The sequence below is a fragment of the Clostridium zeae genome, from assembly GCF_017312485.1.
Taxonomy (GTDB): Bacteria; Bacillota; Clostridia; order Clostridiales; family Clostridiaceae; genus Clostridium_AR; species Clostridium_AR zeae.
This window is the reverse complement of record NZ_BMBA01000010.1, coordinates 57,672-115,342: the sequence shown is the minus strand read 5'-3', so window position 1 is coordinate 115,342 and position 57,671 is coordinate 57,672. Positions and strand designations below refer to the sequence as shown.

The 57,671-nt window shown below is 29.8% G+C and carries 48 protein-coding genes, 2 tRNA genes and 2 pseudogenes (2 of these 52 cut by a window edge); 34 read left to right on the top strand and 18 right to left on the bottom strand.

Translation table 11 applies throughout. The features are described 5' to 3' along the window. Both J3477_RS24150 and J3477_RS24145 read left to right on the top strand, forming a co-directional pair. On the top strand, positions 1–85 hold the end of the coding sequence (locus J3477_RS24150) for an exonuclease SbcCD subunit D (RefSeq protein WP_206872793.1). It extends 1,127 nt beyond the left edge of the window; 85 of the gene's 1,212 nt are visible here — the last part of the coding sequence; the start codon falls outside the window, past its left edge; it ends in the stop codon at positions 83–85. 1 nt (position 86) lies between these two features. Next, entirely contained in the window at positions 87–3,227 is a 3,141-nt protein-coding gene (locus tag J3477_RS24145; RefSeq protein ID WP_206872792.1) for an AAA family ATPase, read from the top strand. A gap of 88 nt (positions 3,228–3,315) precedes the next feature. Here J3477_RS24145 and J3477_RS24140 read toward each other — a convergent pair whose 3' ends face one another. Next, complete coding sequence (locus J3477_RS24140) at positions 3,316–4,191, bottom strand: DegV family protein (RefSeq protein ID WP_206872791.1); 876 nt, start codon at positions 4,189–4,191, stop codon at positions 3,316–3,318. A gap of 752 nt (positions 4,192–4,943) precedes the next feature. Between J3477_RS24140 and J3477_RS24135 the strand changes: the two genes are divergently transcribed. Both J3477_RS24135 and J3477_RS24130 read left to right on the top strand, forming a co-directional pair. Beyond that, positions 4,944–6,203: an Nramp family divalent metal transporter gene (locus tag J3477_RS24135; protein ID WP_206872790.1), complete on the top strand. Its 1,260-nt coding sequence runs from the start codon at positions 4,944–4,946 to the stop codon at positions 6,201–6,203. Positions 6,204–6,992: 789 nt separating this feature from the next. Continuing rightward, positions 6,993–7,069, top strand: a tRNA-Arg gene (locus tag J3477_RS24130). 257 nt (positions 7,070–7,326) lie between these two features. Here the strand turns inward: J3477_RS24130 and J3477_RS24125 are convergent. The 4 genes and pseudogenes from J3477_RS24125 to J3477_RS26180 form a co-directional block, all read right to left on the bottom strand. Continuing rightward, positions 7,327–7,962: a putative bacteriocin export ABC transporter gene (locus J3477_RS24125; RefSeq protein ID WP_206872789.1), complete on the bottom strand. Its 636-nt coding sequence runs from the start codon at positions 7,960–7,962 to the stop codon at positions 7,327–7,329. Between the two features lie 5 nt (positions 7,963–7,967). Then, the gene (locus tag J3477_RS24120; protein WP_206872788.1) at positions 7,968–10,094 is read right to left on the bottom strand and encodes a DUF1430 domain-containing protein; all 2,127 of its coding nucleotides are present in this window, start codon (positions 10,092–10,094) and stop codon (positions 7,968–7,970) included. A 243-nt stretch (positions 10,095–10,337) separates the two neighbouring features. After that, the gene (locus J3477_RS24115) at positions 10,338–10,703 is read right to left on the bottom strand and encodes a hypothetical protein (protein ID WP_206872787.1); all 366 of its coding nucleotides are present in this window, start codon (positions 10,701–10,703) and stop codon (positions 10,338–10,340) included. 336 nt (positions 10,704–11,039) lie between these two features. Further along, positions 11,040–11,684 (bottom strand): annotated as a pseudogene (locus tag J3477_RS26180) (site-specific integrase). A 325-nt stretch (positions 11,685–12,009) separates the two neighbouring features. Between J3477_RS26180 and J3477_RS24100 the strand changes: the two are divergent. The 3 genes from J3477_RS24100 to J3477_RS24090 all read left to right on the top strand — a co-directional run bounded on the left by J3477_RS24100 (position 12,010) and on the right by J3477_RS24090 (position 15,172). After that, positions 12,010–13,110, top strand: a complete 1,101-nt coding sequence (locus tag J3477_RS24100) for an acyltransferase family protein (protein ID WP_206872784.1) — start codon at positions 12,010–12,012, stop codon at positions 13,108–13,110. A 213-nt stretch (positions 13,111–13,323) separates the two neighbouring features. Beyond that, the gene (locus J3477_RS24095) at positions 13,324–13,713 is read left to right on the top strand and encodes a MerR family transcriptional regulator (RefSeq protein ID WP_206872783.1); all 390 of its coding nucleotides are present in this window, start codon (positions 13,324–13,326) and stop codon (positions 13,711–13,713) included. A 277-nt stretch (positions 13,714–13,990) separates the two neighbouring features. Then, positions 13,991–15,172 (top strand): cation diffusion facilitator family transporter, encoded by a 1,182-nt coding sequence (locus J3477_RS24090; protein ID WP_206872782.1) that lies wholly within the window; start codon positions 13,991–13,993, stop codon positions 15,170–15,172. Positions 15,173–15,252: 80 nt separating this feature from the next. On the opposite strand, the gene J3477_RS24085 is transcribed toward J3477_RS24090, so the two are convergent. After that, positions 15,253–16,050 carry a glycoside hydrolase family 16 protein gene (locus J3477_RS24085; RefSeq protein ID WP_206872781.1) on the bottom strand — a complete coding sequence of 266 codons (798 nt, stop codon included), beginning with the start codon at positions 16,048–16,050 and terminating at the stop codon, positions 15,253–15,255. Positions 16,051–16,547: 497 nt separating this feature from the next. Here J3477_RS24085 and J3477_RS24080 point away from each other — a divergent pair, with 497 nt between their 5' ends. The 4 genes and pseudogenes from J3477_RS24080 (at position 16,548) to J3477_RS24065 (ending at position 22,142) form a co-directional block, all read left to right on the top strand. Beyond that, the gene (locus J3477_RS24080; protein WP_206872780.1) at positions 16,548–17,525 is read left to right on the top strand and encodes a polysaccharide deacetylase family protein; all 978 of its coding nucleotides are present in this window, start codon (positions 16,548–16,550) and stop codon (positions 17,523–17,525) included. 295 nt (positions 17,526–17,820) lie between these two features. Next, positions 17,821–17,949 (top strand): annotated as a pseudogene (locus J3477_RS24075) (glycosyltransferase); the annotation flags it as partial. A 68-nt stretch (positions 17,950–18,017) separates the two neighbouring features. Continuing rightward, positions 18,018–20,345 (top strand): glycosyltransferase family 39 protein, encoded by a 2,328-nt coding sequence (locus J3477_RS24070; protein WP_206872779.1) that lies wholly within the window; start codon positions 18,018–18,020, stop codon positions 20,343–20,345. A gap of 231 nt (positions 20,346–20,576) precedes the next feature. Continuing rightward, positions 20,577–22,142 (top strand): FAD-dependent oxidoreductase, encoded by a 1,566-nt coding sequence (locus J3477_RS24065; protein WP_206872778.1) that lies wholly within the window; start codon positions 20,577–20,579, stop codon positions 22,140–22,142. Positions 22,143–22,257: 115 nt separating this feature from the next. Here J3477_RS24065 and J3477_RS24060 read toward each other — a convergent pair whose 3' ends face one another. Then, complete coding sequence (locus J3477_RS24060) at positions 22,258–22,992, bottom strand: MBL fold metallo-hydrolase (RefSeq protein WP_206872777.1); 735 nt, start codon at positions 22,990–22,992, stop codon at positions 22,258–22,260. 358 nt (positions 22,993–23,350) lie between these two features. Here J3477_RS24060 and J3477_RS24055 point away from each other — a divergent pair, with 358 nt between their 5' ends. The 3 genes from J3477_RS24055 (at position 23,351) to crcB (ending at position 24,700) form a co-directional block, all read left to right on the top strand. After that, a complete protein-coding gene (locus J3477_RS24055; RefSeq protein WP_206872776.1) occupies positions 23,351–23,719 on the top strand; it encodes a VOC family protein in 369 nt (122 codons plus the stop codon). Positions 23,720–23,826: 107 nt separating this feature from the next. After that, positions 23,827–24,234, top strand: a complete 408-nt coding sequence (locus tag J3477_RS24050; RefSeq protein WP_206872775.1) for a bacteriohemerythrin — start codon at positions 23,827–23,829, stop codon at positions 24,232–24,234. Between the two features lie 91 nt (positions 24,235–24,325). After that, the gene (crcB, locus tag J3477_RS24045) at positions 24,326–24,700 is read left to right on the top strand and encodes a fluoride efflux transporter CrcB (RefSeq protein ID WP_206872774.1); all 375 of its coding nucleotides are present in this window, start codon (positions 24,326–24,328) and stop codon (positions 24,698–24,700) included. A gap of 82 nt (positions 24,701–24,782) precedes the next feature. Here crcB and J3477_RS24040 read toward each other — a convergent pair whose 3' ends face one another. Next, positions 24,783–25,016: a DUF1292 domain-containing protein gene (locus tag J3477_RS24040; RefSeq protein ID WP_206872773.1), complete on the bottom strand. Its 234-nt coding sequence runs from the start codon at positions 25,014–25,016 to the stop codon at positions 24,783–24,785. A gap of 378 nt (positions 25,017–25,394) precedes the next feature. Between J3477_RS24040 and J3477_RS24035 the strand changes: the two genes are divergently transcribed. Next, complete coding sequence (locus tag J3477_RS24035) at positions 25,395–25,679, top strand: hypothetical protein (protein WP_200273616.1); 285 nt, start codon at positions 25,395–25,397, stop codon at positions 25,677–25,679. A gap of 365 nt (positions 25,680–26,044) precedes the next feature. Then, positions 26,045–27,193 carry a Card1-like endonuclease domain-containing protein gene (locus J3477_RS24030; protein ID WP_206872772.1) on the top strand — a complete coding sequence of 383 codons (1,149 nt, stop codon included), beginning with the start codon at positions 26,045–26,047 and terminating at the stop codon, positions 27,191–27,193. Positions 27,194–27,287: 94 nt separating this feature from the next. Here the strand turns inward: J3477_RS24030 and J3477_RS24025 are convergent, their stop codons facing one another. Continuing rightward, positions 27,288–28,175: a phosphatidylserine decarboxylase gene (locus J3477_RS24025; RefSeq protein ID WP_206872771.1), complete on the bottom strand. Its 888-nt coding sequence runs from the start codon at positions 28,173–28,175 to the stop codon at positions 27,288–27,290. A gap of 247 nt (positions 28,176–28,422) precedes the next feature. Here J3477_RS24025 and J3477_RS24020 point away from each other — a divergent pair, with 247 nt between their 5' ends. From J3477_RS24020 to J3477_RS24010, 3 genes are all read left to right on the top strand, one after another. Beyond that, a complete protein-coding gene (locus J3477_RS24020) occupies positions 28,423–28,998 on the top strand; it encodes a TetR/AcrR family transcriptional regulator (RefSeq protein ID WP_206872770.1) in 576 nt (191 codons plus the stop codon). 306 nt (positions 28,999–29,304) lie between these two features. Continuing rightward, entirely contained in the window at positions 29,305–32,505 is a 3,201-nt protein-coding gene (locus J3477_RS24015; protein WP_206872769.1) for a YhgE/Pip domain-containing protein, read from the top strand. Positions 32,506–32,643: 138 nt separating this feature from the next. Then, positions 32,644–32,718, top strand: a tRNA-Arg gene (locus tag J3477_RS24010). Between the two features lie 206 nt (positions 32,719–32,924). Here J3477_RS24010 and J3477_RS24005 read toward each other — a convergent pair. Next, a complete protein-coding gene (locus J3477_RS24005) occupies positions 32,925–33,461 on the bottom strand; it encodes an ATP-binding protein (protein WP_206872768.1) in 537 nt (178 codons plus the stop codon). 105 nt (positions 33,462–33,566) lie between these two features. On the opposite strand from J3477_RS24005, the gene J3477_RS24000 reads away from it, so the two are divergent. The 3 genes from J3477_RS24000 to J3477_RS23990 all read left to right on the top strand — a co-directional run bounded on the left by J3477_RS24000 (position 33,567) and on the right by J3477_RS23990 (position 35,596). After that, the gene (locus tag J3477_RS24000) at positions 33,567–33,980 is read left to right on the top strand and encodes an ASCH domain-containing protein (protein WP_206872767.1); all 414 of its coding nucleotides are present in this window, start codon (positions 33,567–33,569) and stop codon (positions 33,978–33,980) included. After that, positions 33,955–35,004, top strand: a complete 1,050-nt coding sequence (locus J3477_RS23995) for a hypothetical protein (protein WP_206872766.1) — start codon at positions 33,955–33,957, stop codon at positions 35,002–35,004. The genes J3477_RS24000 and J3477_RS23995 overlap by 26 nt, the downstream gene beginning before the upstream one ends. Before the next feature lie 94 nt (positions 35,005–35,098). Further along, a complete protein-coding gene (locus J3477_RS23990; protein WP_206872765.1) occupies positions 35,099–35,596 on the top strand; it encodes a GNAT family N-acetyltransferase in 498 nt (165 codons plus the stop codon). A 59-nt stretch (positions 35,597–35,655) separates the two neighbouring features. Here the strand turns inward: J3477_RS23990 and J3477_RS23985 are convergent, their stop codons facing one another. Beyond that, positions 35,656–36,402: a site-specific integrase gene (locus tag J3477_RS23985; protein ID WP_228731357.1), complete on the bottom strand. Its 747-nt coding sequence runs from the start codon at positions 36,400–36,402 to the stop codon at positions 35,656–35,658. A gap of 144 nt (positions 36,403–36,546) precedes the next feature. Here J3477_RS23985 and J3477_RS23980 point away from each other — a divergent pair, with 144 nt between their 5' ends. The 8 genes from J3477_RS23980 (at position 36,547) to J3477_RS23945 (ending at position 46,449) form a co-directional block, all read left to right on the top strand. Next, entirely contained in the window at positions 36,547–37,845 is a 1,299-nt protein-coding gene (locus J3477_RS23980; protein WP_206872764.1) for a hypothetical protein, read from the top strand. 558 nt (positions 37,846–38,403) lie between these two features. Then, positions 38,404–38,550 (top strand): VanZ family protein, encoded by a 147-nt coding sequence (locus J3477_RS26440; protein ID WP_371876618.1) that lies wholly within the window; start codon positions 38,404–38,406, stop codon positions 38,548–38,550. A gap of 185 nt (positions 38,551–38,735) precedes the next feature. Then, positions 38,736–40,250 (top strand): sialate O-acetylesterase, encoded by a 1,515-nt coding sequence (locus tag J3477_RS23970; RefSeq protein ID WP_206872762.1) that lies wholly within the window; start codon positions 38,736–38,738, stop codon positions 40,248–40,250. A gap of 116 nt (positions 40,251–40,366) precedes the next feature. Next, positions 40,367–41,758, top strand: a complete 1,392-nt coding sequence (locus tag J3477_RS23965) for a glycoside hydrolase family 1 protein (RefSeq protein WP_206872761.1) — start codon at positions 40,367–40,369, stop codon at positions 41,756–41,758. Between the two features lie 241 nt (positions 41,759–41,999). After that, the gene (locus tag J3477_RS23960; RefSeq protein ID WP_206872760.1) at positions 42,000–42,878 is read left to right on the top strand and encodes an ROK family protein; all 879 of its coding nucleotides are present in this window, start codon (positions 42,000–42,002) and stop codon (positions 42,876–42,878) included. A 333-nt stretch (positions 42,879–43,211) separates the two neighbouring features. After that, positions 43,212–44,513 carry an ABC transporter substrate-binding protein gene (locus J3477_RS23955; protein ID WP_206872759.1) on the top strand — a complete coding sequence of 434 codons (1,302 nt, stop codon included), beginning with the start codon at positions 43,212–43,214 and terminating at the stop codon, positions 44,511–44,513. A gap of 163 nt (positions 44,514–44,676) precedes the next feature. Then, a complete protein-coding gene (locus tag J3477_RS23950; RefSeq protein WP_228731356.1) occupies positions 44,677–45,558 on the top strand; it encodes a carbohydrate ABC transporter permease in 882 nt (293 codons plus the stop codon). A gap of 3 nt (positions 45,559–45,561) precedes the next feature. Next, on the top strand, positions 45,562–46,449 hold the full coding sequence (locus J3477_RS23945) for a carbohydrate ABC transporter permease (protein ID WP_228731355.1): 888 nt from the start codon (positions 45,562–45,564) through the stop codon (positions 46,447–46,449). Between the two features lie 156 nt (positions 46,450–46,605). Here the strand turns inward: J3477_RS23945 and J3477_RS23940 are convergent, their stop codons facing one another. After that, positions 46,606–47,316 (bottom strand): GntR family transcriptional regulator, encoded by a 711-nt coding sequence (locus J3477_RS23940; RefSeq protein WP_206872758.1) that lies wholly within the window; start codon positions 47,314–47,316, stop codon positions 46,606–46,608. Between the two features lie 351 nt (positions 47,317–47,667). Between J3477_RS23940 and J3477_RS23935 the strand changes: the two genes are divergently transcribed. Beyond that, entirely contained in the window at positions 47,668–48,306 is a 639-nt protein-coding gene (locus J3477_RS23935) for a hypothetical protein (RefSeq protein ID WP_206872757.1), read from the top strand. Between the two features lie 176 nt (positions 48,307–48,482). Here J3477_RS23935 and J3477_RS23930 read toward each other — a convergent pair whose 3' ends face one another. Together J3477_RS23930 and J3477_RS23925 are read right to left on the bottom strand one after the other, a co-directional pair. Next, a complete protein-coding gene (locus J3477_RS23930; protein WP_206872756.1) occupies positions 48,483–50,210 on the bottom strand; it encodes an MFS transporter in 1,728 nt (575 codons plus the stop codon). Between the two features lie 77 nt (positions 50,211–50,287). Continuing rightward, positions 50,288–50,818 carry a TetR/AcrR family transcriptional regulator gene (locus tag J3477_RS23925; RefSeq protein ID WP_206872755.1) on the bottom strand — a complete coding sequence of 177 codons (531 nt, stop codon included), beginning with the start codon at positions 50,816–50,818 and terminating at the stop codon, positions 50,288–50,290. A gap of 377 nt (positions 50,819–51,195) precedes the next feature. Here J3477_RS23925 and J3477_RS23920 point away from each other — a divergent pair, with 377 nt between their 5' ends. Continuing rightward, positions 51,196–52,242, top strand: coding sequence for a phosphodiester glycosidase family protein (locus J3477_RS23920; RefSeq protein WP_206872754.1), 1,047 nt, complete (start codon positions 51,196–51,198; stop codon positions 52,240–52,242). Positions 52,243–52,386: 144 nt separating this feature from the next. Next, the gene (locus J3477_RS23915) at positions 52,387–53,637 is read left to right on the top strand and encodes an HlyC/CorC family transporter (RefSeq protein WP_206872753.1); all 1,251 of its coding nucleotides are present in this window, start codon (positions 52,387–52,389) and stop codon (positions 53,635–53,637) included. A 145-nt stretch (positions 53,638–53,782) separates the two neighbouring features. Here J3477_RS23915 and J3477_RS23910 read toward each other — a convergent pair whose 3' ends face one another. The 4 genes from J3477_RS23910 to J3477_RS23895 all read right to left on the bottom strand — a co-directional run bounded on the left by J3477_RS23910 (position 53,783) and on the right by J3477_RS23895 (position 57,173). Then, on the bottom strand, positions 53,783–54,457 hold the full coding sequence (locus J3477_RS23910; protein ID WP_206872752.1) for an ABC transporter permease: 675 nt from the start codon (positions 54,455–54,457) through the stop codon (positions 53,783–53,785). Further along, on the bottom strand, positions 54,450–55,370 hold the full coding sequence (locus J3477_RS23905; protein ID WP_206872751.1) for an ATP-binding cassette domain-containing protein: 921 nt from the start codon (positions 55,368–55,370) through the stop codon (positions 54,450–54,452). Before J3477_RS23905 ends, J3477_RS23910 begins: the two co-directional genes overlap by 8 nt. A gap of 178 nt (positions 55,371–55,548) precedes the next feature. Continuing rightward, positions 55,549–56,481 (bottom strand): sensor histidine kinase, encoded by a 933-nt coding sequence (locus J3477_RS23900; protein ID WP_206872750.1) that lies wholly within the window; start codon positions 56,479–56,481, stop codon positions 55,549–55,551. 2 nt (positions 56,482–56,483) lie between these two features. Continuing rightward, positions 56,484–57,173, bottom strand: coding sequence for a response regulator transcription factor (locus J3477_RS23895; RefSeq protein WP_206872818.1), 690 nt, complete (start codon positions 57,171–57,173; stop codon positions 56,484–56,486). Between the two features lie 284 nt (positions 57,174–57,457). Between J3477_RS23895 and J3477_RS23890 the strand changes: the two genes are divergently transcribed. Continuing rightward, positions 57,458–57,671 carry the 5' portion of a nucleoside deaminase gene (locus J3477_RS23890; protein WP_206872749.1) on the top strand. The gene runs 227 nt beyond the window's last position, so 214 of the gene's 441 nt are visible here — the first part of the coding sequence; it begins with the start codon at positions 57,458–57,460; the stop codon falls past the right edge of the window.

Sequence of the window (57,671 nt, the reverse complement as noted above, 5' to 3'; positions counted from 1 at the left end):
GGCTATAGCAGGCAAAGAAGTAGATGAAGACAAGTTTGATATAATAGCTGACATCATAAGGGATGTTGAAAGGGAGGTAAAGTAGCATGAGACCTATAAAATTGACGATATGTGCCTTTGGCCCTTATGCAGATGAGCAGACTATAGACTTTGAGGCATTGAAGGATAAAAATATATTTTTGATAACCGGTCCAACTGGAGCAGGAAAAACAACTATATTTGATGCTATAAGTTTTGCTCTATATGGTGAGGCTTCTGGAAGTAGTAGAGATAAGGACAGCCTTAGAAGTGATTTTGCGTTAGATGACAATGTAACCTTTGTAGAACTGGAGTTTGAACTTAAAGGTAAGACTTATAGAATAAAAAGATATCCTCAGCAGTTAAAAAGAAAGGCTAGAGGAGAAGGATATACGTTAAAAGGTGCTGAAGCAGAATTTATTTTACCTAATGGAAATGTAATAACTAAAGTAAATAATGTAGATGAAAAGATAAGTGAAGTACTTGGAATAAATAAGCAGCAATTTAAGCAAATTGTTATGCTTCCTCAAGGGGAATTTAGAAAACTTTTAGAGGCTGAAAGTGTAGAGAGAGAAGCTATATTTAGAAAGATATTTGGTACAGAAGCCTTCCTAGAGATTCAAAATCGGTTAGATATTCAAAGAAAGAAGCTTTATGGAGAAATAATGAATGTAAGTAATGAAAGACAGACTTACATAAAAAATATAGATTGTGGTGATGATGATAAGCTTGTTACTTTAATAAATGCTGAAGATTTAAATATTATAGAAATACTATCTGAAAGTAAGCTAAATATAGAGCAGGATGAAAATAAGGTAGCTGAAGTCAGAGTTACTTTAGAAGAAGTAATAAAAGAGCAAGATAAGCTACAGAAAGAAATGTTTCAAGGACAAGAGATAAACAAAAAAGTTGATAATAACAAAAAACTTAAAGAAATACTTAACATTGAATTAGATAAAAAAGATCTATATATAAGTAAGGAAGCATCACTTGTGTCAGCTAGAAGTGCAGCTGAAGTTAGACAGGTAGAGCAAATACTTGAAGATAAAATAGCAGATAAAACATCAAAGGACAGTGTAATAAAGCAAAACATAGTAAGACTAGAGAACATTACTAAGATAATGGAAGAAGCAAAGTTAAAACTTGAAAGTGTAACCAAAAGAGAAGAAGAGAAAAATAAACTTTTAAGCGATATATCAATCCTTAAAAGCTATGAGGTAAAGGTTAAAGATTACGAAGGTAAAAAGAAAAGCGTAATTGAACTAGATAATTCTATTAAACTTAAAGATAAGCTAAGAATTGATTTGAAACAAAAATTAATTATTTTAAAGAAAACTATAGAAGAAAAAAGTCTTTTGGTTAGACAACTTCAAAAAGAGCAGGCAGAATTATCTGCTAGAGAAATTGATTTAGCGAATAAGAAAATACAGATCGATGAGCTTAGAAATCTATATAAATATTATCAGGAATATAGTAAAGCACTTTCAATATATGATACTGAAAAGAAGGATTATACGAGTATAGAGTCAAGTTTTAAAAAAGAAAAACAAGAGTATGAGCATCTAGATGAGCTATTTAAGAAAGGTCAAGCAGGTCTTTTATCTAAGGAACTTATACAAGGAATGCCTTGTCCTGTTTGTGGCTCAACAGAGCATCCAAGTCCTGCCGCAATGGTAAAAGAAGTGCCTACTGAAAGTGAGCTTAAGATATTAAAAGAAAGCTTTGATAAGATAAATCAAGAATATCAAAATAAGCTGCAAAAATTATCAGCTTTAAATGCTTCATTGGTGGAATTAGAGAAAAGATATAAAGAACAGGAAGAAAAGCTTCAAGGAGTTCTAGTAGAAGGTTTCTTAAAACTAAATATAAATGGTAAACTTAAGAATATAGCGGAAGCTGGAAAAACTTTAGCCTCTGAATATGACGTTCTAAATAAGCAAATAGAAAAGTTGAAAAATAATCTATCGTTAAAAGAAAAAATTGAGATTGAAATTGATAAATCAAATAGAGAATACGAAACAGAAGTAAGTAGTCAGGAAAGACTTGATAATGAATATACAGAGTTATTTGGTAAGATAAGAGCTGAACAAGAACTGTTAACTAGTATCGAAAATGAAATACCTGAGAGCATAAGAGCTTTAAGTGCTCTTCAAAATAGAATAAGTAAAAGTGAAAAGTTAATAGAAGACATTGTGAATTCTTTAAATAAAGCTCAACAGGATTTTAATAAAGCAACTGCCAACAAGGCTTCAGCAGAAGCGGAGTTAAATACGCAAAAGGATAATATTAAAGAAATAGAAAATCAGATAGTAGTAATACAAGAAAGATTAAATGCAAAGATAATTGAATGTGGATTTAAGGATTTTGATCACTACAAAACAGCTTTCTTAACTATGGAAGATATGAAAATCCTAGAGAAGCAGCTCAAGGAGTATAATGAGAATCTTAAGTCGTTACAAGATAGATATGATGCTTCAGTAAAGGATATTGAAAATCTAAATTATATTAAATTAGATGATATTGATAATGAGCTAACTGTGTTAAAAGATAGAGAAAAAACAATTAGAGAACATGAGAAAAAGATATCTTTTAGAATTAATACCAATATCAAAGCATTGAGTAAAATAGAAGAGCTTACTAATTTGATCAGTGACCAGGAAGAAAAGTATTCTAAGGTAGCAGAGCTTGCTAGAGTAGTAAATGGTGATAATACTGAGAGAGTAACTTTCGAAAGATATGTGCTTGCTGCATATTTTGATGAAATTATAGAAGCAGCTAACTCAAGACTATACAAAATGGCTGGTGGAAGATTTATATTAAGAAGAAAAGAAGAAAAAGGAAAGGGAAGAAAGCAGGAAGGTCTAGAGCTTGAGGTGTTTGATAATTACACTGGTAAGGCAAGACATGTTAAGACTTTATCTGGAGGAGAAGGTTTTAAGGCTTCCTTATGTTTAGCTTTAGGACTTGCAGATGTAATTCAAGCCTATGCTGGGGGAATAAATCTAGATACAATGTTTGTTGATGAAGGATTTGGTACCTTAGATCCAGAATCTCTTGATAATGCTATACAGTGTTTAATTGATCTACAACAAGGGGGAAGACTTGTTGGTATAATATCCCATGTTCCTGAATTAAAGGAAAGAATAGATGCTAGACTAGAAATTACGCCTGCTAGAGAAGGAAGTAAAGCAAAGTTTAACTTCATCTAAGACATAAAAAAGACTAGCTAAAAGCAAGTATGTGCTTACAATTAGCTAGTCTTTTATGTCTTTTTTATTATATGGATAAATTAAAACTTTAAGGTTCTCTGTGATCTCCTAAGAAGAATAGTGCAATTGTTCCAACTCCAGTATGGCTACCTATTACAGTTCCGATGTAGTTAATTACAATTTCTTTAACCTTATATTTTTCTCGTATCATTTCAGCCAAGCTCTCTGCACCTTCAAGATAATCACTGTGTGATATAAATACAGTTTGTTCTTCAGGATTCACAATATGTTGCTCAAATTTTTCGAAAAGCATTTTAACAGCTCTTTTACTTCCTTTAGCTTTCGAAAAATTCTTAAGCTCGCCACTATCATTAACATAAAGAACAGGCTTTATATTTAGGAGGCTTCCTATAGCTGCTGCAGTAGGAGAAATTCTACCACCTCTTTTTAAGTGATTAAGGTCATCAACGGTAAATAGATGGCATAGCTTTAGTTTGTTTTCTTCAAGCCATTGTACAACCTCTTCTTTTGACTTTCCTTGTTCTTTAAGTTTTGCTGCATAATATACTAGGAGTCCATGTCCCATTGAAGCTGCTTTAGTATCAACTACAGATATATCTGCATCAGGATATTTTTCAAGTATTTCATTTCTAGCTATTAATCCACTGTTAAAAGTACCACTTAGAGCAGATGAGAAACCAATGTATAATACAGGGATACCATCTTTAACGAATTTTTCAAAATCCTCATAAAATCTATAACTGTTTACTTGGCTAGTTGTAGGCATTAAACCGTTTCTTATATTATCATAGAACTCTTTATATGTGAGAGTTTTTCCAAAGTCCTCAACAAATTCTTGTCCGTTTAAGTTGCAGACTAAGCCTATATAATTAAGACTAAATTTATTTATGATTTCTGCTGATAGATCGCATCCAGAGTCAGTGAGTATAACAAAATCTTTCATATTAAAACCGCTCCTTTATCAAGGGTGAATCTCATAAGACCTTATATTTAGATGTATAAAAATAATTATAAAATAAAATATATGAATAAATTTAATAATATAAGGTACGGATTTCATCCATATTTAATATTAATTTTAGTGTAAAAAATAAACCATTACAATAATTATTGGGAAAATATAACTAAGTGTAATTAGTAAAAGATATAAATAATATTAGTTTATATACATTATACACAAAAATTAATTGATTTTCTAAGAGTGAGTGGAAATTTTATTCTAAAGTTCTATCTATTAATATAGATGAACCACTTTATATTTAAATTTATATTTTCAAATTCTCCTCTCAGCACCCAAAGGCGTTTTGAAAATAGACTTCGGATTGAAGTGTTTCATCTTTAGTATGATTACAATTTGCATATTATATTGCATTTATTTATGATTGTATTTAGAAAAATTTAGTTTATTGCAGCAATTAGATATAATAAATAAGGTTTTCAAGTTGTTAATGCTATGTATGGATATACTAATTTACTATAAGATTTATATTTTTAAACTGAAATAATACATTCTTAATTCAAATTTATAAATGTATATTTTAAAAGGTGATATCATTAATACATACAATTGCATATAAATAATAGTAACACTTAAAAATTACAAGTTTTAATACATTGTGGACTAAAAAGAGAAAGTATGATATTGTTTTATTAGATAATAATAATTATTATTTGCTAGTTGTAAGGAGGGATTAGATGAAGATACTAGATTTTTTAAAAAAAGAAGATCATAAGCCTAAACATATGGCACTAGACTTTTTAAAATATATTGGACCAGGAATGCTAGTAACAGTAGGATTCATAGACCCAGGAAATTGGGCTTCAAATATAGCGGCAGGTTCTTCTTATGGATATAAATTATTATGGATGGTTACATTATCTACTATTATGTTAATAGTACTTCAACATAATGCAGCTCATCTAGGTATAGTTACAGGATTATGTATATCAGAAGCTATAAATAAGCATATAAAACCAGTATTAGCTAGAATAATAACTAGTACAGCGGTATTTGCAGCAGTTGGAACAGCTATGGCAGAAATACTTGGAGCCTCCATAGCTTTGAATATGCTATTTCATATACCATTAAAGCTTGGAGCTATTATATCAAGTTTAGTGATATTGTGGATGTTATTTTCTAATTCATATAAGAAGATTGAGAAAATTATAATTGGATTTGTTTCAATAATAGGACTTGCTTTTATAATTGAAGTATATCTTGTAGATGTAAGCTGGGGAGAAGCTATAAAAGGATGGGTTACACCATCATTTCCAACAGGATCTCTTCCTATAATAATGAGTGTTCTTGGAGCAGTAGTAATGCCTCATAACTTATTTTTACATTCAGAGATAATACAAAGCAGGCAGTGGAATCTTAAAGATAAATCTATAATGGAAAAACAATTAAAATATGAATTTATGGATACATTATTTTCAATGATTGTTGGATGGGCGATAAATAGTGCTATGATACTTGTTGCAGTATCATTCTTTGTGAACAATATACAGGTTACTGAGTTAGAGCAAGCTCAAATACTATTAAAGCCACTACTTGGAAATGCTGCCGCTATTATATTTGCAATAGCCTTGCTTTTTGCAGGGATATCCTCAAGTGTAACAGCAGGAATGGCCGGAGCTTCGATATTTGCTGGATTATTCGATGAACCATACGATATTCATGATAAGCACACAAAAGTAGGAGTGTTAGTAACTATAATTCCAGCGCTTATAATAATATTTTTTGTTTCAAATCCATTCAAAGGATTAGTATATTCACAAATGTTATTAAGTGTACAGCTTCCAATAACAATATTTACTCAGATATATCTAACATCTTCAAAGAAGGTCATGGGAGAATACAAGAATACTAGATGGGAAAATATAGTTCTATGGGTTATAGGTGCAATAGTTGCGGTGCTAAATATAGCACTTTTGATAGATACAATAGTTCATTAAAGCTATATAAGAATTAGATAACTTTTAATATGCTAATTTAGATTTTGAAATTCGTAGATTTATTAAAAAATAACATAGGGTTATTTTTTATAAAAGATTGTTTGTAATGAGAAGTTTTGAATTTTCTCTGCAGACAATCTTTTTTATGTGAGAGAAAGTATACATTAACTTGATGTTAATATATGTAAATATATTTTAACTATGTTGCAATATCTAGTTAACATAGCTAATATATAATTTTAATTGTAGTAGTTTTCTAGGAAGTTTATATATTTAATTTATGGTTTAAAGGGTATGGGTATACAACAAGAATTATTTGAGAGTTCATAGATAGATTTAGTCTCGTTATATACAATGGACTAAAACATGAGGATGACAGAAAGCAAAGGGCAGCTTGGGAATAGGAAGTAATTTATTTATGCCTTCATATTGATGGGAATGTTTAGTTTGAAATATAAATGACTAAGACTTCTTTTCACAACCCAAAAGAGCTTAGAGCAAGTTTCAGGCTATACGTCCTCATCTTAAAATGCACTACTTCTAATTTAGAGAGACTATCGAACCCCTTCGCAAGATCCCTCTGGAGTTTTGAGTTTTTATACTAAAGGTTAGAAGCAGTGCATATATATGTTCCATGAGAGTCATACTATATTATAGAGAGTTGATAGTATAAACTATTAGGTCTCTAATTTTTTTCTGTGTAAAACTTGAATAAAATGCGTACAATAGGTTAGTATTGATTTATGTAATCCTTTATGATAATATTATAGTGTTGTTTAAAAAGAATATGCGGCGGTAGCTCAGTTGGATAGAGTAGCTGGCTACGAACCAGTTGGTCGGGGGTTCGAATCCTCTCCGCCGCACCACTAAACCTAGGAATATCAATGATTTCTAGGTCTTTTATTTTTAAAAATATAGTGTGAAAATATATAAAATAACACAATTATAACACAACAAATGAATTTATAATTGTTTAGCAGTACATAGAATATTTATATTTTAACAAAGCAAGGATTTTATACATCATAGCAAGAAATACCCTGTAGAAGAAAATGTCTTCTACAGGGTATTTTTAATATTTATTTAAAATTAATTTTTATATTGGTGACAAAGTAATAGATAATTATAAATCTATTACTCTGTCACATTGAGATGCTAGATATTTATCATGTGTCACAATAACAACAGTTTTGCCATCATTATTTAACTTTCTTAACAGATTTAAAACTATTTTTAAATTGTTTTCATCAAGTGATCCTGTAGGTTCATCTGCTAATATTATCTTACTTGGTTTAAGAATTATTCTTGCAATAGCGACTCTTTGTTGTTCACCACCACTTAATTCATATATTCTTCTCTTTTCATATCCAGTCAATCCTACTATTTGTAAAGCTTCTTCAATTTTCTTTGTCTTCTCTTTTTTTGAAGCCTTAACATATCTTAATGCTAAGTTCAAATTATAACTTACAGTTTCTTCATCAATTAATGCAAAGTTTTGAAACAGATAACTTATTTGTTCTCTCAATATTCCCATTGATTTACGTGTATTGGGTTTTATTGCACTAATATTATCAATAATTACATTTCCACTATCGGGAGCTTCAAGTAATCCAATAAGATTCAATACTGTGGTTTTTCCTCGTCCACTTTCTCCAGTAATAGCTACAAATTCACCTTCTTTTATAGTTAGTGATAAGTTTTCTAAGACTTTCTTCTTTCCGTAAATCTTATTTATTCCTTCTAGTTTAATTATATCCATATTATTTAACTCCCTTTTATTACATTAGTAATTTTTCTTTTACTTACAAATTTCATTACTAGTATAGTTATTATTAATTCTATAAGAATAAAAATGCTAATTGATATTATTCGTACTTGTAAGCTCATAACAGTAGTATACATATTAATTGCAAAAGTTAGTATCCAACTTGCTGAAAGAAGAATAAAATATTCTTTATATTTATCAATGGTTTTATATCCATGAAACTGTCTTACTGCTAAATGTTTTTTATATTGCTCGAAAAAGCAATATATATTTTGTGTTATGATTAAAGTTATAGAAATTATCAACACAAGTAATCCACCTACAATAAAGCTTAATAACTTATATACATTTGCACTCTCAAATGCAATCCCATCATTTACTGGTGAAATCTTATCTACATATTTTTCGAGTCCTACTTCTTTTAATTTCAATTTTATATATTCTTGTGGATTTGAACCTTTAAGAACTTTAATTTTTATAGGATTGCCCATTTTACCTATAATGTTGGTTCGTTCACTCTTAGCGTCATTTTTTTCGGTTATAACTTTGAGTATGGGATCTTCTACCATATTTCCATTATCTGGGTTTATATCTAGCTCATATGAAAATAATCTTTGGCTAGATTTAGTATATATAATTTTAATTTTTTGATCTTTTATATTAGATGATGAAAGTTGCTTTTGGTAATAATCGCGAATATCATGTTCATAATCTTTAAAACTTTCGGGTATCAGCAATACACAGCTTGTCTCATCTTCTTTGATATTTATTGAATTACCAAGTTCATCGTATACTGGGTTTACCATCAAGTAATTTGGATTCACAACTGCCCTATTTGCGGCATATAAAGGAGAACCATTCTCTAAAAGAAGATTGTGTTTTGATGGCGAAAAATTATAGAAGTCTGCCATAATTGCCCCTTCTTTATTTATTGTATGATAAAGAGATACTTCTTGCTGTCTTATCTTTGGCATATCAATATCGGCATTTAAAGTGCTTAGTGAAGGTATTACGTAATATCCTTGTGTATCATCCCATCTTTTATAGTTATCACTAAACACATTCTTTATTCGGGTATAATTTTGAATACCTTGATTTACTAAATTAAGCATTAGTAATACTAAAATCACCTTAACAATGAAATTAAATATTAATATTTGTTTTATAGGAAGCATATTTTTAATCATGTCTATAACCTTTATATTGTTTATATAAAGAAATGGAATTGATGAAAAAATGAAAAACATTAATATTTGTTTTAGATTATCAAATATAAGGGTTTTTAAAAAATCTATATAATATAAATTATAACTCTGGAACAAATAAATGCTTAATCCTATATCTACTACTAATAATATAAAACATTGTATTATTAGTAAGTGCAGTACTTCATTTAACCAAATGCTTACACCAGAGTAGCCTAACATCTTTTGTATACCAAAGTTTTTGTATGATTTTATAATATTATAAAGAAGTAATATGGCAATTATAAAGTATAATGAAGGTATTATTGCTTTATTATAATAATAACCATCCATGCTAATATCTTTATTTAGTTTATCTATTTTATCAACTTTTAGTTCTTTTGATAAATCTTGCAAAAATGAATCTATGTTATCACTACTGTTTAGTTGTACAAGGCAGTCTCCACTTAGTAAGTAATTATTAGAGTCAACTAAACTTTTTAATGTGTATATTTCAAAATTTTCCTTGCCGTCGAATGTGGCTATTTTTCCTACTTGATTATTATCATTAGTCTTTTTTGATGATAAAAATTTCTGAGATTCCATTTCGTCAGCATGTAAAGATCGCCCATTTTCAATGATAAAATTATCTAAGTAATTTAGGTTAGTAAGATATATAAATTTCATTACTTTATTATTAGCGCCTATCCTAGAATAATAGATATTAGCATTATGTTTCTTCAGAACTTCTATAATTACATTATAAACATCATTTTGCTTTCTGTTTCCTATTTCATCAGGTATCAAAATTTTATACGAGTTATTTATGTTTTGCTCTACTTTTTCCATATTGCTATCTTCTGTTTGTTTTTTATTGTTAAACAATATGAAAAAAGAGAACGTTGAAATAACTATTAGTAAAATTGTAATAATCTTTTTCAAGTTCTCTTCCCCCATCCCACTTATAAAATTTCCTAAAAATTAATATGCTAACTTTTAGGAAGTTTTATATACTAATTAAGTTAAACTCCAATAATTTAAAAATAAAGTATCTATTTTTAAATTATTGGAATTATGTTTAGTTGTAACTTAGATGCCCACACTCAAATTATAAATTATGAAATCTTCTGAATAATCACTTTGCAACAAATATAATTTTAATTTTTATGAGGTATACTATGATACTTACTGACCTCTTTGACAGATTACTTTGTAACCCATTGTTGTATTAAAAGACTGGGTAGTTGCTACTGCTGTTTCATTATGACCACCTTCATCATATTTAACATTGTTATTCAAATATGCAAATGCTGCTGAATCATGTATTAGATTGGTATAATATGAATAAGCAAAATAATATCCATTGTGACCATCACGAAGTCCTCTGGTCCATAAATCAGAACCTTGCATATCAGTAAAATAGCTTAAGTTTTGTTGATTAGTACTTGTCCTTGACTCAACTACGTTAAATGCATAAGCAGATACAGATGCTGCCCCTCCTACTAAAAATGTAGTTAATGCAAGTGAAGAAAAAATCTTATTAATTGACATGTTATCTCCGCCAAATTATATTTTTTACAAATTATGCACAATTTACTGCTTAATGATAACATGTTTTTAAGGGTGAAAGTGTCGTTTTATAGGTAGAAATGATTTTTTTTACAATCCATAAAAAGACACTTTTTACGTGATTATACCCAAAATGTTACATTGGTTATCGTTATTTATTTACATATCTTAAATTGAAATTAAAATATATTTATAAAGGGTAGAATACAAGATTAAAAAATTATAATATGTTTTAAATAAATTATGATTTTGTAATAGTAAATATTGATAAGAGGTTATAATATATACTTAATGAAACAATATAGTTAATTAATTTAACTAAAGTACATTGTTTAATAACTCTACAGCTCTAATTTTCTCTTCTAAATGCACATGAGTGTATATATTTGCAGTGATTTCTAGTTTGCTATGACCTAACAACTTTTGAACAGTCTTTAATGAAACACCTTTTTCAAATAGTCTTGTGGCGTAAGTATGCCTTAGAGAATGAAACTTTTTATCAGGTATATTAGCTGCTTTTAATATCCTATGGAAACTCCTAGATAGGCTTCTTCCATCAATAGGATTACCTAGTTCGGTTGCAAATACCAAGTCATTGTCGTTATATGCATCACCAGCTTGGAGCCTTTCTTGTAATTACCTTTTCTTATGCTGATTTAATTCAGAAATCATAGATGAAGGGAAAGGCACTGTCCTAGCGCTATTTTTTGTTTTAGGAAGTTGTAATATGATTTCTGTTTTGTTACAACTACTAGTTGGATTTAGTTTTGCGACCCTTTTAAAAGTTCTAGATATCTTAATATTATTATCGATAAAATCTACATCACACCATCTAAGTGCAATAATTTCACCCAGTCTTAGTCCTGTACTTAAATCAAACTTGAAAAGAGTACTTAGTCTATGCTTACTACTATATAAATAATATAAAAAGTTTTGTTGCTCTACTAGTGAAAATGTTTGCACTTCCTCTTGGTCGGGGGTTCGAATCCTCTCCGCCGCACCAGATATGAAGCTTGCAATTATTGTTAATTGCAAGCTTTTATTTTTTATATTTAGCAAATTATAAGTCTGTAGATAAGTATGTGTGACAGACTTAAAATATAAGATAAGTTAACTATTAAAAGAAAAACAATATGTGGCTTCAGCGACTTTTTTATAGTTATTTATATGATAAGATTACATATAAGTAAATATATAATTTAATATATAGTTTTTATTGTATAAGTATCATTAAATAACCTATAATTGAGAATAGTAGACTACAGAATAGTTTCAAGGAGAACTTATAATGGAAAAAAATAAAGTGACTACAAAAAGCAGGATAGAATCTCTAGATTGGCTGAGAGGATTGGCAGCATTATCAATAATGTTTTATCATCTTTATAATTGGAATATTGCATCTTTAGATTCGGGGTCATGGTTAGGGAGATTGGGTATTTACGCTGTGTCGATATTTTTTATCCTGTCAGGATTAAGTATGGCTATAGTATATAATAAATTTATAAAAGACGCTAAGACATCAATTACTTTCTTTATAAGGCGTATATTTAGAATATGGCCATTATTATGGGTTGTTACCACTTATAGTGTACTTATGGATTCTAGAGGACATATTACAATTAGTCAATTTAAGTTATATATAGCGAATATAACCACTGTGTTTGGATTTATTAAACCACAAGCTTATATAGCTACAGGGGCTTGGTCAATAGGTAATGAAATGGTGTATTATGCAATAACGCCTATTATAATAATGGCGTATAATAGGAAAAAGATACTTGGAAATTTAGTCTTCATTTTTTCTTTAATAATTGGACTTGTATATGCATTTAATATTCTTGATAGTAACGTTGATTTGGCATCACAATGGATAAATTATATAAACCCATTTAATAACCTCTTCTTTTACTTTGGAGGAATTGCAATTTACTATAATTTAAAAGATATAGAAGTTAATAAGTATTTTAACAACTGTATATTGTTTATTGCTTTAATGTTATTCTGCTTTATACCATTGAGTGGAAACCAAATAATTATATCTACGTCAATTTGGAGAATTATATTTTCCTTATTATGTTTTATAATTGTTATAGGTTTTTATAAATTGGAATCAAATATTCCAAAGTTAATAGGTGGATTTTTGGAGCTTTTTGGGGTGGCTACATATGGGGTATACCTTTTACATCCAGTGATGTACAATTCATTGGTCAGAATCTATAACAGATTAAATATATTTACTGACGGAATTATTGGTAAAATATGCGTTATGATTAGTGTAGTCATCATAACATCTATTTTGGCATTGTTAAGTTATTATAAGTTTGAATTAAAGATAATGAGATATGGAAAGAAGTTTTCGTTATTTAATAAAGAAGCTTTAAGATTATAACATAAAGAATTAATAGAGTAGATAAGATTATTTTAGTTAGAAATATATATTAAATAGCTTATAATTTTATAGGACTATATTTAAAAAGCTGCATCTAAAGGAATAGAAGCAGCTTTTATAATTTGGTAATATTGTTTTTTTATTATAGTACCTTATATAATGTTAAACATCACAGCATATAATTAAAAAGCAAAATATAAAGGGGAGTTTATCATGGGGTACTCCATAAAAGAGGTATCAGAGAAACTTAATATATCACAATATACCTTGAGGTATTATGAAAAAGAAGGATTAATACCATATTTACAGCGTAATTATAGTGGAAGAAGAGTTTATTCAGATAACGATTTAATTTGGATCAAGCTTATAGGCTGTATGAGAGATACTGGGATGTCCATTTCATATATAAAAAACTATGTAGAACTTACTGTTCAAGGAAGGGGAACATTGTTAAAGCGGCGTGAAATTATAATTGAGCAAAAAGAAATAATTGAGACAGAAATAAAAAAATATAGTGATTTGCTAGAAGTTGTAAATATAAAATTACAGCGTTATGATCAGCTAATTAAGAATGAGCATGAAGAGAATAGTATCGAAGAGTAGCTTGGATAGAGAATCTAAGCTATTTTTAGTTAGTGATTATATTAAATGTTTGTAATATAATGTAAATATATTTTATTTAAGGTGGATATTATGAAGTATTTTTTATCTGGATTAATAGTTGAAGTTGTATTAATAATCATAAGTGTAATATCCAAACAAGTGTGGACTTTTATGCTATAATATTTAGGTATGTTTTGCTTAGGTAATTGTATTTTTATTAATTTACATGTAAAGAAACAAAAGATATACAATAGAATAATAATGGGGGTGAGTATTAATGAAATTTATCTTTGATTTTTTGATCAAGAGATTTGTAAAGGACTATGAGAATGTCAATTCCCAAAAAGTCAGACAATCCTATGGTTCACTTGGAGGAAAAGTCGGTATTATAATTAATTCTTCAATTCTTATTTTAGAACTTGTTATTGGTCTGTTCCTTAATAGTATAGCTATTACTGCTGACGCTTTTCATAACTTAACTGATGCATTATCTTCACTTATTACCATAGTTAGTTTTAAGTTATCAAATCGTCCTGCAGACGATAAACATCCTTTTGGATATGGAAGAATAGAATACCTTACAGCACTTTTATTTGCAGCTGCAATACTTGTAGTTGGGGTTGAGTTTATAAGAAGCTCAGTTTTACGTATACTTCATCCAGTGGAAGTGCCTTTTAATTTAGTAAGTTTTGTTTGTATGGCATTCGCTTTGCCACTACAGATTTTTCTTAATAGATTTACTAACTATATAGGTAACAAGATTAATTCATCGGCTTTAAAGGCTTCAGCTTTAGAATCTTTTACTGATATTTTAGTTTTATCAATGGTTACATTGTCATTACTAATAACTAGGTTTACATCTTTCCCTATAGATGGATATGTAGGGGTGATAGTATCATTATTTATTCTTCATTCAGGTTTTGAGCTTGGAAAAGAAATGCTTAATACAATAATAGGATCAGCACCAGAAAAAGAATTTGTCGATGATCTAATAAACAGTGTAGTAAGTTATGAGCCAATCACAGGAGTACATGATTTGGTTATTCATAATTATGGTCCAGGCAGGTACATAGCTTCTCTACATGCAGAGGTTCCACATGATGTGCCTATAATGGAGATTCACGATGTTATAGATAAGGTTGAAAAAGAGATAGGACATAAAATGAATGTATATCTTTCAATACACATGGATCCAGTGAAAATAGATAGCCCAGAAGTCATAAAGCTAAAGAACAAGGTTTTTGAACGTATAAGTAAAATAGATGGTGTCTTATCTATGCATGATTTTAGAGTTGTTGGTGATTGTGAAGAAAAAACGCTTATATTTGATGTTGTGTTGGATAAGCCTTATTTTAGTGAAGATAAGGAAAAGGAAGTTAAGGGAAAGATAGAAAGTTCTATAAAAAACTTATATCCAGCATATAAAAGTATAATTAATTTCGATAGAGAATTTTATTAGTAATAAATAGTACCTAGAATGGTAAGCTTAAGAGATAGGCTACCTTCTAGGTACTTTTTGCTTTATTATTTAGTTAAATGTTATTGATATACTCTAACGTAGTCAACAAGCATTTGTGCAGGGAAAGCAGTTGATGAATTAGGGCTTCCTGGCCAGTCTCCGCCAACGGCTAAGTTTAATATGATAAAGAATGGTTTATGGAATTCATCAGTACCATTTATATTATTAGCTATATTTGCTTCGTTGAATTGAACACCATCAACGTACCATTTTATAGAATTAGTATCCCATTGGATTGCATAAGTATGGTATTGAGTTACATCAATATTACCTGAAGGGTTTCCATAGTATGCATGACCATTGTTATCCCAGTGAATAGTACCATGGATAACACTTTCAAGATTTATGTGTTCCATAATATCGATCTCTCCACATTTAGGCCAGCCAACACCAGATTGAGTTATATTCTGTCCAAGCATCCAAAATGCAGGCCATAGACCTTGTCCTTGAGGTAGCTTTATTCTAGCTTCCATTCTTCCATAAGTCCAGTTCTTAAGACCTTGAGTTTTTAATCTAGCTGAAGTGTAAGCTGCGCCACCATAGTTTTCTTTTCTAGCTTCTATGACAAGGTTTCCGTTTGACACTCTAGCGTTTTCAGATCTGTTTGTATAATATTGAAGTTCATTGTTTCCCCAACCGCCTGCACCTGTGTCAAAGGTCCAGTTTGAGGTGTTGATAGAAGTTCCATTAAATTCATCACTCCAAACTAAGGTTGAAGCAGTAGCAGCTTTAGCTGTTGTTGTATTGGCATAAGGCATGAATGATGCGGTAAGTGCAAGTATAGCAGGTATAGCAAGAAATTTTCCTATTTTAGACATAGTAATCCCCCTAAATTTTAATTTTTTTATTAGATTTGGTAAAAAAAGCGATAGAATGATTAGTTTGTAGAGTGCCCATTATTTATAAGGCATTAGTAAAGGCTAAATTCCCTCCTTTCTGCTAAGATCTTGAGAAAAGTATAAAAGATAAGTTAGATTGATTTGATAAAGTACAAAATACTTTATATGAGGAGTAATTAATATTAGATATATTGTTACGTATATTTAGAATAGAAATAGAATGTGTTTGAATATTTTGAATTTTATAAACTTATTATACCATAATGTGTTAATAAATCCATAGGTTAAGTTAAAATTATTAAAAAATAATTAGGTATATGTTGCTCACATAACTTCACTATGATCGTGTGCTTATTAGTTTTAACAATAAGAGATGAATAAACTATAAAAATTGCTCATATTTTTATATAAGAAAATATAAGTTTAGGTATGAAGTGGATATCTATGTAATTATTTATATGCTGGAGGATTGAAGATTGAAGAAGAAGAAAGGATACAATAAAAAGAGAAGTTTAATTTGCAGAATTAGAGCTGTATTTTTTTGTGTTCTAATTTTGATCTCATCTATAATTATTACTAATAGGTATACACAAAGTGATTTAGAAAAAACAAAAATAGTACAAGCATCCATCGAAATAAAACAAAAAAATAAAAATGAAAACTTAGTTAATTTAGTTTATGAGTCTTCCAGTAATGATGATGCTTCGGATATGAATTCAAAAAATAGCAATATAAAAAAAGAAAATAATGGAGAAATAATTAATTCTGTAGATGAAGATTCAAATAGTTTTGATTCTGGAAAGATACAGGATTTTCTAACAAAGAATATTAGAATAGAAGATAATAAAAAGATTGCATTTTTAACCTTTGATGATGGACCTTCTACCACTGTTACACCAAAAATTCTAAATATCTTAAAAGAGAATAATGTAAAGGCTACATTTTTTATAGTAGGAAAGCAATTAGAGGAAACTGCTGAAGCAAAAAATATACTTTTAGAGACATATAAGCAAGGACATGCTATAGCAAATCATACTTATTCGCATAATTACTCAAAGCTCTATCCCCATGGGATAGTTGATGTAAATAGCTTTATGGCTGAAGTAGAACAAAATAATAATATACTAAAAGGTGTATTAGGTGAAAGTTTTGCTTCTAGAGTAATAAGATTTCCTGGTGGACATATGTCTTGGAAGGCAGTATCAGAAATAGATAAGAAGCTTGAAGATAAAAATTATAAATATATAGATTGGAATGCATTAATAGGAGACGCCGAAGGTGGACCTAAAACTAAAGATCAGCTTATGAAAAGATATCATCAAACCTTTGTAGGTCAGGAAAAGGTTGTTTTACTAATGCATGACACGTACGGTAAGCAGAGTACTGCAGAAGCTCTTCCATATATAATTGGTGATTTGAAAAGTAAAGGATATGAGTTTAGGACATTAAAGTAAGTTTTTTATACTGGAGAAGATAATTGATAAATAGCATAAATTTAAGTATGAAGAGGTTCATCTATAATTATGATGAACTAATTTAAATAAATAGGCACTGCTCTAGGACAATGTTATGTTGTTTTAGAGCAGTTTTTATTATGTATGATTTTATACTTATATAAGTTAAAAAGATGTGAAGCCTAATCACACAAACTTCACATTTTGTTTTGATATTAGTTAGATTATTCGAATTTATAATTCTAAATATAGAAAAGGAAAGTAAGAAATCTTATGGACTGTAGGGGGGATTAAGATGACTAATGAAATTATTTATTCTGTTATAGTACCTTTGTACAATGAAGAATTGGTTATTGGTGAAAGCTACAGAAGATTAAAAATAGTAATGGATAAAACAGAAGAAAATTATGAAATCATATTTATATAGTTGAAAGCACAATAGATTATAAAAGTGCCCACAAGATGCACTAGTTAATTAAGGGAGGATTAATGATGAAAAAAATAAAAGCTACTAAACAAAATATTGCTTTAGTTTTAATTACAATATTATCGGCAGTACTTAACTTTGGTAATTTAGGGATTGAAGGAACGGCTAATGCTTATTATGCTGCAGCTGCGAAAAGTATGACTATGAGTTTTAAAAATTTCTTCTTTGTATCTTTTGATCCAGCAGGATTTATAAGTATAGATAAGCCACCTCTAGGATTTTGGCTTCAAGCTATTTCAGCTAAGATTTTTGGCTTTAGTGGATGGAGTATAATACTTCCTCAAGCCTTAGCAGGGGTAATAGCTGTAGTAACAATATATCATTTGGTTAAGAGATCTTTTGGAAGCATTGCTGGTCTTATATCAGCATTAGCTTTAGCAATAACACCGGTTTTTGTAGCAGTAAGCAGAAATAATTCAGTTGATAATACACTAGTTATGGTACTTTTACTAGCATGCTGGGCATTAACAGTAGCAGCAGAGAATGGTAAGCTTAAGTATCTTATACTAAGCATGGTTCTAGTAGGTATAGGTTTTAATGTAAAGATGCTACAAGCATATATGATAGCACCTGCTTTATATATAACATATCTTCTTTCAACAGCAACTACAATTAAGAAGAGATTACTAAATTTAATAATAAGTACTTTCATATTAATGGCGGTTTCCTTATCATGGGCATTTATTGTTGATTTAGTACCAGCAAGCAGCAGGCCATATGTTGATAGTAGTACAAATAACACAGTTATGGAACTTATAGTAGGCCATAATGGGCTAGAAAGAATTAGCTTAAGCAGCAATAATAATGGTAATGGTGGTGGAGCGCCTGGCAGAAATGGTCAACGTCCTTCAAGACAGCAAGATGGAACTGGCTCTACTTCAAACACAACGCAAAATAATCAAAATTCAAATACATCAAACAATACAGGCAGTAATACACAAGATGGAAATGACCAAATGGCACCTGGAGGAAATGGTCAAACACCACCGAGTGGTAATGGTCAATTCGCACCACCAAGCGGAGATAGAGGATTTGGTCCAGGAGGTAACATGCAAGGCGGCGGTGGTCAAATGGGTGGAGGAAGTTCAGGACTTGCAGGTAGCTTTGGAGCTCAAACACCATCTAGTATTACAAGATTATTTTCAAAGAATATACTTTCAGACCAAATAGTTTGGTTTATACCACTAGCTATATTTGGATTTATAGCAGCAGCAATTAAAGAAAAGCTAAGATTCCGTTTGGATAATAATAAAAAACAAGCTTTAGTTTTATGGGGAATGTGGTTCTTACCGGTATTCGTGTATTTTAGTTTTAATACAGGTACATTCCATTCATACTACTTAACAATGTTAGCACCACCAACTGCAGCTTTAGCTGGAATTGGAATAACAACTATGTGGCAACTTTATAAAGAAGGTGGATGGAAATCATGGTTCTTACCAGTTGCCTTATTAGCTAATGGGTTAGTTCAAATGTTAATGCTATATTACTTTGTTGACACATCAAATATTATAAAAATATTAGCAGCAATAGTAATAATATTATGTTTAGGTTCATCCATAATTCTTTTAATATTAAACCTTATGAATATTGGAAAGAAAGAATTAGAACATGAATTAAACAATGAAAGACATAGTAAAATACTTAAAATTAAAAAGATAATAGTAAGTTTAGCAGTAGCTGGACTTATGGTAACTCCTTTTGCAGGATCAGCTGCAGCTTTAGTTTATCCTTTAAATAACTCATTCCCAGCAGCAGGCTTAGAACTTTTATCAGGAAGTTCAACAGGTGAAGGCCAAATGGGCGGAAACATGGGAAATAGTAAAGACTCAGCATTAATTAGTTTCCTAGAAAAAAATAAGACTGCTAATCAAAAGTACTTACTTGTTGTATCAAATGCTAACTCAGCATCAGATATAATAATAAGCACTGGAGAACCTGTAATGGCCATAGGAGGATTCCTTGGAAATGATAAATCAATAACTTTAGATCAATTTAAACAATTAGTTGCTAAAGGTGAAGTAAGATACGTTATGGCTGGAGGAATGGGTGGAGGAAATTCATCAAGCAGCGAGATAATGAATTGGGTGCAGCAAAATGGTAAGTTAGTTTCCTCAAGTGAATACAGTGATTCTACTCAAGGAAATGTTACAGATGATGCAGCGATATCAGACCCATCAGGAACTACTAAAGCTGCAGGTGATAATAATACTTCAACTGATAGTACATCTAAGCAAGATGATCAATTTAGACAAAATGGTAGAGGTTTTGGTGGAAACTCAGGAGCATTATATGATTTAAAAGCTTATACAGATAGTGTATCATCAAAATAAAGTATATTTACTGGGAAATAAATAAAACACCTTCTACAGAGGGATAGCTGCTGTAGGAGGTGTTATCTTTTATAATTTTAAATAGTTATTTGTTTTATCAAAGCCTTCAAAGCAACTGCTATATTTTAGAAAAATTTGAGATTAAGTACATAATATTTCATCTAAGGTAGAAAATAATAATTGTTAATTAAAACAATATACCTTAGAAAAGATATTTTCAGGAGGCCGTAAATGGAGAATATAAATGGAAACGGATTTGATGTATTTTCAAGTAATCATGAACCATATTGGATTGCGTCAACAAATAAAACTAATTATCCTAAATTAGAAGATGATATAACCGTAGATGTAGCAATAATAGGAGGAGGTATTGTTGGAATAACCTCAGCATTTCTTTTAAAAAAACAAGGATTTAAAGTTGCTGTATTAGAAGCTAATAGCATTGCACATGGCACTACGGGACATACAACTGCAAAGATAACTTCTCAGCACGATTTGATTTATAATAAGCTTACTAATAATTTTGGAGAAGAAAAAGCAAGAAAGTACGCAGAAGCCAATGAATCAGCAATTCAATTTATCTATAATTTAACCAAAGAGAAAAATATTGATTGTGATTTTCAGTGGAAGCCTGCTTACATATACACTCAATCAGATGAGTATATAGAAAAAATTCAAAATGAAGTAAGAGTGGCTTCTAAGCTAGGAATAAAAGCAACATATCTTGACTCAGCGCCTTTGCCTTTTAGTATAAAGGCTGCAATAAGATTTGATGATCAAGCACAATTCCACCCATTAAAATACCTTCTTGCATTAGCTGGTGATATACCTGGAGACGGAAGCAATATATTTGAGAATACAAAGGTAGTTGATATTGATGATAATGAAAAATGTGTAGTAAAAACAGAGGAAGGCAAAAAGATTACTGCATGGAAGGTTATAGTAGCCTCACATTTTCCTTGTTATGATGGATTAGGGTTATATTTTGCAAGGATGCACGCGGAAAAATCATATATAATAGGGGTTAAAGCTAGAGATCCATTCCCAGATGGTATGTTTATAAATGCAGAAAATCCAGCAAGATCTCTTCGCTCCCAAAAGTTTGAAGATGGTGAGCTCATATTAATAGGTGGAGAGCATCATAAAACTGGAAGTGAGACAAAAACCAATATTCATTATGAGAACTTAGGAAAGTTTGCAAAAGAAAACTTTAATTTGGAAAGTATTTTATATAGATGGTCAACACAAGACTGCGTAACCATAGATAGTGTTCCATATGTCGGATATATAAATTCAAATACTTCAAATGTTATGGTAGCTACTGGTTTTGGTAAATGGGGCATGACTAACGGTACTGTTTCAGCTATGATTTTGGCAGACTTAATTACAAAAGGTGAAAATCAATGGGCTTCAGTGTATAATCCATCAAGGTTTGATATAAGTTCCGTTCCTAATCTGGTTTCAGACAACTTAGATGTAGCTAAAAATCTTATAAAAGGTAAACTTTCACCAGTTCCACATGATATAGATATTAAGAATGGTGAAGCAGAAGTTATAGAAATAGATGGTCAAAAGATGGGAGCATATAGAGACGAAAATGGAGTACTTCATGTAGTTGATACAACATGTACACATATAGGTTGTGAACTTCAATGGAATGAAGCTGAGAAGACTTGGGATTGCCCATGTCACGGTTCAAGATTTAATTACGATGGTGGAAATGTTGAAGGACCTGCGTTTAAAAGATTGAATTACCAAGGTTATGGACCTAACAAACCAGATCCAAATATATTTTAACTAGCTTTAAAGATGTACCACTTCAAGTTGAAAACTATTTTTAAAATTCTGCTTGGTTCTGAGAGGAGAATTTTAAAACATAAGTTTAAGTATGAAGTGGTATATCTGTATAGAGTTATAGTTGTAATTCTTGGCCTCTATGTTTTATTTCTTTAACATCTACAGGTAGCGATGCAACCTTTTCTTTGAACTTTGTTGTAGTTGTATAATCTTCACCAAAATGCATTGGTATAAATGCTTTTGGATAGAGTTCTTTTATGAAGTATTCTCCGCCAACACAATAATTGTGTTCGAGTCTTGGATCTACAGGAAATAATGCTATATCTATTTCATTTCCTTTTATCTTTGATATTTCAGCTTTGAACATCCGCTCAGCTTCTTTAATATCAGCAGCTTCATCATCCCACCAATACCACCAATTTAAATCTCCTGAGTGAAATATGTTGGTGCCATCAACCTTAACTAAAAAAGATATTCCTAGATCTGTTGAACCAAAAGCTTTGATCTCTACATCTTGTATATTTAATGTTTCATAAGCTGATATTATGTTAATGTTTTTACTATTGCTATTAGGCTGTATATCACTGCTTAACACATAACTAATGTCTGATCTTACGCCTTCCCATTCAAGAATAACTGGATTAAAATGATCTGCGTGGCTGTGGGAGGAGAATACTATTAGTTTTTTAGGTATATTCAAGTCTTCTTCGCTTATAGCACCAGTTGTTCTATTTTTTATAGCACTATCAACAGTGTCCTTAAAGTAATCGAAGATTAGAAAATAGTTTTCAGTTTCTACTGAAAATCCGCTATTGTAAAGATAGTTTATTTTTACATTAAATTTATTCATTTATATCCCTCGTTTCATGATTTGTCAAAAGTTAACTTACAATTATTACAAATTATAGACCTTATTATAAAATACTTCAATAATCATAAAAATATTATTATACTTTAGCTAAGAATATATGATAAATAGAAATAAAATTTCATACAATGAGTGAAAATATTGGAACATATAAACATTTTTTTGTATTATGATGTTCATTAAATATAAATTTTATAATATAATTATAATCAAGAAAAATAATTTTACGGATGAGAGCTATAACTTGTATTATAAAATGATGACTATTTACATTATGAAAAATAATAATTAATTAATAAAATATTATTTTATAATACTTTATTTTTGAGGAGGTTTGAATATGAATTTTAGATTTGACCATAACAACATAAATGTTTTAGATCTTGAAAAGAGCTTGGCTTTTTATGAAAAAGCTTTGGGGTTAAAGGAAGTTAGAAGAAAAGTTGCTGGAGATGGAAGTTTTATACTAGTTTATTTAGGTGACGGTGTATCAACACATACTTTAGAGCTTACTTGGCTTAGAGATTGGAAAGAACCATATAACCTAGGAGACAACGAGTTCCATCTTGCACTAAAAGTTGATGATTTTGATGCAGCTCATGCTCTTCATGAGGAGATGGGATGTATTTGTTTTGAAAATAAATCAATGGGAATATATTTTATTAATGACCCGGATGAATATTGGATTGAGATAATTCCCACAAGATAGTAATAAAACTTCAGGCTTATTTCAGTAAACCTGAAGTTTTATTATATTACGGGGAATACTTACTATTATAATGTGAATTTAGATAAAACTTAAAAGGGAGAAAATTAATGTTTGAGCTTACGAAAGATTATGAAACCGGAATAGATAAGATAGATAAAGAGCATAGAAGATTATTTGAACTTGCTGATCAGTGTTATAATCTTCTTAAAGATGATTCCTGTAGCAACAAGTATGAAAAGGTGAATAAGGTTATAAGTGAATTAAAAGATTATGCTAAGTTTCATTTTAGCGAGGAAGAAAAGCTAATGGAGAGTGTAAATCATAAGCAAATCTTTACACATAAACTACAACATGATTATTTTATTGAAAAGATTGATGAGATAGATATTGATGATATAGAATCTAATCAAGATCAGTATATAATTGATATATTAACATTTATAGTTGCATGGATAAGACAACATATACTTAGTAAAGATTCTCAATATGTACATGATGTAGAACAAAATCTGTAAAGAGTAATTTTAATGAGAAAAAGGATAGCTGTGATCATGACTTGTCCTCTTTTGTTTTATTAAATAAATTATATTTTAAGGTGGTAAGACTATGCAAAAAATATTATATGTAGGAATAGGTGGATTTATAGGATCTGCCTTAAGATATATTATATCAATCCATTCTCCAAAGTTATTTGGCACGACTTTACCTTATGGCACACTTATTGTAAATGTGGTGGGAGGAATACTTATAGGTTTTATAACACAACTAAGTATTAGCACACAAATGATTTCTCCAAATCTAAAATTATTTTTAACCACTGGAATAATGGGAGGTTTAACAACATTCTCTACCTTTAGCAATGAAACAATTAGTTTGTTTTCCGAAGGTTCATATATATTAGCGATGGTTAATATATGTTTAAATCTTTTCTTAAGTCTTATTGGAGTAGTACTGGGAAAAGGAATAGCGCAAAATATATAAAAATTTTTATATCACAGATAGGTGTTTTATAAGCACCTTAATTTATTAGCCCAGATTATCATTAATCTGGGCTAATAAACTATTATAGGTGAGCAGTTTGTTTTACTTGATTAATTATATCTTGGCTTTCTACTTCTTCTAGTGATTCATTCCAATGTTTATCAAACTTTATCTTATATATTTCCACACTACTTTCATCATTAACAGGACACATAAGAACATATTCAGCTGAATTAACTAAGACCTGATCTAAAATCTTATATTCGATTTTATTTCCGTTTTCATCTCTAAAACTCATGATTTTGTGTTGAGCCATAATAATTTTCTCCTTTCCATTTGAGTTACGTTTTTATTATTTACATAAATATAAATTATATGAGAGGTAAATAATAAAATAAGATAGTTATAAATGATTTTTATGACTTAAATTTTAATATTTAGGGAATCCTTATATTGATACTTTTAATAAATTGGTCAATAAATTTGAAAGGAGTTGAAAGACCGTTTGTTTAGACTAATTTTGTATAAAATTATGTCTCATGTAGGGTGGATACATCCGAAATTAAGCCTATGGAGTGTTAGACCAGGCGAAAATATATATTTTATTGATATATAAGTCGTGCACGGTGAAGTAGGAAGTAAACATAAATTTCTATAGTTTTTATAGAGTTTTTTTGTTTACATAACGGTATATATGAATAGGAGTGTAGGAGTAAACCTTAATAAAGAATTTAGACATCTTATGAAGTATAAAAGATCACCTTTTCCAAAGGAAGATTTAGAATCCGCTTATATGGAATATGATCATTGCGAACAAAAAGAATATGATCATCACCATAATAATGATAAACAACATGAAATGTTTGAAGATTGGGGAATGAAGGAATGTATATATGCTAGTGTTGGATTGGTAGTTTCAGTTGCTTCATTAGCTTATGTACTAACAAGGCCTCATGGAAAAAAATTTAGCATGTTTTAATAAATAATCAGAAATAAACTGCTATAGGGTTTCTTCACTATAATAGTATTTTATATAGACTAATAATTTTTATAATGCTTAGTCTTGTAACTACAATTAGTGATGAACCCTATAAATTTTATCTTAATTATACAGAAGTTTTATAAATATGAAGTGAATCATCTATAAATGTGAATTTTAACTTCAATTGATAAGTTGTACATGCTATATAGCAAGAAGCAATGACTATTGAATAAGTAAGATAATATATGGATGTATCACTTCGTAATAAAATTTATAGTTAGAACAGCTAATTTTTATATGTGTATATAAGCATGCTTGTATTCACAAGATATATAATAAAAAGATAATTTTGAGGTGATTAAGTGGAATATAATACTTTAGTAAACTTATTAGACACCCATAATGAAGCTAATATAATAGCTACTGAGAGATTTAAACCTAAAGAAGTTATATATATATATAAGCAAGTTAAAGAGCAACAGCTTCAATTAGATAATTTAAAGAAATATTATAATAGTAAGTTTTCTAATGTTGCATTTATTAGTGAACCTATAGAAAAATTTGATGTTGAAAGCATTAAAGCAGTATTTGATAAATATAAAGATAAGGGTTTATTAATAAACGTAACAAGAGGGCAAAGAATCTACTCGCTAACCTTACTCTATCTTGCAAAAAAGTACAATATAAAGTGTATTTACTTAGATATTGAAAATAAAAAGCTCATAAGTTTTAATGATGACAATATCGATATAACTGATGAAGATTTTTACGATCTAAATATACAAGAAATTATTGAAAGCTCAGGAGGGTCTATAATAGTAGATTCTACTGAAAGTAACAGCAAAGCAATAATTGATCAAATAACAGATTTGATATCAAATAATTTAGATATATGGGAGCGTTTAAAATATAGGTTGTATGATTCTAAGGTGTTTATCCATAATCAATTGGAGCCTATGACAATAAAACTTGATATGAAGTATCTTACTAAAGAAGAAATGGATATATATAATTCTATGCTTGATTTATTGAAAAAAAATAATCAAATACAGTATACCTCAGGGAAACACAATTATATCACAATAAAATTTCTAAACAACCACATAAAAAGCTTTATATTCAAAAGCGGTTCTTGGTTAGAAGCATATACAAAGCGAGTAGTAGATAATATACGACAGGTAGATGATGTTAAGAGTGGATTACTATTTTTGTGGGATAGTGAAAGGAACAGAGTGAAAAATGAGTTAGATGTAGTTGCGATTAAAGACTCAACTCTCATCTGTATATCCTGCAAAGATACAGCAAAGTATGATGAGATTGCACTTAATGAACTTAATGTATATGCGGAGCAATTAGGTGGAGAGAATGTAGTAAAGATTTTAGTAGCAACAAAAGTTCCATTAAAACATTCTGTAGAAGAAAGAGCTAAAGAAATGAATATTGAGTTAGTTATATATGATGGAAATAAGAAAGGTTTTGAAGAAAAGTTAAGAAAGATAATACTAAAATAGCTATTTATATGCTAAAAGCCTCTTCTGATAATTAAGAAAAGGCTTTTAGTACTATATTGAGCTAAAATATACTACTTTATTAATAATATATTATCTAAAGTTTTGCTCCGATAGTTTCTCCCATTGTTACTTTTGTTTCGTACCCAAGAGAAGTCTGATGTATTATATCCTGATGCACTTTAGCAACACCTTTTTTCAAAAATAATATGGTTGTAGATCCGCCAAACTTAAAATAACCTTTTTCGGCGCCTTTTTCAACTTTTTTATTAGGTGTATAGCTTTGAATTATAGTTCCAACACAAGTAGCACCAACTTCAATGTGAAGTATGTCACCAAAGTTCTCAGATTTAAATAATGACCATTCTCTCTTGTTTTGACAGAAAAGCTTTGGAACCTTCTCTAAAGCTATTGGATTTACTGAATAGTACTGTCCGTCTATCTTTTTAGTGTCGCCGCATGTTCCGTAATCAATAAAATGGAATCTATGATAATCTGTAGGACATAAACGAAGTAGTATGCAAGTTCCACCTTCATATTCATTGGCTACGGTATCATCACTTATCAATTCTTTTAATGAATAAGTAAGCCCTTTAACTTGAACTATATTATTTAAATCTATGTTTTCAAACACAGAAAGCCTTCCATCTCCAGGGGAGACTAAAGCGTCTTTATTCATGTCTATAGGACGAGCTTCTTCTGTTAACTTTCTATAGAAAAAGTCATTGAAGCTTGTAAATTCGGATTGTTTTTTTATTGATAAGTTAGTATCGATATTAAATTCTTCTATAAATTCATTTACTTTACCTTTACTTAGTGGTGAATCGCAATAGTAACCATATACCTTTGAAAAAAGCTTTCTTTTAATAAATAGCTCTGTTAAGCTCTTTCCAATAGGTGATTCATAACACCATTTTAAATAGTTTAATCCAGCAACTTGCTCTTCTTCATAGGTTTTTGTTTTCCTATTGTATATCTTAATCATTGAGTACCTCACCTTTTTAAATATATAATAAAGTTAGCTTTATTTTCATCTAATTGTATCACATCTAACTTTTCGGTCAACAATTTGAAGTATAATATTTGAAATAAATATTGTTAATCATAGCTAAGTATTGTATATTTAACTTAAATAAACTTAGTATATTTTGAATCAATATTCAAATATTATTAGTTTACCTAATTTATATATTTTTATTGGCTGGTCAATAAAAATTACGGAGTGATTTAAGATGAATAAAACCAAAAAAGCAATCTTTGAAGCTGCAATAAGTATCTTTTCAAAGGCTGGTTATAATGGAGCTACAATGGATGAAATAGCATTAGAAGCAGGAGTAGCTAAAGGAACTTTGTATTATCATTTTAAAAGTAAAGAAGAGATATTTAACTTCATAATTACAGAAGGCATCAATCTAATGCATGATGAAATAAATCAAGTCAACGGTATGGATGGTGATGCATTAGTTAAACTGAAAGAAGTTTGCAAAATACAGCTTTCATTTCTGTATAGAAATAAAGAGTTTTTTAAGGTTATAATGAGTCAATTGTGGGGACAAGAGCTTAGACAACTAGAGCTTAGAAATCAGATTCAACGCTATATATATGGTATAGAAATATATATAAAAGAGGCAGCAGATACTGGTCTAATAAGAAAAGGTGATGTTTCCTTTATGGCTTATGCGTTTTTTGGAAGCTTAATATCTGCAGCTGTTTATGAAATAATAAATATAGATAAGATAAATTTAGAAAATATTATTGATAATTTAATAGATTATAATTTTAGAGGGTTACAAACAAGTAAACTGTAAAATTAGTTTTTAAAATTTGATATTGATTTAAAAATAGGGAGTAAGAAATTCTTTACTCTCTATTTTTTTGCGCTTAAAAACTATTTTTTAATTACTTAACCTATAGTAGGAAAGAGCGTTAATAAATATAAGTATGTAAAAAGGGAAACAAAAGTAAGGATAATAGAGATAATCAAGCATAATTTCCATAATTAGCTGATTTTATTACATAAAATGCCATAAAAGGCTTTTGCAAAAGATACGAAAAAATAGTATAAATAGAACTGACCAGTCAGTACAAAAACTTATGAAAAGTGGGGTGGAAGTATGAAATTTGCTAAAATTGCTTGGAAAGATATTTCTAGCATATTTAGAAACAGATTGATAAGAGTTTCTGTAATAGCAATTATCATAGTGCCTTTGTTATACAGCTTGCTTTATCTAGCTGCATTTTGGGATCCTTATTCAAGATTGGATAAGCTTCCAGTAGCAGTAGTAAATCTAGATAAAGGTTCTGAGAATGATGGGAAGGCTGTAAATTATGGCGATGATATTGTAAAGGAACTTAAGGAGAATAGAGAAGTGGGGTGGCAATTTACCACTTTACAAGAAGCTAAGGATGGACTAGAAGGAAGCAAATATTATTCAATGTTTGTAATTCCTGAAGATTTTTCTGGTAAGATAATCAATTCAAAGGATCACAAGCCTGAATCACCAGAGATTAAGTTTGTGCCTAACGACAAAAAGAATTTTCTTGCTTCACAAATAGGAGGAAAAGTTGAACTAGCTATTCAGCAAAAAATCACATCAAATATATCAAAGGAATTTACGAAAGTTACTTTTGATAATATGTACGAACTAAAAGATGGAATGCAACAAGCAGCAGATGGAAGTAAGAAACTTTATGATGGTATAGATACATTAGGTAGTAATGTACCAACTATGGCAGATGGGGTCTCACAACTTAAGGATGGGTCCAATAAGTTAAGTGATGGGTTAAATCAATTAAAAGATAAGACATCAGCAATGCCAAGTGGAGTTTCGCAGCTTTATAATGGATCAAATCAAATAACAGGGGGCTTAGGCCAGTTAAAGGCGTCAACAGGTATCCCAGCATTAATTGATGGATCCAATCAAATAACTAATGGTTTAGGAATGCTTAATGATAAAATCAAACAAGGACAAGAAACAGTTGTAAGCTTAGGACTTAATAAACTTGATCCAAGTAAGGTTTTGAATGTAGAAAATCTTCAAAAGATCAAATCAGTAATAGCTGCAGGAAAAAAGCTATCTAATGAAGATCTTTCTGTACTTAATTCTCTAAATACTTCTAATGTTAAACTAGTAGAAAGTACAATGAGTGACATAAAGCAGTTAACTAGTGATGAAGGAATAAAAGTATTAATGAGTAAACCATCAATACAACTTGTTTTATCACAGATGGATTTCTCAAAGCCTGAAAACCAACAGGCCTTAGCAACAAGAGTACAAAATGCAGACAAACTTGTTAGCGATGCTAACTCAATACAAGCAGCTTTATTAAAATTAAAAAATAATGAACCACAATTGTTTAGTCAGTTGCAAAGCATGGATATAAATAATGAACTAAAAACAATGCCTGTAATAATAAGTTCGTTAAATAATCTAAGTTCTGCAAGCAAATTGATTACAAAGAGTGATGTTGCACTTGTACAAGGGATTCTAAATAATCCTACACAATTGAGTAATCAATTAGCTGCAATGGATAAAACAAAGAGTGATTTAAATGGTTTAATGAATCAAATAGCTACTATGCAAAGTAATGATGCTCTAAATAATGAACTAAAAACCATAGCAGTGAAGCTTGGAACTTCAAAAGCTCAAGGAGAACAAAATGTTCAATTATCTGCAGCAGAAAGAGATGCTATGCTTCAGTACATGAGTGCAGTAAGTAATTTGACTAATGGATTTGCACAGTACAAGCCAGAGCTAGATGGGATGATGACACAACTAAACACTTATGAGCAAATGGCTAAAGATAAGATGGCAGTTGTTCAAGCTAACCCTCAATCAGCGAATGCTCTAAATAGCTTACTTACAAACTATGATGCAACAATGGGCTTAGTGAACTCTAAATTACCTCTATTAAATGCAGTTGGTGCAGCATTACAGAAGCCTGATAATGTTTCTGCATTGTCTACTTTAATTAGTGGTATAAATAGCATACAAACAGATTTAGCAAAGAATCAAGATAACTTAGCTTTAATAAATGACTTAATAACAAGCACTCAAGATCCTAAGGTTCAAGCATTACTTCCTAAGGTTGCAAAAATTAAGAGTGATATTGATTCTGCTAAACCACTTATAGATAAACTAAATACTCCTGAAACTTTGGCAATGCTTGAAAAAGCACCAGAGTTAGCGACTCAAGTTAAGGGGCTTCAACAAGATATAAAAAATAATGCGGATATTTTAGAAATAGCAGATAGAACCTTAACACAAGGAAATCTTGAAACTGCTCAAAACTTATTAGCATCTATTCCAGAGCTAACAAACGGAGTTCAAAAATTATATGATGGATCTACTCAGGTTACTGGAGGACTTAATACAGTAAATGGAGCGGTAAATCAGTTATATGGTGGTTCAACTCAAGTTGCTGGAGGATTAGGACAACTAAATGGATCAGTGCCTTCATTAATAAGTGGAGTAAATCAATTAAATGATGGAGCAGGCAAGTTAAGTAACGGACTTGGAGAACTAAACGGAAAGATGCCTGAACTTAAAGATGGTGTTGTAAAACTTACAGATGGCTCAAAAGAATTATCAGATAAATTAGCTGATGGTTCAAACAAACTAAATACCAACTTAAAGAATTCAAGTGATGATATGGGAACCTTCATATCAGAACCAGTTAAAGTTACTACAGAAGCTGTAAATACAGTTAAAGATTATGGTACTGGATTTACCCCATACTTTATCCCATTATCATTATGGGTTGGTGCAATCATGATGTTCTTCGTAATATCACCAAAGGTTGCCGATGGAATGAATGCAGGCTCTGCTTCAAGAGTTTTGGGTAAATACTTCTCATATACTTTTATAGGATTACTACAAGCTGTATTAGTAAGTATAGTAGTTTTATTCTTAGGATTAAAACCAAACAATTTAATAGCATACTTTGGATTTAATATATTATTATCCTTTACTTTCATAGCGATAATACAAGCACTGATATCCTTACTTGGAGATGCTGGAAGACTTCTTGCAATAGTATTGCTTATATTTAACTTAACAACTTGTGCAGGTACCTTCCCATTAGAATTAGTACCTAAATTCTTCACAGTGTTAAATCCATATCTTCCATTTACTTATGCAATAGCAGGATTAAGAGAATCTATAGCAGGTTCAGATTTCTCAGTTATAGCTAGTAGTTCCTTATTCCTATTAGCATATCTAGTAGTATTTATAATAATAGCTGTTGCATTTATAGATAGAGGAGAAAAGTTTGTAAGACTTATAGAAGGTAAGAAAGAAGAATTAGCAGCATAGTTTTTAGCACATTATAAAATAATATTAAACTGTTGATGGACACCTTCCATCAACAGTTTTTCTTACAAAAATTTCATATCTTGACTTTAAGTTTATAAAGGTTTAAAATAGGAATGTATTTTTCATACAATTAAATATGTCCTCATAGTTAAATGGATAGAACAGTCCCCTCCTAAGGGACAGATGTAGGTTCGATTCCTACTGGGGATACCACGTATGGTAAAAGAATGGCTTAACCGTGAAGGTTAAGCCGTTTTTGTTTTTATAAAAGGTTACTAAATGGGTACTAAAATTCTTTTGCGAGTTTTGAGTGAATATTGAATACTAAAAATTAGTCTTAAATATATTAGGAATATATAGAATCAAAGTTTTATTGTCATATGTATTGAATGATAAGTAGTTAAAATGAGAGTGTTGATTTAAACGCTAAGTAGATCATTAATCTTTGATAATAGTGATTCATTGTCTGAGTTTGATAAATCTAATACAATATATGGAATATTTAAGAAAGCTGATATTTCATGAGAATAAGCTAATTCCATTTCTTGAAGCTCTTTTAACAGATTAATATCATATTCACAATTGTTTCTTTCTTTTAACCTATACCAAATGGTATTTACATCCTCAGTAAGTACAATAATACTTTTTAAACCAAGCAGTTCAAATGTTTTTTGAGGAATTTTTTCAGGTTCTTCGTTTTTATTTAGCAAACAAAAATGTCCGTCCAATATGCATGTCTTATTTCTATCAATTAATTTATTAGCAGCAGATACTAATAAATCCTGGTTAGTATCGATTCCATCAATAAATAATGAAGTAAATGGAATCTTCTTTACATCAGAAATAAGCTTACTAGCAGTGTAGTAGGGAATATTAAATTCACTAGAAATATTATTACATAGAGTAGTCTTTCCAACTCCATGAATTCCAGATATAAAAACTATGTTGTTTTGCATAAAATCACCTCTTATATAAGTATTATGATTACTTTTAATATAATAAACAATAATATATAATTATATATAATACAATAAATAAGAATAGTTGATGGTGAATTAATTATGGAATACGATATGATTTTATCAATTAGACCTGAATATGTTAAAGAAATTATTTCTGGAAGAAAGATATATGAGTTTAGAAAATTTTGCCCTGGTAGACCTATAGACAAAATATATATATATGAGACTAGTCCTACAAAAAAGATTATTGGTTACTTTAATTATAGTGGAGTAATTATTGATGACAAATATTCAGTATGGACAAAATGTTGTTCTAGTTCTGGAATTTCTAAAGAAAATTATCTTAATTACTATAGCAATTCATCAAGTGCATATGCGTTTAAAATAACAAATCTAAATATATTAAAATCAAGTATTGATCCATATAAAATTATTGATAACTTTGTAGCTCCTCAATCGTATAGATATGTTAAGAGAGGTATTATAGATGAATTCATTTGCGATTTGGTATGATTCTGAAAAAAATGATGCTATTAATGCAACAATAAATTTTAATTTATGGAAGCTTGATGATGCTTATAGGATAACTAAAGGTAGAAGAATTAGAAAAAATACTCTTGTTAAGAAGAAAATGAAGAAAGTTGAATCTTGCACATACTATTTAGATATAGGAATGAAAATATCTAATATTAGTTCTATAAATAAAATAAATATATATACGCCATTTAAAATAACAAAAGATAATATAGTTGATTTAGGCGAAACGATGGTTAAGAATAAAAAGGTAATTGATGCTATTTTTAATGAAAACTCTAAAGTAATAAATCAAGGATTTGAGAACAATATAGAAGTAGAGATTATAAAGGATAAGAACAATAATATATCGGAAAAAATAAAAATATTCTCTCTAGATTTTGAATGGCAAAAAAATATTTCTGTAGAACAAATAGAGAATGGTGGCGTGATTACGATTGATGTCTCAAATCTAGAGGTAGATGAAGGTGTATATAGCTATATAAGATTTAGAATTCATGGCAAAGAGCTAGGAAAGCTTATTATTGAAAAAAACTTTTCTGATAATATCTTCAAAACATATTCAGAAAAAAATGAAATAATAGACTTTAGATTGAATGAAAAAAGAGCTATGTCAGATGGATTAACTAGTCTTATAGCAAGTAAAAGAGAATTTTATATCAAGGCTATTCATTTTCTATTACTAATGGATATGAAATATACATTAGCTGCAACTGGACTAGATTATTCTGCAAGAGCTTTAGAGCCTGATTTGTGGAATGAATACATAGGATGTGAAATTCAAGATACTCAATTTGTAGGATATCATTGGAAGAAAAAGTGTGCAGGACATGAAGATTGTTCCAAATGTGATAAACATGAACACGTTGATAATTTTAACTCACTGATTAGAATTGAGATTAGAGAGATTAATGCTATGACTTTATTAGCTTATATAGTAGTTTTAATATTCTTTAGTGTTCTTTCAAATTTCTTATACGATTTAACTCCTTTTAGTAAATAAAATGTTAAAAGTATGCTCAAAGTATTTAAAGATATATGAAAAGTATGATATAATCTAATGTAAACACATAATAAAGGGATTGGGGGAGTGACAAATGGATAAGTATATATATGTTTCTGAGATATTAGAACACTCTTCAGAAGATTATGCAGAATATATAAGAGAAGTGTTTAATAAACTTCTATTTTTAAAGAAAGATTACCCAGAGTTTAAATCTTGGTATTATGAGAAAGTAGTAAGTAACATTAGAAATGGTGAGAGAGAGATTATCATTAGGGAAATAGATGGACAAATTGCTGCTATTTCAATATTGAAAAAAACAGATGAGAAAAAGATTTGTAGTTTCGTAGTTATGCCTGAGTATAGAGGTATGAGATTAGGAACAGATTTATTATATAAGAGTATGAATGTTTTACAAACTAAAAAACCAATGATTACTGTTTCATCAAATAGTATATCAAACTTTAAGCCGTTTTTAGATAAGTTTGAGTTTGAGCAATATGAACAATTAAACAACTATTATTCGCAAGGCTCTTCAGAGTATGCTTTTAATGGATATCTAAGTAGATCAAGTTGTTCAAAAATAGCATAATGAATTTATTAAAAGTAACTCCCTAAGTAGAAAGTCAATTCTATTTAGGGAGTTATTGCTTATTGAGTTATTGATATTCCTTTAAACATATTTTGAAGAAGAACAGCTGTATTTTGCTCCATATCTTTTATAACATGAGTATAAGTTTGCAAGGTAGTAGCTATATCTTTATGCCCAAGTCTTGAAGAAACTACTTTAATATTTTCACCATTGAGAATTAATAAGGTGGCATGAGTATGCCTTAACCCATGAAAGGTTATTTGTTTTAACTGTTTGTAGTTTGATAAATCTTTATTTGGATATAGCTTTTTTATTTCATCAATTGAATATTTATATTTAGATATTCTTCTTGTAAAATCCATGGATAAGTTTCTTGGATGGCACATAGATCCTTTTCTTTCTTGAATAACAAAATCTTTATCAGCACAAGCAGTTTTTTCTTTTATATCTATTAAATAATCAATTAAGAATTTAGGTATAGAGATAGCTCTACTGCTTTTATCTGTTTTAAGCACAGTCGTATAAGTAAGCTTTTTTTCTTTTCTATCATAGATAACTTGACCATTAATATTTATATATCCTTTAGCTAAGTCTATATCTTGCCACCTTAAGCCACATAATTCTCCAACTCTAAGACCAGTAATTGCATCAAGCAAAACAGGTAAATATAAATATTCATCTTCAATTTCTTTTAGAAAATAATTTAATTCATCCAGGTTCCAGGTTTCAATTATAGGATTTTCAATCTTAATCTTCTCAATTTCGGTAGGGATATTGTATATAATTTTATAGTTATTATAGTACAATATAAGAACTTGTGTTCTGAAATTGCTTTGGTTAATGTTAAGTATATATAATTAGTATTGTAGCATACTAGAATATTTGTAGAATTATGTATAATTTGATAAGATTATCTGTGAATAATTCTTGAGTATATTGGAGGAAAATAGATGGCAAACAAAAAAGTAGATAGAGATTTTAACAAAACTAGAATGAAAAAATTATATAGGATTTTCAAGCAGACATTTGAGTATTATATTGTATTACCGTTAATTGTATATTTTATTGGATTCATATACTCTCAAGGAACACTATTATTACCAATGGAAACTATAAATATGTTTAATATACCTATATTGCCATATAGCTCAAAATATATGATATTTCATGGCATAACTATTATAGGAATGTATTCATTTGTTATATGTATTTATTTGTTTTTTAAAAACAGTATAAATAATGAACAAAATAAAAAGAAACCTTCTACTATATGGAAAAAAGCTAGGTGGATAGTAGTATACCTAAATATTCTCTTTATGTTTTTATTTTATTTAATTTTACTAGAATTTAAAAGCGAATATTTTTATATGATTGTTTTGTCAATATATTATGTTTTTAAAGTATTAACCATAATATCTTATGTAGAGGTATTTAATGATATTAGAGATGCACGAAAAGAAAAAAGTGAGAATATGAATTCCGAAAATGAGATTAGAGAGGTCAGCAACGCAGAAATTTTAAAATATATAACACTAGCTTTAGTAATATTTTTAAATATTTTTGTTAGTGGGTCAAATGCACTAATTGAGAAGTATTTTTTATATACGAATGGTGACGGATCATTTCAGGTGGCGGATATATCTGATAATGACGGAAAAGTTTTCACAGTATACCCAATTGATATATCAGAAAAATACTTCATTGGGCTATCGCTTGAAGACTTAAAAGTAGTTGTAAAGCCTACTGAAGATAAGAACAAAATATTGTTTAGGGTAGATAAAAAAAATATAAAGGTCATAAAATATAATAAAGACGAAAAGGAACAAATATTGAAGTATTTAAAAAATGAGGAGAGTTTATATAATGATTATATAAAAGCAATTGAGAGTGTCAATGGTATTTACCAATATTCATATTACACTCAGACTGTAGATGCAAAAAAATTAATTTCGATTATATCAGATTCTTTATACAAAGAAAAATTTAACTTAATATCTTCCGAATACTTGAATGATCTATTGAAAAACTCTATAAAAGAAAATGAAGAAAAAAAATTGAAGCTTATTGGATATGAAGTTAGTTTGCCTCAATATGATAAGATACATCACACTTACACTATATATTCACGCGAAATATGGAACTCTAATACAATATGGTATAAATATGTACTAGTTAAGCAAGGGGACAAGTTTTATGTAGACTCCTATGAAAAAGTAGGAAATATAAGCTTTAAAAGAATAGGTGAGTAGTTTAATTTAATATTTTAAATATATACAAAACACTTAATTAATAGCATAATTAAGTGTTTTGTATTGATTTTATGATGATATAAAGTTTTTCATGAGGTTGAGATACATCGAAAACAGTATAATTTATATTTAATAAATTTGTTATTTCACTAGAATAAAGTAATTGTTGATTTTGAAATTTTAAAAAGGGGAATTAAATTAGTAAGTTTTTTAAATCGAAGATGGGCAACTAAGATTGGAGTAGGAAAGAACTGTGATAAAAAAGAGTTCTTAGGATTGCCATTTATTAAATAAGTTAAGTATATTAATAACAAGCCTATCACGGGTACTACAAGGGTACTATTCTACAAGAAATAGATAAAAACAATCAATTATATAATAAGATTAGAACCTTCATGAACCTTTATATTTAAAGGGTTTAGACTGGATTGCAGGATATAACGATATGTATATAAATATAGCGTTGTTTTCCTACTGGGGATACAATGTATGGTGAGAGAATGGATTAACTGTTGGGGTTAATCAGTTTTTATTTTTGCAAAACAGAATTAAGTTTGCATAGAGCTTGTACAATACTTAGAAATGGTATGGCAATTACAAAATTCCAGAGTTACGGATATCAATGATATATTATTTAATACCATTGGTGGTGCATTGGGGTATTTTATATATGATACTTTGTTGAAAAAGAAAGTTTATATATAAATGTATGTATGTTAGTTTGATTTAGAGTAGCTTAATCATTAGGATTAAGCTTTTTTTGGCGCAAAATCATAAAATTACAGGTATATTTATTTAATAAAAGTATATACTTATTATAAGAGTTGTGCTAATATTATTAATGTAAAGGAAATCATTTTTTATAAATAAGAAAATAAGAGGTGATAATATTGGGATTTAAATTAGCTCCAATCTTTTCTGACAATATGGTCCTTCAGAGAGATTCTGAGGTTGTTGTTTGGGGAAAAGCTGAAAGTGGTGATTTACTAGTAGGGAAGATATGTGGTCAAAAGGTTGAAACCTATGCTGAGGATGGTGAGTTTAGGCTCATATTTAAAGATCTTAAAGCTGGTGGACCTTTTGAGCTGGAGATATTATCGAAAGACCAAGAAGTAATCTTTAACAATGTTTTAGTAGGTGAAGTTTGGATTGCAGGTGGACAATCTAATATGGAATTTAATCTGAAGGATTCTATAGGAGCAGAAAAAGAAATAGAACAGTCCAATTATCCTGATATAAGATATTATAATGTACCAGATATAGTATATGAAAATGGTGATGAAGTTTTACCTGAAGGAATAATAGATACAGGCTGGAGTATAGCATCACCAGATACAGCGGCATATTACTCAGCAGTTGCATATCATTTCGCTAAGAATTTATATAATGACTTAAAGGTTCCTATAGGAATAGTTAACTGTAATAAGGGTGGTACCTCTGCAGCTAGCTGGATGAATGAAAAATATTTAGCTGAAGATGAAGAATTATCAGAAGCATATTTAGAACAGTACAAAAAAGCTATAGAAAACCTCACAGATGAAGAAGAAGATAGATTAACAGCTGAATTCTATAAATCACAAGAAGATTACAACAAAAGAGAAGAGGAATATAAGAAAAAGTATCCTGAAAGATCCATGGCACAACTTCATGGAGAAATAGGTAGTGTTCCATGGCCGCCGCCACTGGGAAGAAAATCATATCAAAGACCTTGTGGATTATATAAAACAAAATTTAGAAAGATAACTCCTTTTAAGGTTAGAGGTGTTATTTGGTATCAAGGTGAAGAAGATTCAGCAAAACCCCATCTGTATAAGAAACTTTTTAGTAGACTTATAAAATGTTGGAGAGAGGACTTGGAAAATCCGGAACTTCCTTTTGTATTTGTACAGTTACCTATGTTTAATGATGAGAAGCTTGATACTTGGCAGCTTGTTAGAGATGCACAGTTATATACTTATAAGAATATAAGAAGTACATCTATGATAGTTACAGTAGATTTAGGAGAAGCAGAGGATGTACATCCTAAGAATAAGAAAACTGTAGGTGAAAGACTTGCTTTAGTAGCAAGGCAAGATGTATATAAGGAAGAAATAAAAGGACATTCTCCTATATATAATGGATACAATATAATTGGCAATAAGGTAGAAATAAACTTTGATGATGTATTACCTGGAGAATTGATAATAAAGGATGATACTGAGTTAAAAGGGTTTGAAATATATGATAAAAATAGAAACTTATATCCTGCAAAGGCTTATATAGTAGAGGATAGAGTTATAGTTTCTAGTGATAAAGTAAATGAACCAATTGGTGTTGCTTATGGTTGGAAGAACTATGTTGAAATTAATCTATTTAATAATATAGGATTACCAGCTTCACCTTTTAATACTTTAAGCAAATATTAATAAGCTTATATATGTTTGCAGATTAATCATATATAAGTAATTTATATATACAAATGAATTAATAATTACATACGACTATATCGAAGTAAAAATACAATAAGGATAGGTGATATTAATTGAAACATGAATTTCCGCAAGATTTTTGGTGGGGGGCAGCTACATCTGGACCTCAATCAGAAGGACGATTTAACAAAAAACATAGAAGTGTATTTGATTATTGGTATGATATAGAGCCAGAAGCTTTTTTTGATAGAGTTGGTCCTAATGTAGCCTCAAACTTTTACAATAGCTTCCGAGAAGATCTGAAAATGATGAAATCTATTGGATTTAATTCTTTTAGAACGTCTATTCAATGGACACGTCTTATCAAAGATTTTGAAACTGCAGAGGTTGAAGCTGATGCAGTAAGATTTTACAATGAAATGATTGATGAGTGCATAGCTAATGGAATGATACCGGTTATAAACCTACATCATTTTGACCTTCCAATAGAACTTTATGAAAAGTATGGTGGTTGGGAATCAAAGCATGTAGTTGAGCTTTTTGCAAAGTACTCTAGAGTATGTTTTGATTTGTTTGGAGATAGAGTTAAGCATTGGACAACTTTTAATGAACCTATAGTAATTGTACAAGGTGAATATATAAATCAGTTCCATTATCCAAACTTAATAGATGGCAAGAAAGCTGTTCAAGTATCCTATAATTTAAATCTTGCTTCAGCAAAATCTATAGAGCAATTTAGATTAAGCGAAAATAGTAAAGATGGAAAGATAGGCATAGTATTAAATCTTACTCCTGCATATCCAAGATCTAATTCTAAAGAAGATTTAGCTGCATCAGATTTTGCAAACAAGTTCCATAATAGAATGTTTCTTGATCCAGCTGTTTTAGGATATTTTCCAGAAGGCTTAGCTGAGATTTTTATAAAAGATGGTGTTATGTGGCAGTATACAGAAGAAGAGCTAGAGCTAATAAAGAATAATACAATTGATTTTCTTGGAGTAAACTTCTATCAACCATTAAGAGTTAAAGCAGTAGAACATGAATTTGATGAATCAAAGAACGGTTGGCTTCCTGATAAGTATTATGAATACTATGAAATGCCAGGAAGAAGGGTAAATCCTCATAAGAACTGGGAGATATATCCTGAGGCTATGTATGATATAGCTATTAATATAAGAGACAACTATAAAAATATCCCATGGTATGTTTCTGAGAATGGAATGGGTGTTTATGGTGAAGAAAAGTTTAAAGATGAAAATGGAATGATTTTAGATGATTATAGAATTGAATTTGTGACAGAACATCTTGAATTTCTTCATAAAGGTATACAAGAAGGGTCAAATTGTTTTGGATATCATCTTTGGACTCCAATAGATTGTTGGTCATGGATGAATGCATATAGAAACAGATATGGCTTTATATCTTTAGACTTAGCTACTCAGATTAAAACTATAAAGAAATCAGGTTATTGGTTTAAAGCAGTTTCAGAAAATAATGGATTTTAGCCCGTACTATATTAATTTACCCTAAGACTAAACTCAAAATCAGCATATGTTGTCCTAAGAGTTACAAAGTTTTTAGGGCAACTACAGCTGAATATCGTTTAAGGAAAAAGTTTTTACTGTATGAGTCGCTTCAGCGACTTTTCTATACACATATATCTTACAAATAAGTTATGGGGAAATTAATATTTATATAAAAACAAACTCTAATTAAATGCATTTTCATAGAAAGGTGAGTGTATATATGAGCATATTAACCTTTGATATTGGCGGGACAACCATAAAGTATGGAGTGTTAGATAGAAGTGGAAATATATATGAAAAAGGCAAATTAAAAACTCCTAAGGAAGATATAAATGCATTAATCTCTGGAATAGTGGAGGTTAAAGAAAATTATGAGGACAGGTATGATTTTGAAGGAATAGCAATGAGCTGTCCAGGTGCAGTAGATGATGTCACTGGAATAATAGGTGGAGCAAGTGCAGTTCCTTGTATACATGGATTTAATATTAAAGAAAAAATAGTAAAAGCTACAGGAATAACAAATATAAGCATGGAAAATGACGCTAATTGCGCAGCTTTAGCAGAAGTATGGCTAGGTGCAGCAAGGGATAATAAAGATGTTCTATTTGTAATATTAGGCTCTGGTGTAGGTGGTGCTGTAATTAAAGACAAAAAGATACACAAAGGAGCAAATCTACATGGTGGCGAGTTTGGATATATGATAACCTCAGAAGATTATACTACTTTAAGTACAGTAGCAACACCGGTTCATATGGCAGCTAGTTATGCAAAAGCTAAAGGAATCAGTGATGCTTCTATTGATGGCGAGCAAGTATTTAAGCTTGCGGAAGCTGGAGATGAAGTTGCTAAACAAGAAGTGAAACGATTTTACAAAAGCTTAGCCATTGGAATATATAACATTCAGTATGTGTATGATCCTGAGGTTATAGTTATTGGTGGCGGCATCAGTATAAGGGAAGATCTTATAGATAATATTGAATTGGCAATGGACGAACTTATGGCTGCTGTAGAAATTGCAAAGGTTAGACCAGCTGTAAAACGATGTGAGTATATGAATGATTCAAATTTAATTGGTGCAGTTTATAACTACATTAATTAAGAGATTAGTCAAAATAGTTAATAAATTAATGAATATAGGTTAAGGGAAATGGATTATAGGTTGGTTGACATATAGCTATGAATTAATAGGTGTTAGAATATGTAAGATATCAATGAAGTTTGTCAATAACATATATCCTACATAAAATAAAAGTATATATTTATATTATTAAGTATATAGACATGTATAAAAATATAGTTTATAATAACCTTGTAAGATATATGTAAACGATATAAAAAGTATATTAATATGAAAATAATACTATGGACTTATAGTTTTAAGATGTAATTATATATTCTTAAGATTATATAAATCAAAAGGGGGAATTTGAAAATGAATAAGAAAGTTTTAGCTGTAGTTATGAGTTGTGTTTTAGCGGCTTGTATCTTTACAGGATGTGGTTCGAAAAGTGACTCAAAAAGTGGAGACAAAATAACTCTTACAATCCTTAATCAAAAGACTGATTTTGTAAATACAAAATTTAAAGAATATGCTGAAACCTATAAGAAGGATCATCCAAATGTAGAGCTAAAGTTTGAAGCATATACAGACTATGATGCTCAAACTCAAACGAGAATGACTTCGAATGAATATGGAGATGTGTTAATGATTCCTAATACTCTTCCTATAAGTGAAAGACCTAATTATTTTGAATCTCTTGGAGATGAAAAAGACTTAGCTAATAAGTATTATGGATTAGACGGAGTTGGAGATGAATTTGGAGGTAAGATATATGGTATACCTTCAGATATGAATGTAAGTGGTATGGTTTATAATAAAAAGGTTTTCAAAGATGCAGGAATCACAGCGCTTCCTAAGACTCCAGATGAATTTTTAAGTGATATGCAAAAAATAAAAGATAAATTACCAGAGGTTACTCCTTATTATACAAACTATAAAGATGGATGGCCATTAGTACAATGGGAACCAGATACATTATCTGTATTTGGAAAGAATACTTATACTAATCAAGAGATGGTAAACACTGATTCACCATTTTCACCAGGCACTCCTCATTATATTGTATATAAACTTATGTATGATCTAGCTAATAAGAAGCTTATTGAAAAAGATCCAACTACAACAGATTGGGAACAATCTAAGACACTTATGGCTAAGGGTAAGATAGGGGCTATGGAGCTTGGAAGCTTTGCTATAGCACAAATACAAGCTCAAGCATCAAGTGCAGACGATATAGGGTACATGCCTTTCCCTTATCAAGTTAATGGCAAGACATACTCAAACCTTTCAGCTGATTACCCAATAGCTGTAAATAAGAACAGCAAGCATGTTACTGAAGCAAAAGAGTTCCTTACTTGGTTTGTAGAGAAGTCAGGTTATGCGCAAGACTGTGGTACAGTACCAACTTTAAAAGGAGCAGAAATGCCAAAGTCATTACAAGCGTTTAAAGATTTAGGAGTTGAATATTTAATGCCAGCTTCTGCTAAGGAAGGTCAAGCTGGATGGAATGATAAGATAGACAAAGCTGCTGAAGTTGGTTTATGGCAACCAGACTTTAGAAGAAGAATAGTTGAAGCAGCTATAGGAAATTCAAAGGAAACTTATGATCAAATAATGAATGATTTAAATTCTAAGTGGAAGACAGCAAGAGCAAAGATTGTTTCAAGTAAATAATTAACTAAGCTAGGACTTCAGAAATTCTGATAAATAGGATTTCTGAAGCAGGCTTTTTGTAAATATATAACGGATATTTGAATTATTTTCTTAAAATAGGAACTTTGTAGGCATGAACTGCAAGGTTCTTGTTTTAATAGATTATTAGAAGGGGGATATATTATTGTTTAAAGTAAGCAAAATGAGTTATAGTGCTCAAAAAAAGTTAATAATCGTATTATTTTCAGTTGTACCAGTGGCTTTACTATTAGTATTCTGCTATTATCCTCTAGTTAGAATGTTTGAATATAGTTTTACAGATTGGAATGGAATATCAAAAGATTTTAATTTTGTTCTTTTTGATAATTATAAAACTATTTTTTCTAAATCAGAATATTTTAAGGTTTTTAAAACAAGTATTTATTATTTTTTAGCCACCTTCGTACAAATGACAATAGCACTTTATTTTGCCACTATACTTAGTTTTAAGGTTAAATTTAAAAACTTTTTTAAGGGTGCAATCTTCTTTCCATACCTTTTGAATGGTGTTGCAATAGGCTTTATATTTTTATATTTCTTCCAACCAAATGGCACCCTAGATACTATAATGAAAGCTGTGGGACTTGGAAACTACACACAATTGTGGTTAGGCAATCCTAGCATAATAAATATATCCTTAGCATTTACATCAATTTGGAGGTACATGGGAGGAAACTTTATAATATTCCTTGGAACAATCCAATCAATTGATGGAGAAATATATGAAGCTGCTGAAATAGACGGAGCAAATAGATGGAGACAATTTATAAGTATAATATTACCTAATATAAAGAGAATAGTTGTACTTAATATAGTTTTGGGGATAAATGGAGCTTTAAGTGTATTTGAAATTCCTTATATAATGACTCAAGGAGCAAACGGAAGTAAGACATTTGTTATTCAGACTCTTGATACAGGCTTTAAGTATCAAAAGTTAGGACTTGCTTGTTCTATGGCAATTGTTTTATTACTAATCTCCATAAGCGTAACATTAATCCAAAAGAAGTTTTTAAGTGAGGAGGACTAATCGATGGTAAATAATAAGGCTCTAAATATACAAACAAAGTCACCTAAAAGCGGAATGGACATAAAATATAAAGTTAAATATATAATTTCTGATATATTTAAGTATGCAACTCTAATCTTAGGAGCAGCGATTACTATAGTACCGATATTAGTTATACTTTTCACTTCATTTAAAACAAGTACTGAATATCAAACTACAGGACCTCTTACATTACCTTCTAGTTTTAATTTTGACAATTATGTAACTGCATTTACTAGAGGAAACATGGTTACTGGATTTAAGAATACGGCTATAATACTTGTCATATCTTTATTCGGTAAGATACTTCTTGGAACTATGATAGCTTATGTATTACATAGATTTAAGTTCAGAGGTAAAAAAGTTATTTTAGGTTTATTTCTTTTTGCAATGCTAGTTCCTACTGTATCAAATCAAGTTGTGGTGTTTAAGATAATAGCAAAGATAGGATTATTCAATAAAATTGGATCTATATTACTGTTAAATTTGGGTACTGACGTAATATCAATGTATATATTTCTACAATTTTTAGATAAGATACCAGTAGCTCTTGATGAATCAGCTATGCTTGATGGAGCTTCATATTTTACTATTTATACTAGAATAATATTACCGCTTCTCAGGCCAGCTATAGCAACAGTAGTAATACTTAGTGGAGTAGGCATATACAATGATTTCTATACGCCATTCTTATACATGCCGGATCCAAAGCTCAGAACTATTTCTACAGCATTATTTAATTTTAAGGGCCCTATGGGATCTCAATGGGAGATAATAGCAGCAGGAATAATGATTGTAATAATACCAACATTGATTATATTTATATCATTACAAAAGCACATTTATAATGGGGTACAAGGATCAGTAAAGTAAAAGTAAGGTTTATACACTGAAAAAGTTATATATGATTTCTATAAAAATAAATAATATATATTAAAAACAAACTTGTTAGAGTTCATATTATTACTCTAACAAGTTTGTTTTTTTATCAGCATAGTTTTAATTAAATCAGTATGTATTATTCTATCTTTAACGTACAATTACGGTTTCAAAGGCAAAACGATCATATCTGTGAATAGATATAGAGTACTCAAATGCACTGCCATTTTCAAAATAGGCAACTTGTTCTACTACTGCAACAGGATCATTAGGTTCTAATTCTAAATGTTCCTGTTCTAACTCAGTAGATTTTCTAACGCGGATAGTCCTATGTGAACTTTGAACCTTTAACCCTAAATCATTTTCTATGTAAGAGTAAATAGAGTCTAAAGCATGCTGTTTTTTTAGTCCTGGTATCAACCCTATAGGCATGTAGGTGTTCTCCATGACAAAAGGATTGTTATCTAGATATCTAACACGAAGTATGCTATAAACAAACTCTTCATTTTCTAAGTTAAGCTTTGATCTAATCTCTTCATTACTGGCTATAACTTCGAATTTTAGTAATTCACTTGTAACCTTCCTGGTGCTATATAGAGCCGTTAATCCTCTAAATTGATTTGAAACAAGTAATTTATTCATATCAGTGCTGCTTATACTTTTTACAAAGGTGCCAGAACCTCTTCTTTTTACTATTAATCCTTCTGATACTAGAATATCTAAAGCTTTTTTTACTGTCATCTTACTAGCATCATATTTTTCGCAAAGGTCCTTTTCAAATGGTAACTGCTCATTTGCCAGCAGTGTTCCTTGAACTATTTGATTTCTTATATCATTTGCTATTTGCATATATTTAGTCATATTGTTCTCCCAAATAAAAAAATAGGTATATACTTATATTATAACATTTTATACCTATATAATATATAGATGTTTAATAAATATTGAAAAGACTTTAACTCTAGGATTTATAGTGGTTTAACTTTGTTGATAGATAATTATATGGAATGTAGCGACTATACTTTTAGTTTGTAATAAGGTGTAAATTTAGATGTTTAATTTTGTATAAGCATACAATGGATTTAATATGGGAGTAGTACATAAATATGGCTATTTATAAATGAATTAGATATAATATATTTAATAAAATTAGACGAGTTTATGGTTGGCGTAAGGTAGTTTTAATCAAGTCATATTGTTAGTGGAGGGTATATGGGGAAAAAAGAGAAGTTATTAATAATGGCAAACATAGTAGTTGGAGTTGCTACAATTTCAGCTATAGCTACAGGTATACATAAATATGGGAATCTAGCTGCTAAGGATACAGCTATAAAGAATGTGGATATATCAACTAAAAAGGATCAAACTTTAAAGTCGGATGAGAAGAATTCTGTTAAAGTGGAGAGTGCAAGCCAGCAACAAGTTGATATCAAGGTTAAGGATACTTCTACAGATACTAGTACTGCTAAAGAAAATGTTACAAACACTAGTGTAGGCTCCCAATCAAAAAATACATCCAATACTGCAAATACGTCTACCAATACCAGTAAAAATAGTAGTAAAGGCAATACATCAAAATCAGGTTCAGCTTCTTCAACAAGTAATAATTCTAATGTGAATACAAAAGCAGAAAATAAAAATGAACAATCTTCTAGTAATACTACAGTTGATACTACTAAGCAAGAGGCTTCAGGCAGTACAACTGAAAGCAGTGGGCAAACAGGTAACTCAACTACACCACCACCTAGTACTAGCGATGATTCTACTAAAGGTAATGATACTTCAAGCGATCAAGCATCTTCAAGTACTACAGATTCAAGTAAGCAGGAACAAGCTTCAGGTACAAATTAGAACTTATATATAAATGTTAGGCTATGTTTAATTTCATCACATTGCTTTAACAGTATTAATAAAGTAAGAAAGTCTACTAAAATATTTATCTCAAAATATTTAGTAGACTTTTATTTATTTTAATACAAAAATTATTTGATCAAGGAAGAATTTTTGTGTTAAGTTTCTTAAAGTTTTTAATTAGATCTTACAGGTTTATTCTTGTTTGATAATAAAAGTGTGAATATCAACCCTAGTAGTGCTATTACAGCTGCGCCTATGAATAATTTTGCAAAGCCTTCATTTAAAGTGCTTTGAAAAACATTTTCTATTGAAGACCTAATTGCATCTATTTGAGCGAGATAATCTGATTTCCATTGGGCAACCAAGGTATCTGCAGTTACTCCTTTTGGAAGCTTACTATTTTGTAATTGTTGCTTTAACATTGGAGAGAACTTATCTATCATTGAACTACTGAATTGTTTTAGTACATCAGTTATTGTTGTAACATCAGCATTTTGAAGAGCAGATAATTGGTCAGGAGATACTGATGATGAGCCTCCTTGAGCCATAGAAACTGCTGTATTGCTGCCTGGGATAGTTACTTTAGGAAGTATAGTCATCAACTTAGGTGATATATTTTTTCCAGCTTCAGATATAAATCCTATAAGTATGTTAGGAGATATTGCAACACCTATAGATCTAATTAAAGATAGTGTTGATTGAGCTGATGCTGTTTCACTAGAATCAACATTTGTTTGCATTAGATAATTAAGTGGTGTTCCCATGGAGAACCCCATACCAAGTCCTATAAAAGCCAAGCCAATTAATAAAGAAATAAAAGATGGATTTTTAGCAACAATGAAAGCTAAAGTCGAAGTTCCTATCAAGGTAGAGGTAAATCCCATACTCAGTACTAATTTTGGTGAATATTTGTCTACGAGCTTTCCTCCTAGTGGAGCTGAAACTCCTGAAAATATAGCCATAAGAGTTACTAGATAACCACCTGATCCGGTTTTTAATTTCAAGGCGTTTTCTCCAAATTGAGGTACAAATACTATTCCCATCATACCTGCTCCAGTTATGAAGGAAATCAAAAGCGTAAGAGCAATCTCTCTATTTGTAAAGTATTTAAGGTTTAATATAGGATCTAAAGCCTTTCTTTCAACTATTATAAATATAGGTAGTAGAATTATAAATGTTATCAAGTAAGGCCAAACCTTAGTTGAAGCTATGCTATTTGTAAAGTCATGAAATTGTAGGTTTGTAAGTGCGTACATTAGGGAAAGTATTAATACTGTTACTATAATGCTGCCTAATACATCCATTTTTTTAGGCTCTTTTAAAACACCTTCGTCTTTTATGAGTAATGCTGTTATTATTACTCCGATACAGATGGGAACATTTATTAAGAATAATACTCCCCAGTTAGAGTTGCCTACTAAGTTAAGTAAGGCAGAACCAACTGTTGGTCCTAATGTAGTGGATACGCCGTACATAGCCCCCACTAGTCCAAGTGCTGAACCTCTCTTTTCAATGGGGAAGCTTTCGCCTATATAAGCTGTGGCTACTGGCATTATTCCTCCACCACCTAATGCTTGAATAACTCTTGCAGCTAGAAGGAAGGAAAAGCTACCTGCATAATTAGAAATGCCGCAAAGTAGTGAGCCTATTCCAAATAAAGCAATGCTTAAGGCAAAGACTTTCTTTTTGCCATACCTATCAGAAAATTTTCCAGCTATAGGCATAGAGACTGCATATGCAAGCGTATATATAGTTACTATCCATATACTGCTGCTAGAAGATATTGATAGCTGAGAAGCTATTACTGTTCTAGCGGGAGAGACAATACCAGTATCTAGAGCACCGATAAAAATACCTAATAGAAAGATTATTAGTAGTAGAGTTCGATTATTTTTTGCCATGAGAAGCTCCTTTCTGAACTATGTTCATTTAAAATTAAAATAAAATCATTTAGTTTGGTTCAACTAAATGATATAAATTACATTTTGATTGAATAATATATTTCATCGAATGATATATCTTTTTGTTTTACTGCAAAAGTCATAGAATTTATTATGAGTTTAGCTAACTTCTTAGCACTTATTAAAGGTTTTATTTCTTCTTTTTCTACTGCCATATTAATTGATTTTTCTAAAGCTTCATAAATCTGATCAAATATATATTGGTGTGGGCATCCTTTAGGGCCATCTGCTGTCATCATAATAAAAGTATCTATATAGGTAGATAAAAATTTATCTATATCAGAATAAATGAAAAATAATTTATCTTTTATATGGATATCTTTATATATAAGTGAATTAGAAAGTTCAATAACCTTATCCCAGTCGTTGGTAATTATCTCTATAATTAAAGCATCTTTATTAGAAAAATAATTATAAAATGTTCCTATACCTATGTTGCAGGATTTAGCAATATCTCTTATATTAAAATTATTGTAACCGCTAGTAGTAAGAACTAATCTACCTTCTTCAATCAGTTTATCTTTAATATTGAGTAATATCTTAGGCATTTATAGGCTCCTTTGTTTTATGAACAATGTTCACTAATAATATTATTATATTGCAAATATTATAAAATGCAACATATAAATTAAAATTTATAAAAATTTAATTTCAAATAGGAAAAAAATAGTTTATATTTAATGTAAGTTAATGACATAAGATTTTTTATTCTTTAGAGGAATCTATAACCTAAGTATATTTGTGGATAAATATGAGTAACGACTTAAAATATCATATAATTTAAAGAATAAAAAAGAATAATATATCGCCTGCCAAGTTTTCCTCATATTCACTCGGAAAGGCAGATGCGCAAAAAAATTCACTAAAGAAGGTCGCTTCAGCGAATTTTTTATATAAATTAATTATTGTGAAGAGAGGGATAAGTATGAGAAAGACTCGTACAGAAAGAAGTAAGGATAGAAAGAAGAAGAGAATATTAAAGGTAGTGAAGCATGGATTAGTTCTTTTTTCAGCAAATATAGTAATAGGACTAGCGTTATCAATACCTTTAGTTTACTATGGTCCTTTTGTAAATATAAAAGAATTTATAGTTACAACTGCAATGACAACTCTTAGACACCAATACATAGCAACACTCTTTCTAAGCAATGAAGAAATAAATAAAATAATGGACAATCAAAAAATAGAAGATGACGTCAATAGTGACATATCTCAAATCGCAGTGCAAACAATTGCTCCAGCTGTAAGTGAGGTAAGTAGTGGGCAACAGAAGAATACTAATGATCCTTACAATGGAATAAAGCTAATTGATATAAGCAATGATAGATATAAAGGATATATATTAATAATTGATGATCCTAAGAGAATAACAGTGGCTTCTTCTACTAAACTTGGTAGTAGCGGCATGAAATTAGATGAGATAATGAAGGAAGAAAAAGCTTTAGTAGGTATAAATGCAGGAGGGTTTGAAGATGAGAATGGTAAAGGAAATGGCGGAAAGCCTCTAGGTATAGTAGTGCATGAAGGAAAAGTAGTATACGGGAAAGAAGGAGTAGAGTACTCGGTAATAGGCTTCAATAATGATGGTGTTTTAGTTCTTGGAAAATATACTTTAAATCAAATAAGGCAAAACAATATCAATGAAGCTGTTTCTTTTTCACCTTTTTTAATAGTGAATGGTGAACCTACAATAAAAAGCGGAAACGGTGGCTGGGGGATTGCTCCTAGAACTGCTATTGGTCAAAGAAAAGATGGGTCTGTAGTAATGCTTGTTATAGATGGGCGTCAAGTATCAAGTGTGGGAGCAACATTAAGAGATGTTCAGGATATATTGCTTCAATATGATGTTTATAATGCAGCTAATTTGGATGGAGGAGCATCCACTACTATGTACTATAAAGATAAAATAATAAATAAACCATCATCTTTAGCTGGTCCAAGAACTTTGCCTACAGCCTTTATAGTTAAGTAAAGATAAAGATGTACCACTTCAATCTGAAAATATAAATTTTATTATGAAGTGGTACATCTTTAAGCATCTAATAATAAATTAATGCCTAATATGATATAATAAGCTGTATGGAATTTTTTGTACTTTATGGGAGTGTGATGATCTTTGAGCTCGAGTCTTACATGGGACTTTATAATATTAGTAATTTTATTAGCTATTTCTAGTTTTTTTTCAGCAGCTGAGACTGCTTTGATGTCTTTAAGTAAGATAAGAATAAGGCATTTAGTAGAAGAAAATATAAAAGGGGCTAAGCTGGTACAAAAGCTAACTGAAGAACCTAATAAACTTTTAGGAAGTATTTTAATTGGTAATAATGTTGCGAAAATAGGAGCTTCTGCTCTTGCAACAACTGTCACTGCAAGACTTATAAAAAGTGATTGGGGTGTTGCTATAACTACTGCAGTTATGACTATTTTAATATTAATATTTGGTGAGATAACTCCAAAGTCATTAGCTAAGCAGAAGTCTGAAGCTGTTTCCTTACGTGTAATAGGACTTATAAGTTTAGTAGTTAGTATATTAAAACCATTTGTATGGATATTTAATAGAATATCTCTATTCTTTATAAAAATACTAGGTGGAGAGACTAATATAAATCAGCAGTTTATAACTGAAGAAGAACTTAAAACAATTGTAAATGTAAGTGAAGAAGAAGGCGTACTAGAAATTGAAGAAAAGCAAATGATATACAATGTATTTGAATTTGGAGATCTTCAAGTAAAAGATGTAATGGTACAGAGAATTGATATAATTGCCGCAAGTGTAGAAGTTACCTATGAAGAAATAATTCAAATAATAAAAGATGAACAGTTTTCTAGAATACCTATATATGGTGAAACTATAGATGATATATTAGGAGTTTTGAATGTAAAAGATTTAATACTGGCTGAAGACGTAAATAATAATTTTTCAGTAAAGGATTATATGAGAACTCCACTTTATACTTTTGAATTCAAGAAAATAACTGAACTCTTTGGTGAGATGAAAAAAACTAGAAACCATATGGCTGTAGTTCTAGATGAGTATGGTGGAACTGTGGGGATTGTAACTATAGAAGATTTAGTGGAAGAGATTGTTGGCGATATTGAAGATGAATATGATGATGAAACTGATAAGCATATTGAAGTGGTAAAAGAAGATGAATATATCGTAGATGGAAGTATGAGAATAAATGATCTAAATGAACTAATAGGAACAAAGATAGAGTCTGAAGAATTTGATTCTATAGGAGGCTTTATAATAGGGCAGATAGGTAAGATGCCTGAAGATAATGAAGAAGTATCCTATCTTAATACAAGATTTGTAGTTGAAGAAGTAGAACGAAATAGAATAAAGAAAGTTAGAATCTACACTTAATAAAAAGTGAGTAACAGAAAGCTAATATTTATCCTAATAATAAATAGAGACCATGCATGAGAGGAGAGTTGTTTCCCTAATTATGCATGGTCTTTTATTCTATATATAATCTTTGGAGATTATATAAGGTCATTCTGTTTATGAATTATATTACATCCTTAATATTCAAGTGTCTTATTATAGGAATCAGCAGAATGGTTGATATGATTGTTATAGCAAGAGGTATTAGGGCATAAGGAGAAAAACTCATCACATCATTATTTGAAGTTGAGTTTAATATTAAAATACAGCATACAACCATGAGAGGAATAGATACTTTAACAGTTGAGAAAAATGAATATATTATGGAAACAAATGAGTTGAATATTGAGTAGAGTAGTGCTAATACTAATACTTTTATGAGCATATCTTTTGTAAAGGCGTCAGTAATGGCTGGGTGTATATAGTTTGCTATATTAGCGACAGAGAAAAATATAATTGCACCTAGTATAGATATTATTCCGCAATATAAGCCCATAACAAAAAGTTTAGAAAAATATATCTTGGTTCTACTTATTGGATAGGTGAACATTATATTTATTGTCTTAGTCTTATACTCTTCCATGAATAGTTCTCCTGAAAGAATACATGTAAATACATTTGTTATTAAACTTATCACAGCAAAGGAAAGTATAATTACAGCATTCCAGGAACTCAACTTTTCATCACTATAAAGTACTGGAAGAATAATTAAGGAGGAAAGAATTAATGTTATTAGTATACCTATAAATTTAGATCTTCTTTTTAGTTTAAAAAGTTCTATTCTTATTAAATTAAGCATTTTTAGTTCCTCCTATAAGTGAAATAAAGTGATCTTCTAAAGAATCTTTTCTAGTGTTCAATGACATGACGTCTACACCATTACTGATTAAAACATTATTTATAACTGCGCTACTATCTAATCTTTCATATACTCGTATCGTATCTACGCCATCAATTACGAAATTATTAATATGAAGTTTCTCTGTAAGCAAGAAGGCAGCTTTTTTTACATCATTTACTGTTAGCTCAATAGAATGTTTGTTTTTAGATTGGATGGTTGCGTAGTCGATTTCTTCAAGCAATTTTCCTTTATGGATTATTCCTATAGTATCAGCAAGCTGTTCTATCTCGCTTAATATATGACTTGATATAAGTATAGTAACTCCATGTTTTTTTGAAAGCGTTATTAGTAGATCTCTTATATGCTTTATTCCGATAGGATCTAGACCGTTTATAGGTTCATCTAACATTAGAAATTCAGGCTTTGTAAGAATTGCCCTTGCAATACCTAATCTCTGTTTCATCCCTAATGAGAATTCTTTTACAAGCTTTCCTTCAAAGTTATCTAGCTTAACCATATCTAATGCGTTTTGGATACAATCTTTATCTTCATATCCCATCAAAGTCTTATGAATTTCTAAATTTTCTCGTGCAGTAAGAGTTTCATAAAATGAAGGAGTTTCAATGACACTACCAATTCTTTTTAATACCTCAGATCTATTTAAGTTTATAGGTTCACCAAAGAATTCTATTGAACCTGAAGTTGGTCTTAAAAGATTTACTATTAATTTTATTGTAGTAGTTTTTCCAGAGCCATTTTCTCCAAGGAAACCATATATCTCACCTTTTTTTATATTAATGCTTAAATTATCTACAATTGTTTTATTTTTTAATTCTTTTGTAAGGTTAAAGGTTCTTAATGCATATACCATTATTAAATCCTCCTAATATTTATTAAGTAATTACGGTAATATCAAAATTTCTTTATTATAGTAATTTCGACTAGGTGCTTAAATATAAGTTCTTTATTCAAATCTTAATCTTTAATAACAGTATAGTTAAAATACCTTTAAAATTTTTAAAATAAATCTTACAAATTTCTTAAATAAATTAAGAATTTTTATTTAGATAGAGTTTAAAGGTAGTTTTTTTATAAGGATAACTCTCTAAAAAAATGTCTCCGCCCATCTTTTTTACTAAGGTTTTAACTATAGTAAGACCTAAGCCACTTCCAGAATAGTCTTTATTTCGTGAATCTTCTATTGTATACAGTCTTTGAAAAACTTTATCTTTCTCTAATAAATTAATACCTTTACCATTGTCCCATTCCTCAATCCATACTAAGTTGTTTTCTTCATATAGAGAAACACCAATTGTAGTTCCTTCATAACCATATTTTAAAGAATTGCTTATAAGATTGTTTAGTATCCGCTCTATAGCTTCTTTGTTAGCATAACAATAGATGTCTTCATCTGGTATGCTTATTTCCATAGAAAGATTTCTTTCAGTAATTAGACTGTAAAAGTTAAAAACTATTTCTCGAAGTGTTTCTGATATATTTAAATTTTCTAAAACTATTTCATTATCACCAGATTCAAGCTTGGCTAGGGAAAAGAATTTATTGATAAGTTCTATAACTTCATTAGTTTTATTGCCAAGCTTTATTAAGTAGTCATTTTTACCACCCTCGGAAATATTCTTGTTATAATTTATTTGGTCGATATAGCCAAGCATTACGGTTAGTGGTGTTCTTAAATCATGAGAGACATTTGACAGCATCTTTTTCACTGATTCTCTGGATTCATAATCACTGATTTGAAGCTTGTGAAATTCATTGATTAAACTATTTATAGATTGGCATAACTTTTTGACATCTTTATTTGAAGAATTTACTTTAATTCTAAGATTAGTATTATTAGATGAAATATTTTCGCAGATTAAGGATATATACCTTAAATCTTTTTTTATCTTTAAGTTTTTAAGAACTAATAATACGATTATTACCAATAGCATAACAATTATGAACAGTAAAAGTTTTATCATAGCTATATATCTCCTAATTTATAACCGATTCCCCATATGGTTTTTATATATTTAGGTTCAGATGGATTGTCCTCTATTTTTTCCCTAACCCTCCTTATATGAACCATAACAGTATTTTCATCCTTCATAAAATCATCCTGCCAAATAGATGAAAATAATTGTGTCTTAGTAAATACTTTCTTAGGATTTTCTAATAATAATTTTATGATTTCAAATTCTTTTGCAGTCAAATCTATGTGTTTTCCATTTTTTATTAATTGATAATTGTCTAAGTCTAGCGTAAGTTCACCTCTTTGAATCTTAGATTGCTTTGGAAGAGAATTTTTAAAGTAGCCAATACGCCTAAGTGATGCATTTATTCTGGCATTTAACTCATTTAATGAAAAAGGTTTAGTGATGTAATCATCTGCACCTAATTCTAATCCAAGTATTTTATCTAACTCACTGTCTTTAGCTGAGATTATAATAACAGGTATAGTACTACTTTCTCGTATCTTTCTTAAAACTTCTTTTCCGTTAAGTTTTGGAAGCATAATATCTAGTAGTATTAGATCAAAATTGTTGTTGTAAAATTCCTGCAGTGCCAGCTCGCCATCTTTAACTGAAGTAATAGAAAAACCTTCACTTTTTAGATGGCTATATACTAATTCGTTGATTTCAAGGTCGTCTTCTACTAATAATAAGTTGTAAATAACAAGTCCCTCCTAACTAAAGATGAAACACTTCAATCCGAAATCTATTTTCAAAACTCCTCTGGGTTCTGAGAGGAGAATTTGAAAATATAAATTTAATTATGAAGTGGTTCATCTATATATAAATATATAATTTTATAAATAAATGATTATTTGAAAGGTTTGAGCTAAAATATAAGATATCGTTAATTATAGTATTAAAAAAGTATTACCATTATATTGGTACAATATATACTATATTTTACAGTAATAAGTATATTATTTAAAGATAGGAATGAGAATGTATGAACTTTATGGAGGAAGCCCTTAAGGAGGCAATTATAGCTAAAGATTTAGATGAGGTACCAGTAGGAGCTATAGTTGTTAAGGATGGGGTCATAATAGGAAGAGGGCATAATTTAAGAGAAAAAAGAAAATCTCCTTTGGCCCATGCTGAGATAATTGCTATTGAAGAAGCTTCCAAGAATCTTGGATCGTGGAGACTAAGCGGATGCGAAA

Coding starts and splice junctions, on each gene's coding strand:
- J3477_RS24145 (WP_206872792.1), top strand. CDS start 87: ATGAGACCTATAAAATTGACGATATGTGCCTTTGGCCCTTATGCAGAT.
- J3477_RS24140 (WP_206872791.1), bottom strand. CDS start 4,191: ATGAAAGATTTTGTTATACTCACTGACTCTGGATGCGATCTATCAGCA.
- J3477_RS24135 (WP_206872790.1), top strand. CDS start 4,944: ATGAAGATACTAGATTTTTTAAAAAAAGAAGATCATAAGCCTAAACAT.
- J3477_RS24125 (WP_206872789.1), bottom strand. CDS start 7,962: ATGGATATAATTAAACTAGAAGGAATAAATAAGATTTACGGAAAGAAG.
- J3477_RS24115 (WP_206872787.1), bottom strand. CDS start 10,703: ATGTCAATTAATAAGATTTTTTCTTCACTTGCATTAACTACATTTTTA.
- J3477_RS24100 (WP_206872784.1), top strand. CDS start 12,010: ATGGAAAAAAATAAAGTGACTACAAAAAGCAGGATAGAATCTCTAGAT.
- J3477_RS24095 (WP_206872783.1), top strand. CDS start 13,324: ATGGGGTACTCCATAAAAGAGGTATCAGAGAAACTTAATATATCACAA.
- J3477_RS24090 (WP_206872782.1), top strand. CDS start 13,991: ATGAAATTTATCTTTGATTTTTTGATCAAGAGATTTGTAAAGGACTAT.
- J3477_RS24085 (WP_206872781.1), bottom strand. CDS start 16,050: ATGTCTAAAATAGGAAAATTTCTTGCTATACCTGCTATACTTGCACTT.
- J3477_RS24070 (WP_206872779.1), top strand. CDS start 18,018: ATGAAAAAAATAAAAGCTACTAAACAAAATATTGCTTTAGTTTTAATT.
- J3477_RS24065 (WP_206872778.1), top strand. CDS start 20,577: ATGGAGAATATAAATGGAAACGGATTTGATGTATTTTCAAGTAATCAT.
- J3477_RS24060 (WP_206872777.1), bottom strand. CDS start 22,992: ATGAATAAATTTAATGTAAAAATAAACTATCTTTACAATAGCGGATTT.
- J3477_RS24055 (WP_206872776.1), top strand. CDS start 23,351: ATGAATTTTAGATTTGACCATAACAACATAAATGTTTTAGATCTTGAA.
- J3477_RS24050 (WP_206872775.1), top strand. CDS start 23,827: ATGTTTGAGCTTACGAAAGATTATGAAACCGGAATAGATAAGATAGAT.
- crcB (WP_206872774.1), top strand. CDS start 24,326: ATGCAAAAAATATTATATGTAGGAATAGGTGGATTTATAGGATCTGCC.
- J3477_RS24040 (WP_206872773.1), bottom strand. CDS start 25,016: ATGGCTCAACACAAAATCATGAGTTTTAGAGATGAAAACGGAAATAAA.
- J3477_RS24035 (WP_200273616.1), top strand. CDS start 25,395: ATGAATAGGAGTGTAGGAGTAAACCTTAATAAAGAATTTAGACATCTT.
- J3477_RS24025 (WP_206872771.1), bottom strand. CDS start 28,175: ATGATTAAGATATACAATAGGAAAACAAAAACCTATGAAGAAGAGCAA.
- J3477_RS24020 (WP_206872770.1), top strand. CDS start 28,423: ATGAATAAAACCAAAAAAGCAATCTTTGAAGCTGCAATAAGTATCTTT.
- J3477_RS24015 (WP_206872769.1), top strand. CDS start 29,305: ATGAAATTTGCTAAAATTGCTTGGAAAGATATTTCTAGCATATTTAGA.
- J3477_RS24005 (WP_206872768.1), bottom strand. CDS start 33,461: ATGCAAAACAACATAGTTTTTATATCTGGAATTCATGGAGTTGGAAAG.
- J3477_RS24000 (WP_206872767.1), top strand. CDS start 33,567: ATGGAATACGATATGATTTTATCAATTAGACCTGAATATGTTAAAGAA.
- J3477_RS23995 (WP_206872766.1), top strand. CDS start 33,955: ATGAATTCATTTGCGATTTGGTATGATTCTGAAAAAAATGATGCTATT.
- J3477_RS23990 (WP_206872765.1), top strand. CDS start 35,099: ATGGATAAGTATATATATGTTTCTGAGATATTAGAACACTCTTCAGAA.
- J3477_RS23980 (WP_206872764.1), top strand. CDS start 36,547: ATGGCAAACAAAAAAGTAGATAGAGATTTTAACAAAACTAGAATGAAA.
- J3477_RS23960 (WP_206872760.1), top strand. CDS start 42,000: ATGAGCATATTAACCTTTGATATTGGCGGGACAACCATAAAGTATGGA.
- J3477_RS23955 (WP_206872759.1), top strand. CDS start 43,212: ATGAATAAGAAAGTTTTAGCTGTAGTTATGAGTTGTGTTTTAGCGGCT.
- J3477_RS23945 (WP_228731355.1), top strand. CDS start 45,562: ATGGTAAATAATAAGGCTCTAAATATACAAACAAAGTCACCTAAAAGC.
- J3477_RS23940 (WP_206872758.1), bottom strand. CDS start 47,316: ATGACTAAATATATGCAAATAGCAAATGATATAAGAAATCAAATAGTT.
- J3477_RS23935 (WP_206872757.1), top strand. CDS start 47,668: ATGGGGAAAAAAGAGAAGTTATTAATAATGGCAAACATAGTAGTTGGA.
- J3477_RS23930 (WP_206872756.1), bottom strand. CDS start 50,210: ATGGCAAAAAATAATCGAACTCTACTACTAATAATCTTTCTATTAGGT.
- J3477_RS23925 (WP_206872755.1), bottom strand. CDS start 50,818: ATGCCTAAGATATTACTCAATATTAAAGATAAACTGATTGAAGAAGGT.
- J3477_RS23920 (WP_206872754.1), top strand. CDS start 51,196: ATGAGAAAGACTCGTACAGAAAGAAGTAAGGATAGAAAGAAGAAGAGA.
- J3477_RS23910 (WP_206872752.1), bottom strand. CDS start 54,457: ATGCTTAATTTAATAAGAATAGAACTTTTTAAACTAAAAAGAAGATCT.
- J3477_RS23905 (WP_206872751.1), bottom strand. CDS start 55,370: ATGGTATATGCATTAAGAACCTTTAACCTTACAAAAGAATTAAAAAAT.
- J3477_RS23900 (WP_206872750.1), bottom strand. CDS start 56,481: ATGATAAAACTTTTACTGTTCATAATTGTTATGCTATTGGTAATAATC.